At 72.6% G+C, this 57,213-nt stretch carries 51 protein-coding genes (1 of these 51 only partly in view); 30 read left to right on the plus strand and 21 right to left on the minus strand.

Translation table 11 applies throughout. From position 1 onward, the window contains the following. Positions 1-828, minus strand: an 828-nt coding sequence (locus OJ997_RS19445; protein WP_270026868.1) for a glycosyltransferase, incomplete at its 3' end; no start/stop codon positions are given. A 46-nt stretch (positions 829-874) separates the two neighbouring features. On the opposite strand from OJ997_RS19445, the gene OJ997_RS19450 reads away from it, so the two are divergent. The 5 genes from OJ997_RS19450 to OJ997_RS19470 all read left to right on the plus strand — a co-directional run bounded on the left by OJ997_RS19450 (position 875) and on the right by OJ997_RS19470 (position 7,389). Next, positions 875-2,494: a glycosyltransferase gene (locus tag OJ997_RS19450; protein WP_270026869.1), complete on the plus strand. Its 1,620-nt coding sequence runs from the start codon at positions 875-877 to the stop codon at positions 2,492-2,494. A 64-nt stretch (positions 2,495-2,558) separates the two neighbouring features. Then, positions 2,559-3,662 (plus strand): glycosyltransferase, encoded by a 1,104-nt coding sequence (locus OJ997_RS19455; protein WP_270026870.1) that lies wholly within the window; start codon positions 2,559-2,561, stop codon positions 3,660-3,662. Further along, complete coding sequence (locus OJ997_RS19460; RefSeq protein WP_270026871.1) at positions 3,659-4,630, plus strand: glycosyltransferase family 4 protein; 972 nt, start codon at positions 3,659-3,661, stop codon at positions 4,628-4,630. Before OJ997_RS19455 ends, OJ997_RS19460 begins: the two co-directional genes overlap by 4 nt. Before the next feature lie 13 nt (positions 4,631-4,643). Further along, a complete protein-coding gene (locus OJ997_RS19465) occupies positions 4,644-5,261 on the plus strand; it encodes a hypothetical protein (RefSeq protein ID WP_270026872.1) in 618 nt (205 codons plus the stop codon). Between the two features lie 97 nt (positions 5,262-5,358). Further along, a complete protein-coding gene (locus OJ997_RS19470; protein ID WP_270026873.1) occupies positions 5,359-7,389 on the plus strand; it encodes an O-antigen ligase family protein in 2,031 nt (676 codons plus the stop codon). On the opposite strand, the gene OJ997_RS19475 is transcribed toward OJ997_RS19470, so the two are convergent. The 4 genes from OJ997_RS19475 to OJ997_RS19490 form a co-directional block, all read right to left on the minus strand. Beyond that, positions 7,386-7,958, minus strand: a complete 573-nt coding sequence (locus tag OJ997_RS19475; RefSeq protein ID WP_270026874.1) for a class I SAM-dependent methyltransferase — start codon at positions 7,956-7,958, stop codon at positions 7,386-7,388. The genes OJ997_RS19470 and OJ997_RS19475 overlap by 4 nt on opposite strands. Continuing rightward, a complete protein-coding gene (locus OJ997_RS19480) occupies positions 7,958-9,325 on the minus strand; it encodes a DUF4153 domain-containing protein (RefSeq protein ID WP_270026875.1) in 1,368 nt (455 codons plus the stop codon). Before OJ997_RS19480 ends, OJ997_RS19475 begins: the two co-directional genes overlap by 1 nt. A gap of 140 nt (positions 9,326-9,465) precedes the next feature. Next, complete coding sequence (locus OJ997_RS19485) at positions 9,466-10,473, minus strand: sensor histidine kinase (protein ID WP_270026876.1); 1,008 nt, start codon at positions 10,471-10,473, stop codon at positions 9,466-9,468. Further along, positions 10,470-11,147 (minus strand): response regulator transcription factor, encoded by a 678-nt coding sequence (locus OJ997_RS19490; RefSeq protein ID WP_270026877.1) that lies wholly within the window; start codon positions 11,145-11,147, stop codon positions 10,470-10,472. Before OJ997_RS19490 ends, OJ997_RS19485 begins: the two co-directional genes overlap by 4 nt. Before the next feature lie 72 nt (positions 11,148-11,219). Between OJ997_RS19490 and OJ997_RS19495 the strand changes: the two genes are divergently transcribed. Continuing rightward, a complete protein-coding gene (locus tag OJ997_RS19495; protein ID WP_270026878.1) occupies positions 11,220-11,978 on the plus strand; it encodes an MBL fold metallo-hydrolase in 759 nt (252 codons plus the stop codon). On the opposite strand, the gene OJ997_RS19500 is transcribed toward OJ997_RS19495, so the two are convergent. The 3 genes from OJ997_RS19500 to OJ997_RS19510 are packed head-to-tail and all read right to left on the minus strand — an operon-like array spanning position 11,972 to position 14,731. Continuing rightward, on the minus strand, positions 11,972-13,501 hold the full coding sequence (locus tag OJ997_RS19500) for a sugar transferase (protein WP_270026879.1): 1,530 nt from the start codon (positions 13,499-13,501) through the stop codon (positions 11,972-11,974). The genes OJ997_RS19495 and OJ997_RS19500 overlap by 7 nt on opposite strands. Positions 13,502-13,558: 57 nt before the next feature. After that, a complete protein-coding gene (locus tag OJ997_RS19505; RefSeq protein WP_270026880.1) occupies positions 13,559-14,509 on the minus strand; it encodes a UDP-glucuronic acid decarboxylase family protein in 951 nt (316 codons plus the stop codon). Between the two features lie 24 nt (positions 14,510-14,533). Then, on the minus strand, positions 14,534-14,731 hold the full coding sequence (locus tag OJ997_RS19510) for a hypothetical protein (protein ID WP_270026881.1): 198 nt from the start codon (positions 14,729-14,731) through the stop codon (positions 14,534-14,536). A gap of 27 nt (positions 14,732-14,758) precedes the next feature. On the opposite strand from OJ997_RS19510, the gene OJ997_RS19515 reads away from it, so the two are divergent. From OJ997_RS19515 to OJ997_RS19550, 8 genes are all read left to right on the plus strand, one after another. Then, on the plus strand, positions 14,759-15,292 hold the full coding sequence (locus OJ997_RS19515; RefSeq protein ID WP_270026882.1) for a ferritin: 534 nt from the start codon (positions 14,759-14,761) through the stop codon (positions 15,290-15,292). After that, on the plus strand, positions 15,289-15,930 hold the full coding sequence (tenA, locus tag OJ997_RS19520; RefSeq protein ID WP_270026883.1) for a thiaminase II: 642 nt from the start codon (positions 15,289-15,291) through the stop codon (positions 15,928-15,930). Before OJ997_RS19515 ends, tenA begins: the two co-directional genes overlap by 4 nt. Continuing rightward, positions 15,923-16,672: a class I SAM-dependent methyltransferase gene (locus OJ997_RS19525; protein ID WP_270026884.1), complete on the plus strand. Its 750-nt coding sequence runs from the start codon at positions 15,923-15,925 to the stop codon at positions 16,670-16,672. The genes tenA and OJ997_RS19525 overlap by 8 nt, the downstream gene beginning before the upstream one ends. A gap of 173 nt (positions 16,673-16,845) precedes the next feature. After that, positions 16,846-18,516, plus strand: a complete 1,671-nt coding sequence (gene ilvB / locus OJ997_RS19530) for a biosynthetic-type acetolactate synthase large subunit (protein ID WP_270026885.1) — start codon at positions 16,846-16,848, stop codon at positions 18,514-18,516. A 182-nt stretch (positions 18,517-18,698) separates the two neighbouring features. Then, the gene (locus OJ997_RS19535) at positions 18,699-20,375 is read left to right on the plus strand and encodes an acyl-CoA mutase large subunit family protein (RefSeq protein ID WP_270026886.1); all 1,677 of its coding nucleotides are present in this window, start codon (positions 18,699-18,701) and stop codon (positions 20,373-20,375) included. Between the two features lie 43 nt (positions 20,376-20,418). After that, on the plus strand, positions 20,419-22,914 hold the full coding sequence (locus OJ997_RS19540) for a hypothetical protein (protein WP_270026887.1): 2,496 nt from the start codon (positions 20,419-20,421) through the stop codon (positions 22,912-22,914). Next, positions 22,914-24,482, plus strand: coding sequence for an acyl-CoA carboxylase subunit beta (locus OJ997_RS19545; protein ID WP_270026888.1), 1,569 nt, complete (start codon positions 22,914-22,916; stop codon positions 24,480-24,482). Before OJ997_RS19540 ends, OJ997_RS19545 begins: the two co-directional genes overlap by 1 nt. Next, the gene (locus tag OJ997_RS19550) at positions 24,483-25,169 is read left to right on the plus strand and encodes a DUF4184 family protein (RefSeq protein ID WP_270026889.1); all 687 of its coding nucleotides are present in this window, start codon (positions 24,483-24,485) and stop codon (positions 25,167-25,169) included. It abuts the gene before it with no gap. Here the strand turns inward: OJ997_RS19550 and OJ997_RS19555 are convergent. Both OJ997_RS19555 and OJ997_RS19560 read right to left on the minus strand, forming a co-directional pair. After that, the gene (locus OJ997_RS19555; protein WP_270026890.1) at positions 25,166-26,407 is read right to left on the minus strand and encodes a hypothetical protein; all 1,242 of its coding nucleotides are present in this window, start codon (positions 26,405-26,407) and stop codon (positions 25,166-25,168) included. The two genes, OJ997_RS19550 and OJ997_RS19555, sit on opposite strands and share 4 nt — an antisense overlap. Before the next feature lie 64 nt (positions 26,408-26,471). Beyond that, a complete protein-coding gene (locus OJ997_RS19560; protein WP_270026891.1) occupies positions 26,472-27,095 on the minus strand; it encodes a TetR family transcriptional regulator in 624 nt (207 codons plus the stop codon). Positions 27,096-27,176: 81 nt separating this feature from the next. Between OJ997_RS19560 and OJ997_RS19565 the strand changes: the two genes are divergently transcribed. Next, a complete protein-coding gene (locus OJ997_RS19565) occupies positions 27,177-27,971 on the plus strand; it encodes an SDR family NAD(P)-dependent oxidoreductase (protein ID WP_270026892.1) in 795 nt (264 codons plus the stop codon). Between the two features lie 10 nt (positions 27,972-27,981). After that, positions 27,982-28,635 carry a response regulator transcription factor gene (locus tag OJ997_RS19570; protein WP_270026893.1) on the plus strand — a complete coding sequence of 218 codons (654 nt, stop codon included), beginning with the start codon at positions 27,982-27,984 and terminating at the stop codon, positions 28,633-28,635. Here the strand turns inward: OJ997_RS19570 and OJ997_RS19575 are convergent. Next, a complete protein-coding gene (locus OJ997_RS19575) occupies positions 28,632-29,678 on the minus strand; it encodes a sensor histidine kinase (protein WP_270026894.1) in 1,047 nt (348 codons plus the stop codon). The two genes, OJ997_RS19570 and OJ997_RS19575, sit on opposite strands and share 4 nt — an antisense overlap. A gap of 164 nt (positions 29,679-29,842) precedes the next feature. Here OJ997_RS19575 and OJ997_RS19580 point away from each other — a divergent pair, with 164 nt between their 5' ends. The 5 genes from OJ997_RS19580 to OJ997_RS19600 are packed head-to-tail and all read left to right on the plus strand — an operon-like array spanning position 29,843 to position 35,176. Continuing rightward, complete coding sequence (locus OJ997_RS19580; protein WP_270026895.1) at positions 29,843-30,364, plus strand: MSMEG_0572/Sll0783 family nitrogen starvation response protein; 522 nt, start codon at positions 29,843-29,845, stop codon at positions 30,362-30,364. A 4-nt stretch (positions 30,365-30,368) separates the two neighbouring features. Continuing rightward, positions 30,369-31,436: an MSMEG_0568 family radical SAM protein gene (locus tag OJ997_RS19585; protein WP_270026896.1), complete on the plus strand. Its 1,068-nt coding sequence runs from the start codon at positions 30,369-30,371 to the stop codon at positions 31,434-31,436. Next, positions 31,433-32,848: an MSMEG_0567/sll0787 family protein gene (locus OJ997_RS19590; RefSeq protein ID WP_270026897.1), complete on the plus strand. Its 1,416-nt coding sequence runs from the start codon at positions 31,433-31,435 to the stop codon at positions 32,846-32,848. Before OJ997_RS19585 ends, OJ997_RS19590 begins: the two co-directional genes overlap by 4 nt. Beyond that, positions 32,842-33,678 carry a carbon-nitrogen hydrolase family protein gene (locus tag OJ997_RS19595; RefSeq protein ID WP_270026898.1) on the plus strand — a complete coding sequence of 279 codons (837 nt, stop codon included), beginning with the start codon at positions 32,842-32,844 and terminating at the stop codon, positions 33,676-33,678. The genes OJ997_RS19590 and OJ997_RS19595 overlap by 7 nt, the downstream gene beginning before the upstream one ends. Beyond that, complete coding sequence (locus OJ997_RS19600) at positions 33,665-35,176, plus strand: MSMEG_0569 family flavin-dependent oxidoreductase (protein WP_270026899.1); 1,512 nt, start codon at positions 33,665-33,667, stop codon at positions 35,174-35,176. Before OJ997_RS19595 ends, OJ997_RS19600 begins: the two co-directional genes overlap by 14 nt. 3 nt (positions 35,177-35,179) lie before the next feature. Here the strand turns inward: OJ997_RS19600 and OJ997_RS19605 are convergent, their stop codons facing one another. Continuing rightward, on the minus strand, positions 35,180-36,760 hold the full coding sequence (locus OJ997_RS19605) for a hypothetical protein (RefSeq protein ID WP_270026900.1): 1,581 nt from the start codon (positions 36,758-36,760) through the stop codon (positions 35,180-35,182). Positions 36,761-36,769: 9 nt separating this feature from the next. Next, entirely contained in the window at positions 36,770-36,994 is a 225-nt protein-coding gene (locus tag OJ997_RS19610; RefSeq protein ID WP_270026901.1) for a hypothetical protein, read from the minus strand. A gap of 84 nt (positions 36,995-37,078) precedes the next feature. Here OJ997_RS19610 and OJ997_RS19615 point away from each other — a divergent pair, with 84 nt between their 5' ends. Continuing rightward, positions 37,079-38,647 carry an alkaline phosphatase D family protein gene (locus OJ997_RS19615; protein WP_270026902.1) on the plus strand — a complete coding sequence of 523 codons (1,569 nt, stop codon included), beginning with the start codon at positions 37,079-37,081 and terminating at the stop codon, positions 38,645-38,647. 363 nt (positions 38,648-39,010) lie between these two features. On the opposite strand, the gene OJ997_RS19620 is transcribed toward OJ997_RS19615, so the two are convergent. After that, positions 39,011-39,571 carry a histidine phosphatase family protein gene (locus OJ997_RS19620; RefSeq protein WP_270026903.1) on the minus strand — a complete coding sequence of 187 codons (561 nt, stop codon included), beginning with the start codon at positions 39,569-39,571 and terminating at the stop codon, positions 39,011-39,013. A gap of 8 nt (positions 39,572-39,579) precedes the next feature. Between OJ997_RS19620 and OJ997_RS19625 the strand changes: the two genes are divergently transcribed. After that, positions 39,580-41,340, plus strand: a complete 1,761-nt coding sequence (locus tag OJ997_RS19625) for an acetyl/propionyl/methylcrotonyl-CoA carboxylase subunit alpha (protein ID WP_270026904.1) — start codon at positions 39,580-39,582, stop codon at positions 41,338-41,340. Next, entirely contained in the window at positions 41,333-42,643 is a 1,311-nt protein-coding gene (locus tag OJ997_RS19630; RefSeq protein ID WP_270026905.1) for a M20/M25/M40 family metallo-hydrolase, read from the plus strand. Before OJ997_RS19625 ends, OJ997_RS19630 begins: the two co-directional genes overlap by 8 nt. Position 42,644: 1 nt before the next feature. Here OJ997_RS19630 and OJ997_RS19635 read toward each other — a convergent pair whose 3' ends face one another. The 3 genes from OJ997_RS19635 to pdxR are packed head-to-tail and all read right to left on the minus strand — an operon-like array spanning position 42,645 to position 47,098. Beyond that, positions 42,645-42,857 carry a hypothetical protein gene (locus tag OJ997_RS19635; RefSeq protein WP_270026906.1) on the minus strand — a complete coding sequence of 71 codons (213 nt, stop codon included), beginning with the start codon at positions 42,855-42,857 and terminating at the stop codon, positions 42,645-42,647. 41 nt (positions 42,858-42,898) lie between these two features. Next, positions 42,899-45,703 carry an ATP-binding protein gene (locus OJ997_RS19640; protein WP_270026907.1) on the minus strand — a complete coding sequence of 935 codons (2,805 nt, stop codon included), beginning with the start codon at positions 45,701-45,703 and terminating at the stop codon, positions 42,899-42,901. A 12-nt stretch (positions 45,704-45,715) separates the two neighbouring features. Then, on the minus strand, positions 45,716-47,098 hold the full coding sequence (gene pdxR / locus OJ997_RS19645) for a MocR-like pyridoxine biosynthesis transcription factor PdxR (protein WP_270026908.1): 1,383 nt from the start codon (positions 47,096-47,098) through the stop codon (positions 45,716-45,718). A gap of 47 nt (positions 47,099-47,145) precedes the next feature. Between pdxR and OJ997_RS19650 the strand changes: the two genes are divergently transcribed. Continuing rightward, positions 47,146-48,135 (plus strand): SIS domain-containing protein, encoded by a 990-nt coding sequence (locus tag OJ997_RS19650; RefSeq protein WP_270026909.1) that lies wholly within the window; start codon positions 47,146-47,148, stop codon positions 48,133-48,135. Further along, complete coding sequence (locus tag OJ997_RS37680; RefSeq protein WP_270026910.1) at positions 48,132-48,953, plus strand: DMT family transporter; 822 nt, start codon at positions 48,132-48,134, stop codon at positions 48,951-48,953. Before OJ997_RS19650 ends, OJ997_RS37680 begins: the two co-directional genes overlap by 4 nt. A gap of 3 nt (positions 48,954-48,956) precedes the next feature. Here the strand turns inward: OJ997_RS37680 and OJ997_RS19660 are convergent, their stop codons facing one another. From OJ997_RS19660 to OJ997_RS19670, 3 genes are all read right to left on the minus strand, one after another. After that, positions 48,957-50,522, minus strand: coding sequence for a M1 family metallopeptidase (locus OJ997_RS19660; protein WP_270026911.1), 1,566 nt, complete (start codon positions 50,520-50,522; stop codon positions 48,957-48,959). A 68-nt stretch (positions 50,523-50,590) separates the two neighbouring features. Next, a complete protein-coding gene (locus OJ997_RS19665) occupies positions 50,591-51,352 on the minus strand; it encodes an MBL fold metallo-hydrolase (RefSeq protein WP_270026913.1) in 762 nt (253 codons plus the stop codon). A gap of 1 nt (position 51,353) precedes the next feature. Then, entirely contained in the window at positions 51,354-52,034 is a 681-nt protein-coding gene (locus OJ997_RS19670; RefSeq protein ID WP_270026914.1) for an HAD-IA family hydrolase, read from the minus strand. 103 nt (positions 52,035-52,137) lie between these two features. Here OJ997_RS19670 and sucC point away from each other — a divergent pair, with 103 nt between their 5' ends. From sucC to OJ997_RS19685, 3 genes are all read left to right on the plus strand, one after another. Beyond that, positions 52,138-53,277 carry an ADP-forming succinate--CoA ligase subunit beta gene (gene sucC / locus OJ997_RS19675; RefSeq protein ID WP_270026915.1) on the plus strand — a complete coding sequence of 380 codons (1,140 nt, stop codon included), beginning with the start codon at positions 52,138-52,140 and terminating at the stop codon, positions 53,275-53,277. Then, the gene (gene sucD, locus OJ997_RS19680; protein ID WP_270026916.1) at positions 53,277-54,164 is read left to right on the plus strand and encodes a succinate--CoA ligase subunit alpha; all 888 of its coding nucleotides are present in this window, start codon (positions 53,277-53,279) and stop codon (positions 54,162-54,164) included. Before sucC ends, sucD begins: the two co-directional genes overlap by 1 nt. 81 nt (positions 54,165-54,245) lie before the next feature. Further along, positions 54,246-55,514 (plus strand): hypothetical protein, encoded by a 1,269-nt coding sequence (locus tag OJ997_RS19685; RefSeq protein ID WP_270026917.1) that lies wholly within the window; start codon positions 54,246-54,248, stop codon positions 55,512-55,514. Here the strand turns inward: OJ997_RS19685 and OJ997_RS19690 are convergent. After that, positions 55,492-56,808: a pyridoxal phosphate-dependent decarboxylase family protein gene (locus OJ997_RS19690; RefSeq protein WP_270026918.1), complete on the minus strand. Its 1,317-nt coding sequence runs from the start codon at positions 56,806-56,808 to the stop codon at positions 55,492-55,494. The genes OJ997_RS19685 and OJ997_RS19690 overlap by 23 nt on opposite strands. 20 nt (positions 56,809-56,828) lie before the next feature. On the opposite strand from OJ997_RS19690, the gene OJ997_RS19695 reads away from it, so the two are divergent. Beyond that, on the plus strand, positions 56,829-57,213 hold the beginning of the coding sequence (locus OJ997_RS19695) for an aminotransferase-like domain-containing protein (protein ID WP_270026919.1). It continues 704 nt past the right edge of the window; the window shows 385 of its 1,089 coding nt (coding positions 1-385); the start codon lies at positions 56,829-56,831; the stop codon falls past the right edge of the window.

Genomic DNA, 57,213 nt, shown 5'->3' on the forward strand with positions numbered 1-57,213 from the left:
GCTACGATCCGACTTCTCGCCGCCGCCCCCCATCGGGTCGCCGGCCGCCGCCAGGCGGCCCTCCGCGGCGGCGCGCGCCTCGAGCTCGGCGCGCTGCGGGCCGTCCCCCGCGATCACGAGCGGCAGCCCCGCCTGCCCACAGGCCTCGAGCACGTCCGCGAAGCCCTTCTCGGGCGTGAGGCGCCCCGCGGCGAGCACGAACTCCCCGTTCGCCGCGTTCGACGCGTCCGCGAAGTCGCGTTGCACCGAGCCGAGCACGCGCGCCTTGCCGCCCAGCGGCGCGCCCAGCTCACGCAGGCGGGCGAGGGCGAACGCGCTCGGCACGACGATCTCGTCCGCCGCGCCGGTGATCCGCTTCTGCCACAGCGCCAGGCTCGCGGCGTAGGCCGCGGACTCCACGCGCGACCCGCCGCGGCAGTTGAGCCGCAGCCCCGGCAGCGTGTTGCGCCCGTGGCAGCGCGTGCAGTCCTCGCCGCGCGTGAAGCACGTCGCGACCGCGCACACGAGCCGGTAGTTGTGCAGGTGCAGCACGACCCGCGCGCCGGCCTGGCGCGCGGCGGCCAGCCCGCGCCAGCCGAACGTCGGGTTGACGTTGTGCGCGTGCACGACGCGCGCACCGGTCCGCTGCACGGCCTTCGTGATCTCGTCGGGACGGAGCCCACCGCGGATGAGGCCGAGCGCGGCGTCTCTCTGCCCGACGGCGGCCGAGTCGCGTTCCAGGACCTCGACGTCCTCGTGCAGGTGCTCGCGGATCAACCACTCCAGGTCCCGGACCGCACGCTCCTCGCCGCCGACGTGGCGGTAGCGGTGGTGGAGGAGCAGGATCACGCACAACCCGTAGCACAACGCAGGTTGTGTTACTTCTGGTCGCGCAATGGCTCCGCCCGCCTCGATCGTCTTCCCGACGCGCAACCGCCGCGACTACCTGGCCGTGGCGCTCGCCTCCGTGGCGCCCCAGGCCAGCGTTCACGGCGCCGAGATCGTCGTGGTCGAGGACGACGCCGAGGACGCGCCCACCCGCGCGCTCGTCGAAGGCCACGGCGGCCGCTACATCGCGCTCGGCGCGCCCAAGGGGATCAACGCCGCCCGCAACGCGTGCGTCGCGCACTCGAGCGGAGACCTCGTGTGCTTCCTGGACGACGACGTCGAGGTCTGGCCCGGCTGGCTCGACGCGCTGCTCGCCGCGGACCCCCGGCACGAGGCGCTCGGCGGCCCGATCCGGCCAAGGATCGAAGGGAACCTGCACGCGTGCGGGCGCGAGCCGCTGCCGGTCACGGCGCTCGACCTCGGGCCCGAGGACCGCGAGGCCGAGTTCGCGTGGGGCGCGAACCTGGCGCTGCGACGGAGCGCGCTCGAGCGGATCGGCCCGTTCGACGAGCGCCTGGGCGGCGCGGGCGACGAGGAGGACTGGCAGCGCCGGCTGCGCGCCGCCGGTGGCAGCGTGGGCTACGTCGCCAAGGCCGGCGTCGACCATCGGCGTGTCGGGCGTGACGCCACGCTCCGTGCGCTTTCGCGGGCGAACTTCTACCGCGGCCGCGCCGCGCGTCGGTACGACGTCTTCAAGCGCGCCGACCCCTCGCTGCTCGCGGAGCTGCGGACGCTGGCGGGCTGCCTCGTGCACATCGTGCGCTACCGCTGCGGGGTCGGCGTGACGCTGACGGCGCTCACGCTCGGGCGGCTGGTCGAGGCGCTCGATCCCGCGCCCGCCCCGCCGAGCGCCACCGACCCGGACTATCTGAGCGGCCGCTCCGGCACGCTCGGCCGCCGCGGGCTGCTGGTCGGCGCCCTCAAGGACATCCTCAGCACGCGGCCGCGGCGAACCAAGCGCGGGCCGCGCCGGCGCGTGCACGTCGTCGGCGTCGCGCGCCCCGACAACCTGCGCACCGTCGCGCGCCTGCGGCGGGAGCTCGCGCGCTCGCGCCACGACGTCGCGCTGCACCTCGCTCCCCCCGCTCCGGGCGCGGGCAAGTGGGCGAACATCAACGCCGCGCTCGCCGCGACACCGCTCGGCGACGCCGACTGGCTGCTGCTCGTGGACGACGACGTGATCCTGCCGCGCGGCTTCCTCGACCGCTTCCTGACGCTCGCCGAGGGCTACGGCTTCGAGCTCGCGCAGCCCGCGCACGCGTTCGCCTCCCACGCGGCCTGGGACGTGACCCGCCGCCGCCCGGGCGTGCTCGCGCGCCGCACGCGGTTCGTCGAGATCGGCCCGGTCACCGCGATCAGCGCGCGCGCCGCCCGCGAGCTCCTGCCCTTCCCGGACCTGCGCATGGGCTGGGGCCTCGACGGCCGCTGGAGCGCGATCGCCGCCGAGCACGGCTGGCCGATCGGCGTGATCGACGCCACCCCCGTCCGCCACCTGAAGCCCGTCGCCACCGCCTACCCGCGCGACGAGGCGATCGCGGAGGCCGAGGCCTTCCTGGACGGCCGCGCCTACGTCACGCGCACGGAGGCGGCCGAGACGCTGGCCGAATACCGCCGGTGGCCGGCGTGACCGCCCCATGCGCCGCGCGCGCGATGTCGCGGGGCGTGGCCGCGGGCGACGGCGGGGCCGCCTGATGCGCGTCGTCGTCGTCGCGGAGTACTATCCGCGCGCCGCCGACCCCGCGCTCGGCGTGTGGGCGCACCGGCAGGCGCTCGCGGCGCGGGACGCGGGCGCCGACGTCGAGGTCGTCGTCCTGCACCGGCCCGTGCCGTCGAAGGCGGCGCTGAAGCGCCGCGACCTGCGTGCGCTCGTCGCGCCGCTGCGGCAGCCGCTGCGCACCACGCTCGACGGGATCCGCGTGACGTACGTGCCGTTCGTCGCGCCGCCCCGGCCGCGCTCGTACCCGCAGTGGGGCGCGTACGCCGCGCCCTCGCTCGCCTTGGCGCTCAAGCGCCTGCGGCCGTTCGACCTCGTGCACGCGCACTACGCGGCGCCCGCCGGCGACGCCGTGCGCCGGTTGAACCTCGGCGTGCCGACGGTGATCAGCGTCCATGGCGGGGACGTGCTCGGCGTCGCCACGCGCTGGAGCAAGGGCCAGGCCGTGATCGAGCGCGCCCTGCGCGCCGCCAAGCTCGTGCTCGCGAACTCCGAGGGGATCGCGGAGCGCTGCCGCGCGTTCGGCGCGCAGGACGTCCGCGTCGTGCACCTCGGCACGGACATCCCGCGGGCCACGACGACCGGCACGGACGTCGTCACCGTCGGCAACCTGATCGCCCGCAAGCGCCACGCGGACGTGATCCGCGCGCTGCCGCCCGGCACGCGCTACGTGATCATCGGCGACGGCCCCGAGCGCGCGACCCTCGAGCGGCTCGCCGCGGGCAAGGACGTCGTGTTCCGGGGCGCGCTCCCGCCCGGCGAAGCCCTCGCCGAGGCCCGCGAGGCCGGCGTCTTCGTCCTGCCGTCGACCGAGGAGGCGTTCGGCGTCGCCTACATCGAGGCGATGGCCGCGGGGCTGCCCGCGATCGGTCTCCAGGGCGAGTACGGCCCGGAGGAGATCGCGCGCTGTGGCGGCGGGATGACCCTGACGACGCCCGAGGCGCTCGCACAGACCATGCACGACGTCCTCGCGAACCGCACCGCGCTCGGCGCCGCCGCCCGCGCGAACGTCGAGGCCAACTTCACCTGGGCGCGCACCGGCGCCAACACCGTCGCGGCGTACGAGGACGCGCTCCGATGAAGCCCGTCCTGTTCGTCACCAACCACGCGCCGCCGTTCCGGATCGGCGCGTTCAAGGCGCTGCACGAGCGCGAGAACGTGCACTTCGCGCTGATCGGCGGCGACGTCCGCCACGGCGGCGGAGGCACGGGCGACGAGGAGCTGCCGTTCCCCGTGATCCACCCGCCGCAGCGCACGGTGGCGCGGATCGCCGCGTCCGGCCGCTACCGCGCGGTGATCGCGGGCCTCTCCGGCAAGGTCGCGCTTCCCGCCGCCTACGCCGGCGCGCGCGCCGGCCGGATCCCGTTCGTGCTGTGGGCGACGATCTGGGCGCACCCGCGCACCCCCGCGCACGCGCTCTCCTACCTCCCGCTGCGGCACATCTACCGCCACGCCGATGCGATCGCCACGTACGGCCCGCACGTCAGCGCGTACGTGCGCACCAAGCACCCCAAGGGTCCCGTGTTCGAGGCGCCGCAGGCCGTCGACGCCACGTTCTGGGGCGCCAAGGCCACCCCCGACCGTCGCGGCGAGTTCCAGATCCTGTTCGCCGGCCGGCCGACGCGGGAGAAGGGCTTCGACGTCCTCAAGGACGCCTTCGACCTCGGCACGGTGGTGGTCGCGAACGACCGGACTCCGGAGCAACTCCGCAACCTCTATGCGGGCAGCGACGTCTTAGTAGTGCCGTCGCTCCCCACTCGGGACTTTCTCGAGCCGTGGGGGCTCGTCGTCAACGAAGCCTTCCACCAAGGAGTCCCCGTGATCGCGACCGACGCCGTAGGAGCCGCCGCCGGCGGGCTCGTCCAAGACGGGCGCACCGGCCTCATCATCCCCCATGGAGACGTCGTCGCCCTCCGGGACGCGATCGAGCGCCTGCGGGACGACCCGACCCTGCGTCACACGCTGGGCGAGAACGCCCGCGAGGCGGTCGCCGCGTACACCTACGACGCCTGGGCGGACGGCATGTCCCGCGCCCTGGCCGCCTGCTAGCGTGAATTCGCCAATGCGACGGACCGTGTTAATGGCCCTGTTCGCGGCGCTGCTGCTCGTCCCGACGACGACGGCCCACGCGCAGGGCAGAGAAGACATCCTCCGGGACTGCGCCGACGACGGCATCCTCGAGGAGAGCTACTCGGCCTCGAAGCTGCGCGACGCCCGGAACAACATCCCCGCCGAGCTCGACGAGTACTCGGACTGCCGTGACGTGCTCTCGCGTGAGATCTCCGCGAAGACGAAGACGTCCACGTCCAACAGCGGCGGCACCGACAACTCCGGCGGCGGCGGGACCGGCGGCGGCGGAGGAGGAACCGGCGGCTCGACCGACACCCCGGCGCCGACCACGACCGACGAGCCCGCGCCGACCGCGACGCCGTCCGGGCGTGACCCGGGCATCCAGATCGGCCCGTCCACACCCGAGGACTTCAAAGCCCTCGAGGGCGCCAACCGGTACGCGAACGAGCCGATCGAGGTCAACGGCCGGCCGATCACGCCCGCCGCGTCCGTCGGTCGCAACGGCCTTCCCGGCACGCTGATCGCCGTGCTCGCCCTGATCGCGGTCGCCGCCCTCTCGATGGTCGTGCCCTTCGCCCGACGCCGTGTCGTCACCCGTCCGACGCCGTAGAAGCTACGTCGCAGGCAGGCACCCGCTGCAGCTCCGGCTGCAGCAGCTCGACCTGCCGCAGCCGCCGGATTCCGGTCACCCGCTGACCATCGCGATCGTGATCGCCGTCGTCGCGACGGCGTTCGCGTCGCGCGGCGGCACGCAGCTGGAGCGCACCACCTGGACGCAGATCGCGATCATGGTCGTGGGCGCACTGCTGTGCGCGGCCGCGCTGCTGTTGCCCCGCAGCCCCCGTGCTCCGGCCCGCTTCCGCGGCGGCGCCACGCTCGTCTTCTTCACGCTGCTGGCGATCTACACCGCGTTCTCGGTCACCTGGTCGCTGATGGCCAACGACTCGTGGACCGAGACGATGCGCACGCTTGCGTACCTGTCGGCGTTCGCGGGCGCGCTCGCGCTCGGCCGGCTCGCCCCGGCGCGCTGGAGCGCGCTGCTGTACGGCATCGCGCTCGGGGCGGTCGCGCTGTCGTTCTGGTCGCTGCTGACCAAGGTCTTCCCCGGCTGGCTCGCGCCCAACGACTCGTTCGGACGCCTGCGACCGCCGTCGGACTACTGGAACAGCGTCGGGCTCACGGCCGCGCTCGGCGTCCCGCCGCTGCTGTGGCTCGCCACGCGCCGCTCCGGGCACGCCGCGTTCAACGCGCTCGCGTGGCCGGGCCTGAGCATCGCCGTGATGGCGCTGATGCTCGCCTACAGCCGCGGATCGCTGCTCGCGCTCGTAATCGGCCTCGCGGTCTGGTTCGCGCTCGTCCCGCTGCGCCTGCGCGGCGCGGTGACGCTCGGCGGTGTCGTGCTGGCGACGCTCCCGCTCGTGATCTGGGCCTCCGCGCAGGACGGGCTGACGCGCGACGGCGCCGAGCTGGCGGTGCGGATCGACGCCGGCCAGGCGCTCGGCGCGCTGCTCCTGCTGCTGATCGTCGCGATGTCGATCGCCGGGCTCGCGGTCGGGTTCCTCTCCTCCGTGCACGCGCCCGGGGAGCGCACCCGCGTGCGCGCCGGCAGGACGCTGATCGCCGCGATCCTCGCCGTGCCGGTCGTCGCCCTGATCCTGCTCGCGACCGCCCCGGGCGGCATCAGCGGCCAGGTCTCCAAGGGCTGGAAGCAGGCGACCGATCCCGCCGTCGCCGCGCCGCAGAACACCCCGGACCGCCTCACCCAGGCGTCGTCGGGCCGTGCCCGCTACTGGCGGGAGGCGCTGAAGGTCCACGCCGAGTCGCCGTGGATCGGCACCGGCGCCGGCGCCTACGGCACGATGCGGCTGCGCTACCGGATCGACGAGCGCCGGGTCGGGCACGCGCACGGCTACGTCGTCCAGACGCTCTCCGACCTCGGCTGGGTCGGCCTGCTGATCTCGCTGCTCGCCGCCGGTGCCTGGCTCGTCACCGCGGCGCGCGCCGTCGGCGCCCGGCGCAAGGACAAGGGCCTGCCGTGGGACGCCGAGCGCGTGGGCATCGCGACGCTCGCGATCGTGGTGATCGTCTTCGGCGTGCATTCGACCTTCGACTGGACGTGGTTCGTGCCCGCGAACGCGCTACCGGCGTTGATCTGCGCCGGCTGGGTGGCGTCCCGGCCGACGCTGCGCGAGCGCTTCGACGCGCCGCTGCCCGAGGCCGAGCGGCGCGGGCCGTTCGTGACGCTGCGCACGCGGCTGGCCGTTCCCGCGACGCCGGACGCGCCCCGGCTCGGGACCAGGCCGCGCGCGGGGCTCGCCGTGATCGTCGTCGCGATCGCGCTGGTGGCCGCCTGGAGCGCGCTGCAGCCGATCCGCGCGCTGCACGCCCAGAACGCCGCCCTCGCCCGGCTCGACATCGGGCAGTACCCGCAGGCCGCGTCGATCGCCAAGATCGCGCACGAGCGCAACCCGCTCAGCGTCGAGCCGCTGTTCGAGCTCGCCGCGATCGAGCAGGCACGCGGGAACCGCGAGGCGGCGCTGCGGGCGCTGGGTGACGCGGTCGAGCGCGAGCCCGCGAACCCGGAGACGTGGCGCCGGCTCGGCCAGACCAAGCTGGACTTCGGTGACGCGAAGGGCGCGCTGAGCGCCTTCCAGGCCGCCTACTACCGCGATCCGGCCTCGCGCCGCAGCCACTCCGACGTCGTCGTGGCGTCGCGTGCCTTGGCGGGCATCGGCTAACCGCGTTCGGCGCGGGCGACCAGCAGCTCGCCCGCCCGGTGCACCGCCGGGGTGAAGCCGGACGTGATCAGCGCCTCGGTGAGCGAGCGGCGCGTGAAGAAGCGCACGTGCTGGCCCAGCGGGTCGAAGTGCGCCTCGAAGCGCGTCAGGGCGATCCAGGCGGCCTGTAGGCGCCCGTGGAAGGGCACGGTGAGGAGCAGGCGCCCGCCGGGCTTCAGGACCCGGCGCAGCTCGCTCAGCGCGAAGGCCACGTCGGGGATGTGCTCGAGCACCTCCGAGCACCAGACGAGGTCGAACTCGCCGTGGCCGAACGGGATCGTGCCGTCGGTCTCGAGCAGGCGGACGTCGGCGCCGGTCGCGCGGGCGCGCTCCACGGCGTGCTCGGCGATCTCGACGCCCGCGCCGTCGTCGAGGAGCGCGAGGAAGCGGCCGGTGCCGCAGCCGTAGTCGAGGACGCGGTCGTCGGGACGGAGCTCGGCGGTGAGCAGCCCGCGTCGTTGCTCCCACGCGTACGGCTCACCGTCCTCGTCGGGGGCGTCCGCCCAGAAGTCCTCGTAGAACTGCCGCATCAGCCCCAATCATGGTCGACACGACACGTTGCGCCCGTGACGCCGGAGGCCCGCGCCTGGGAGCGAGCGAGGTTGAGGCCACCGAAGCCGTCGGCGGCGGGCCTCGGCGGGACGCACTCCATGCCCTTCAGCGCGGGGATCGCGTCGGCGGACAGCGTCCCGAGGTAGGTCCCGTCGACCTTGCCCGAGCGCTCGTACCGATCCACGTTCCACTCGGCGATCCGGCGGTCGGGATCGGCGAGCGCGAACGCGAGGAAGGACGCGACCGTGATCGTCAGCATCGCGCGCGGCAGCCAGCCGGCGCCGCGGGCGACCAGCACGAGCGTGAACAGCGCGCCGAGCCACAGCAGGATCGCGTGCGCGGCGAACCGCAGGCGCGTGAAGCCGTACGCGTCCTCGAGCAGCTGCAGGCGATGCAGGGCCGACACGAGCATGATCAGCGTGAGGACGCACAGGGCGGCGAGCAGCCCGCGCAGGAGCGTCCCGCCGTCGCGCGCCCAGCGGGCCGCGGCGCCGACGACCGCGAGCGTGAGCGCCGCCACGACGACCAGCTGGCCGAACCCGCTGCGCGCGTACTCGGCGTAGGTGAGGCCGGCGGTGCGCTGCACGTAGCCGTCGCCGCCGAACAGGATCGTCAGCTGCAGCGCCACGAAGCCGCCCAGCAGCAGCACGAGCGCGCCGAGCGGGAGCGTCCACTCCGCCCGCGCGAGCGTCCGCCGCACCGGGACCGGCGCGGGCCGGAACGGCGCGACCGCCACGAACAGCAGGCCACCGCCGAGCGCGAAGAAGAGCGCCGTCACGAGCGCGCGCGGGAGCGGCAGGTCGAGCGTCGGCGCCCACGTCTCGAGCAACTCCGCGAACGCGGCGTCAGCGGAGATGAGCAGCGGCACGAACACCGCGAGCAACGCGGCCGCGAGCACGGCGCCGCGCGCGGCCGGCCCGAACGTGGCGCCGCGCGCCGTGACCAGCGCGGCGAGGTACGTGCCCTGCGGGACACGCACCCACACCGCGGCGAGCCCGGCGCCGAGCTCACCCCAGCGCCGCCCGTGCGACGCCGCGAGCGAAGCCACGGCGACGCACACGAGGAGGCACGGGACCACGACCCACAGCGCCGCACGCAGGCTCGGCACGACCGCGAGCCCCGCGGCAAGCACCCACCACAGCGTCGTCCAGCGGTCGCGTCGCTCCGGCTCGGGCCGCGTCCGCAGGTCGGCGACCGGCACCGCGGCCGCCCGCCGCACCCGCGCGGCGATCACGCACAACGCGAGCAGCACGAGCGTGAGGCCGAGCCCCAGCGACGAGCCCACCACGAGCGCACCGGCGGCGACGGCCACGACGACGACCCCGCGCGCCGCCCACGCGGGCACGGCGTCGAGCGCGACGGCGAGCCGCCCCGAACCTAAAGCGGGACTGTCCCTCTTTAGATTCGCCGGGCGCTCAGGGCGTGCGTCATCGCGACCGGTCTCTGCCGGCCGGAGCCCGCCGTCCGGCGGGCCTATGTGATCGGTCATCGCGGAAGCTCCACGACCACACGGCAGCCGTGTGGGTCCCGCTCGCGCACGGCGATCGTGCCGCCGTGCGCGTCGACGATCCAGCGGGCGATCGCCAGGCCGAGGCCCGTGCCGCCGTCGCGCGCCGCGCGCGCAGAGTCCGTTCGATGGAACCGCTCGAACACGCGCTCCGCCTCCTCAGGGGGGATTCCGGGGCCTTCGTCGGTGACTTCGATCGTGGTCACGCCGTCGGTCGCGGCGTGGGCGCTGAGCCAGATGCGGCCGTCCTCGGGCGAGTGGCGCACCGCGTTCTCCAGCAGGTTCGAGATCACCTGGTGCAGGCGCTCGGAGTCGCCGGTCGCGCGCAGGTCGCCGGGCTGCACGTCCACGCGCAGCCAGACGGGCTGCGCCATGTAGCGCTCGCCCAGCTCGCACTCGCGGGTCGCCTGCTCGAGCATCGGCCGGACCGGGAACGGCGCCGGCCGCAGCGCCAGCGCGCCGCTCTCCAGCCGCGAGAGGTCGAGCAGCTGCGCCACCAGCCGACCGAGCCGCTCGGTCTGCACCAACGCCGTGCGCAGCGCCGCCGGATCGACCGGCTCCACGCCGTCCACGAGGTTCTCCAGCAGCGCCTGCAGCGCGCCGATCGGCGTCCGCAGCTCGTGGGAGACGTTCGCCACCAGGTCTCGCCGCATGCGGTCCACGTCGGCCAGCTCGGCGGCCATGGCGTTGAACGCGCGCGCCAGCTCGCCGACCTCGTCGCGAGAGGAGGCGGTGACGCGGCGCCCGTAGTCGCCGCGCGCCATCGCGCTCGCCGCCGCCGCCATCTCCCGCAGCGGCGAGGTCATCCCGCGCGCGAGCACCTGCACGATCGCCAGCGCGATCACCGCCGCCACGAACGTCCGCAGCTCGAGCGACCAGCCGAGCCGGAACCCGGCCGCGAGCACGCACACCGTGCCCGCGACCGTGGACACGATCACGACGCCGAACTTGACCTTGATCGAGCTCAGGCGGTCCAGCGGCCTCATGCCGGCGACTCCAGCGCGTAGCCGACGCCGTGCACGGTGCGCACCAGGTCCGACCCCAGCTTCCGCCGCAGGCCGCGCACGTGCGAGTCCACAGTGCGCTGGCCGGAGCCGTCGCGCCAGCCCCACACGTCGGCGAGCAGCTGCTCGCGCGAGAAGACCGCGCCCGGACGCGCCGCCAGCAGCGCCAGCAGGTCGAACTCGGTCGGCGTGAGGTGCACGATCTCGCCCTCGGACCGCACCTGCCGCGCCGCGGGGTCGATCTCGAGCGTCCCGAGCCGCAGCGCGTCGCCGGGCGGCGCGGGCCGGCGTTCCACGCGCCGCAGCAGCGCCCGCACGCGCGCCACCAGCTCCCGCGGCGAGAACGGCTTGGTCATGTAGTCGTCCGCGCCGACGGCCAGCCCGACCAGCAGGTCGGACTCGTCGCCGCGCGCGGTCAGCATCAACACGGGCACGGGGCGGGCGTGCTGGACGCGCCGGCACACCTCCAGCCCGTCGAGGCCCGGCAGCATCAGGTCCAGCACCACGAGGTCCGGCCGCACGCGCTCGCACAGCGCGACGCCGTCGTGCCCGTCGTGGGCGACCTCGACGGTGAACCCCTCAGCGCGCAGGCGCGCGGCGACGGCGGAGGCGATGACCTCCTCGTCCTCGATCACGCAGATCAACGGCCCGTTCACGACGGCCAGTGTGTCAAGCGCTCGTGCGGGCGTTCAGGGGATGTTGTGTCGATTCTGTGCAAACCTCGCGGGGTGAAGCTGACCCTGATCCGCTCCGCCACGTTGCGTGTGGAGGTCGCCGGCCACACGCTGCTGGTCGACCCACAGCTCGACCCCGCCGGTGCACGAGCGGCCGTGCCCGACACGCCGAACCCGCGCCCCAACCCGGTCGTCGGCCTCCCCGCGCCCGCCGAGGAAGTCGTCGCCGGCGTGGACGCCGTGCTGCTGACGCACCTGCACCAGGACCACTGGGACGCGACCGCGCGCGAGCTGATCGCGCACGACACGCCGCTCTTCTGCCAACCGCACGACGCCGAGCGCCTGCACGCGGACGGCTTCATCGACGCGCGGCCGGTCCACAGCGACGCCAAGCTCGGCGAGCTGCTGATCGCTCGCACGGACGGTCGCCACGGCACGGGCGTGATCGGGGAGGCGATGGGGATCGTCTCCGGGTTCGTGCTGCACGCGCCCGGCGAGCCGAGCGTCTACATCGCCGGGGACACGATCCTCTGTAAGGAGGTCATGGACGCGGTCGACGAGCACCGGCCGGCGCTGATCGTCGTCAACGCGAGCGCCGCACGCTTCAACACCGGCGACCCGATCGTGATGACCAACGACGACGTGGTCGAGCTCGCCCGCGCGGTGCCGACCGCGACGATCGTGGCGGTCCACTTCGAGACCGTCTCGCACTCGACGGAGACGCGCGCCGAGCTGCGGACACGGCTCAGCGCCGAGGGCCTCACCGACCGCGTGCTCGTCCCGGAGGACGGAGCGGAGATCCCGACTCAGTAAGCGCCGCGGCGGAAGACGACCGCCGGGACCGTCTTCAGCAGGATCGCGAGGTCGAGGCCGACCGACCAGCGCTCGAGGTAGAGGAAGTCCAGGCGGACGAGGTCGTCGAAGTCCAGCTCCGAGCGGCCCGAGATCTGCCACAGGCCGGTCATGCCCGGCGTGACGAGGTAGCGCTTCTTGTGCCAGTCCTCGAGCTGGTCGAAGTCGCGCTGCGGGAGCGGACGCGGGCCGACGAGCGACATGTCGCCGCGCAGCACGTTCACGAGCTGCGGCAGCTCGTCGATCGAGTAGCGGCGCAGGAAGCGCCCGACCGGCGTCATCCGCGGGTCGCGCTTGATCTTGAACAGCGGGCCCGAGGCCTCGTTCAGCGACTCGAGGTCGGCCTGACGCTGGTCGGCGTCCGAGTACATCGTGCGGAACTTCAGGCACGCGAACGCGGTGCCGCCGATTCCGGGCCGGTAGGAGCGGTAGATCACCGGCCCGCGCGAGGACAGGCGCACCATCAGCGCGCACGCGAGCAGCACGGGCGAGATCGCCAGCAGCAGCAGCATCGAGACGACGACGTCGAACGTGCGCTTGATGAAGTAGTCGATCCCGTCGAAGACCGGCGGGCGCAGCTCGAACAGCGGCACCGACGTGCCCGGGACGAGCTCCGCGCGCTGGACGAGGATCTCCATCGTCGACGGCGCCACGCGCACGGTCACGCCGCGCTGGTGGCAGGTGTCCACGAGCTCGACGGCGCGCTCCTGCGGGAAGTCCGGGTCGGCGATGATTACTTCCTGGACGCGGTAGGCGTCCAGCACCTCGGCGACGTCCTCGATCCGGCCCAGCGAGCGCAGCCCGTTGTCCGGCCGTGGCGTGAGCGAGATGAAGCCGACCATCTCGACCGCCGCGTGGACCTCGTCACGCAGGGCGTGGGCGACGTCCTCGATGTGCCGGCCGGAGCCGACGAGCACCGCGCGGCGGCGGTAGCCGGCGGCCCGTAGGATGACGCCCGTGCCCAGCTCGTAGAGCCAGCGGGCCGAGCCGAGGATCACCACGGCGACGACGAACGTGCCGTAGAAGATGTAGTAGCTGTTGTAGTCCTCGCCGCCGCTCACCAGGCCGTAGACCAGCGACAGCACCATCACCTGGAACAGCGACGAGACGATGCGGGCGATGCCGGGCCGCTGCGCCCGCTCGGCGTACAGGCCGGAGCGCGCGAACAGCAGCACCGTGACCAGGTAGGCGAACGCGACGGTCTCGCGCGCCTCGTGCAGCGACGCGTCCCACGCCCACACGCCCTCGCGCACGACGGCCTTGATCATCAGCGCGGTGACGAGCGCGGCCAGCAGGCACGCGAAGTCCAGCGCCAGCAGCGAGATCACGCGGGACGCCTTGCGCAGCGTCTCCATCCGCAGCAGGAACGAGAGCAGCGGGGGCCGCTTGCGGCGCACATCGACCGGTGGCAGCACGAGCGTCTCCCCCGCGCGGGTGTACCGCGGCGCTTGCCGTTCCGGGGTCTTGGTCTGGGTATCTGCCACTGGCGTTATCCAACTGCAACGCGCCGCACCGCGGCACGTTGCGCACTTTCTCCCGGCTTACGCCGGCAGCGTACCGGTCAACGCGGCCGTCCCGGCCGCGTCGAGCGTACGCTGGAGACCCTCGCGCAGGTCGACCGTGGGCTCCCAGCCGAGCAGCTCACGGGCGAGGGTGATGTCCGGCTGGCGGACCTGGGGATCGTCGGTCGGCAGCGCCTCGTACACGATCTCCGAGCGCGAGCCGGTGATCTCGATCACGGCCTGCGCGAGCTCCAGCAGCGTGAACTCGTGCGGGTTGCCGATGTTCACGGGCTGGTGCACGCCCGACTCCGAGAGCCGGATGATGCCGTCGACCAGGTCGCTGACGAAGCAGAACGAGCGGGTCTGCTGGCCCGTGCCGAACACCGTGATCGGGCGGTCCTGCAGCGCCTGGCGCAGGAACGTCGGGATCGCGCGGCCGTCGTGCGGGCGCATGCGCGGGCCGTAGGTGTTGAAGATGCGCACGATCGCCGTGTCCACGCCCTGCTGACGGTGATACGCCATCGTCAGCGCCTCGGCGTAGCGCTTGGCCTCGTCGTAGACGCCGCGCGGACCGATCGGGTTCACGTGACCCCAATAGGACTCCGGCTGCGGGTGCACCTGCGGGTCGCCGTAGACCTCCGACGTGGAGGCGGTCAGGAAGCGGGCGCGGTGCAGCTTGGCCAGGCCGAGCGCGTGGTGCGTGCCGTAAGAGCCCACCTTCAACGTGTGCAGCGGCAGCCGCAGGTAGTCGATCGGGCTCGCCGGGCTGGCGAAGTGGAAGACGAAGTCGACCGGCTCGTCCACGAAGAACGGCTGGGTGACGTCCTTGTGCATGAACACGAAGTCCGGTCCACGCAGGTGCTTGATGTTGGCGAGCGACCCGGTGTCGAAGTTGTCGACGCAGATCACACGGTGATCCTTTGCCAACAGCGCATCGCACAGATGCGATCCGAGAAAGCCGCTGCCACCGGTTACAAGGCAGGTGGCCATGAGGTCAGCATGGTAGCCCGGCGGCTATCCGCGCGCGGCTTTGAGCACTTTCTTGCTCACGTCGATGCTGAGCACGTAATTCCCGTTTGGGAGCTTGTCCGCGAGCCCCTGGTTGGAGAGGCGCTTGCACACGACCGGGCACTTCTTGCACCGCGGCCGGCTCTTGCAGCACTTGTTCTTCGTCTTGACGACCCGCGGAAGGTTCTTGTTCTTCTTCGCCAAGGAACGGCGGGTATAGCATGCGCCCGCATGGCTGCTGACGCCTTTGTAACGCTTCTGAACGAGCAGATCGGGCACGAGTACGCTGCCCACCAGCAGTACGTGGCGTGCGCCGTGTACTACGACGCCGAGACCCTTCCGCAGCTGGCGAAGTTCTTCTACGCGCAAGCGCTGGAAGAGCGCGAGCACGCGATGATGATGGTCCAGTACCTCCTGGATGCCGATGCCGACGTGATCGTCCCGGGCGTGACCGCGCCCCAGGTGCGGTTCGAGGACATCGTCGAGCCTGTCGCGTTGGCGCTCGCGCAGGAGAAGCGCGTGACCGAGCAGATCAACGCGCTCGCGGGCCGCGCCCGCGCGGAGGGCGACTACACGTCCGAGCAGTTCATGCAGTGGTTCATCAAGGAGCAGGTCGAGGAGGTCGCGACCATGTCCGACCTGCTGCGTGTCGTCGAGCGCTCCAAGGACGACCCGATGGACATCGAGAACTTCATGGCGCGTGAGATGTCGTCCGGTGAGGGCGCCGACCCCACCGCTCCGGCCGCCGCCGGCGACGCCGGTTGATCCGCTCACTCGCGCTGCGCGACGCCGCCGCTCCGCTGTGGGAGGCGTCGCTCACGCACCCGTTCGTGCGCGGGATCGGCGACGGGACGCTCGATGAGCGCGTGTTCCAGTGGTACATCCGCCAGGACTACCTGTTCCTGATCGACTACGGGCGGCTGCTGTCGTTGGGTGCCGCCCGCGCGCCGCGCCTGTCCTGGATGCGGCGCTTCGCCGGTCTGTCCCTGGCGGTGCTGGAGACCGAGATGGACCTGCACCGCTCGTTCGCGGCCAAGTGGGGCGTCACCGACCTCGAGGCGACGGCGCTCGAGCCGGCCACCGCCGCGTACACCGACTTCCTGCTGCGCACCGCCTCGCTCGGCGACTTCTCCGAGCTGGCCGCCGCGGTCGCGCCCTGCATGTGGGGCTACGCGGAGATCGGCACGTCGCTCGCCGCCTCCGCCACGTCCGACCGCTACCGCGAGTGGATCGACATGTACGCGGGCGAGGAGTTCGGCGAGCTGGCCGACTGGTCCCGCGAGCTGCTCGACGAGGTCGACGGCGACCCATCGCAGATGGAAGCGGCGTTCGTGGCCTCCTCCCGCCACGAGCTGGCGTTCTGGGAAGCCGCGTGGGTCGGTGGGAGGTCGGACGGTGCGTGACTTCGACGAGGTGGCGCGCGCGATCGCGGGCATTCCGTTCATGTCGCCCGCCCAAGGGCGGCTCGTGTACGACCACGTCCAGCAGAGCGGCGCGCGCGACGTGCTCGAGCTCGGCACCGCGCACGGCGTCGGCGCGGCGTACATGGCCGCCGCCGGGGCGAACGTCACCACGGTCGACTTCGCCGGGGCGAGCTACGACCCCAGCCCCGAGGAGACTGCGCGCCGCGCCGGCGTGGAGCTGAACATCGTGCGCGAGTACTCCTCGTACACGTGGTGGCTGAAGACGCAGATCGAGGTCAACGCGGACGCGCACGGCAACGTCACGCCGCAGTACGACTTCGTGTACCTGGACGGCGCGAAGAACTGGACGATCGACGGCCTCGCGGTGGTCCTCGTCGAGAAGCTGTTGCGGCCCGGCGGCTGGCTGCTGATGGACGACCTGGAGTGGACGTACGCGCAGGATCCGGGGCGGGAAGCGACCGACGGGATCGTCCATCGGGACCTGAGCGAGCCCGAACGGACGCAGCCGCACCTGCGGGCGGTGTTCGACCTGATCGTCGCCCAGCACCCGTCGTTCACGGAGCTGCGCCGGCAGGACGAGTGGTGGGGCTGGGCGCGCAAGAACCCGGACGCGCCGCGCACCTACACGGTCACGACCTCGCAGCCGCTGTCGGCGCTCGTGACCAACGCGGCGCGCAAGGCGGCTCGAAAAGCCCGCCGTCGTGTGGCATCCTTGAAGTAGATGGCCACGCGCGCTTTACGAGTACGAGTACTCGGGCTTACCGCCGCGCGCGTCGCTGTCCGCTGACGCGCGCTCCCACGCCGCGTCCCTTTTCCTCTCTCCGCCAAGGAGCTCCACATGCTGCTCGTCGTACTCAGCCTCGACCTGACCGCCCTCGTTTCATCCGCACGTAGATGCGCGGCGCCGACGCCCTGACGCGCGCGCTCGAGCGCGCGGGGGTCGACACCATCTTCGGCGTGCCCGGTGGCGCCGCGCTGCCGGTGTACGACGCCCTCTACGACAGCCCGATCCGCCACGTCCTGATGCGCCACGAGCAGGCCGCGGGGCATGCGGCCGAGGGGTACGCCCGCGCGAGCGGGAGGCCCGGCGTCGCCATCGGCACGAGCGGGCCGGGCGCGACGAACCTCGTCACCGCGATCGCCGACGCCCAGATGGACAGCACGCCGACGCTGTTCATCACGGGCCAGGTGAAGACCGCGCTGCGGGGCACGAACGCCTTCCAGGAGGCGGACGTGATCGGCATCACGCAGCCGATCGTCAAGCACTCGATCGCGATCGAGCGCGCCGACGACATCGCCCAGGCGGTCCAGGACGCGCTCCACATCGCCACGAGCGGCCGGCCCGGGCCGGTGCTGATCGACCTCCCGACCGACCTCGCGAGCGCGCCCGCGCGGGATGAGACGCACGACGTCTACCTGCCCGGCTACCGCCCGCGCCACCGGCCGAACGGGCGCCAGGTGCGGATCGCGGCCGAGGCGATCGCGATGGCGCGGCGCCCCGTGCTCTACGCGGGCGGCGGCGTCGTCAACGCGAACGCGGCGGAGGAGCTGCGCACGTTCGCGAAGCTCACCGCCGCGCCCGTCACCACGACGCTGATGGCGCTCGGCGCGTTCCCCGCCGACGATCCCGCGTGGCTCGGGATGCTCGGCATGCACGGCACCCGCGTCGCGAACTGGGCGATGGACGAAGCCGACCTGATCGTGGCCATCGGCGCCCGCTTCGACGACCGCGTGACCGGCGCGATCGACGAGTTCGCGCCGCACGCGAAGATCGTCCACATCGACATCGACCCGACGGAGATCGGCAAGATCGTCGACGTCCACGTGCCGCTCGTCGGCGACGCCAAGCTCGTGCTGGAGGCGCTCACCGGCGCGTACGAGAAGCTCGCGCCGGACCCTGGCCGGCTCGCCGCCTGGTGGTCGCGGATCCGTGGCTGGCAGGCCGACCAGCCCGCCCGCGCGGCCGAGCCGGAGCCCGGTTGCGTCGATCCGGAGGCGGCGCTGGACGAGCTGTCCGCCGCGCTCGGCGACGCGATCGTCACCACGGACGTCGGCCAGCACCAGATGTGGGCGGCGAACCGCCTGAAGTTCAACCAGCCGCGCCAGTGGCTCACCAGCGGCGGCCTCGGCACGATGGGCTTCGGCCTCCCGGCGGCGCTCGGCGCGCAGGCCGCCTTCCCGGGACGCGACGTCGTCTGCGTGTCCGGCGAAGGCTCGTTCCTGATGAACGTGCAGGAGCTCGCGACCGCCGTCGAGGAGCAGCTGCCCGTGAACGTCGTGCTGCTCGACAACGCCTGCCTGGGCATGGTCCGCCAGCAGCAGGACCTGTTCTGGAACGAGCGGCGCAGCGCCGTCAGCCTGGGCGCGAGCCCCGACTGGGAGCTGCTGGCCCGCGCGTTCGGCGTGGCCGTGCGCTCGATCGGCGACGGCGACGAGGTCCAGGACGCGCTGGCCGAGACGCTCGCCGAGGACGGCCCGGCGATGCTGCACGTCCGGATCGCCCCGGAGGCGAACTGCCTGCCGATGTTCAAGCCCGGCGGCGCGGCTCGGGAGATGATCGGCTAGGAGTCCGTTGAAGAATGGGCGATGCACCTGAGGTGGTGCAGCCGCCAGTGCCTCGGGCCGCCCGCTCGAGCGTGGCGTGCCTCTGGCACGTGAGCCGAGTGGGTGGACCGAGGTGCCGCGGATGTGCCGCATCAGGTGTGTCGGAATTCTTCAACGGGCTCCTCCTGACGTAACCTGCCCTCATGGCCATCGAGGACAAGGACGCGAATCCGAAATGGGCACGCGCCGGCGAAGCCGGCCGCGCACATGCAGCGTCGGTCTCCGACCAGTCGGTCGCGCCGGTCGTCGGCCCCGATGATCCGCGCCGGTTCACGGATTCGGGCATCGAGGTCAAGACGCTGTACACGAGCGCGGACCTGCCGGAGTCGCTGGATCTCGGCGCGCCGGGCGAGTTTCCGTACACGCGCGGCGTGCACGCCGAGATGTACCGCAAGCGGACGTGGACGATGCGCCAGTACGCGGGCTACGCGTCCGCGAAGGAGTCCAACGAGCGGTACAAGTACCTGCTCGCGCACGGCGGGTCGGGGCTGAGCATGGCCTTCGACCTGCCGACGCAGCTCGGCCTGGACTCCGACGATCCACGGTCACTCGGCGAGGTCGGCCGCACCGGCGTCGCGATCGACACGCTCGACGACATGCGCACCGCGTTCGACGGGATCCCGCTCGACGAGGTCAGCACGAGCATGACCATCAACGCGCCCGCCGCGGTCTTGCTGCTGCTCTACCAGCTGGTCGCCGAGGAGCAGGGCGTGGACTCGACCAAGCTCCGGGGCACCGTCCAGAACGACATCCTCAAGGAGTACATCGCCCGCGGGAACTTCATCTACCCGCCCGAGCCCTCCATGCGGCTCACGACGGACCTCTTCGCGTACTGCAAGGAGCACATCCCGAAGTGGAACACGGTGTCCATCTCGGGCTACCACTTCCGGGAGAAGGGCGCCTCGGCGGTCCAGGAGGTCGCGTTCACGCTCGCGAGCGGGATGGCGTACGTGCAGGCCGCGATCGACGCCGGGCTGAAGGTCGACGACTTCGCGCCGCGGCTCGCGTTCTTCTTCAACGGCCACAACAACGTGTTCCAGGAGGTCGCGAAGTTCCGCGCGGCCCGGAACATGTGGGCGCACGCGATGCAGGAGCGCTTCGGCGCGCAGGACCCGAAGTCGCTGATGCTGCGCTTCCACACGCAGACCGGCGGCGTCACGCTCACCGCCCAGCAGCCGATGAACAACATCGTGCGCGTCGCGTTGCAGGGCTTCGCGGCGGTTTGCGGCGGCACGCAGTCCCTGCACACGAACGGCTTCGACGAGGCGCTCGCGCTCCCGTCAGAGCGCGCCGCCAAGCTCGCGCTGCGCACCCAGCAGGTGATCGCCTACGAGTCCGGCGCGACCGACACCGTCGACCCGTTCGCGGGCTCCTACTACGTCGAGGCGCTCACCGCCGAGATCGAGCAGCGCGCGTGGGCGCTGATCGGCAAGGTCGACGAGCAGGGCGGCTCCGTGCAGGCGATCACGTACATCAAGAACGAGATCGAGGAGTCCGCGTTCGGCTACCACGAGCGCTACCGGACCAAGCAGGACGTCGTCGTCGGCGTCAACGAGTTCGTCGAGGACAGCGCCGAGGTCGAGGAGATCCTGTCGGTCGATCCCGCGTCCGAGCAGGCGCAGCTCAAGCGGCTGAAGGCGTTCAAGGCGGCGCGTGACCAGGCGCTGACCGACCAACGGCTCGAGGAGCTGAAGGCCGCCGCGCAGGGCACCGACAACCTCCTCCCGCCGATCCGCGCCGCCCTGAAGGACCACGCCTCCGTCGGCGAGGTCTGCGGCGCGCTGCGCAGCGTCTTCGGGGACTACCAGCCAGAAATCTAGGGAACCAGCGCGTCCTGACGCGCTGTCACTTAGCGTTTCACGCGTGAAACGCCTGTCCGCCGTTCTCCTGTTCTTCGCCCTCTCTTCGCCCGCTCACGCGGCGCTCACCGTGTCCACGTCCACGACCCAGGCGGGGAGACCCGCGGACGTCACGCTCGAAGCGACGTTCGCGGCCGTCCCGGCGAACGTGAAGCTCAGCCTGCCGCCCGGGCTCGTCGGCAACCCGAACGCCGACGGCGTCACCAAGTGCCCGGTGGCGACGTTCCGCTCCGGCATCTGCCCGGCCAGCTCCCGGGTGGGCTCGGCGAGCGCCGACACCAGCCTGCCGGTGCCGGTCCCCGGGTCGGTCTACAACCTCGTGCCCGAGCCGGGCGAGCCCGCGCGGCTGGGCATCGCGATCGAGTTCGTCGGCATCCCGATCGTGCGCAACGAGGCGTCCATCGCGCTGCGCCCCGACGGCGGCCTGGACTCGACCATCGCCACGCTCGACCCCGGCCCGTTCGGCCTCGACGGCCTCGATCTGACGCTCGACGACACGTTCATGACGCTGCCGACCTCCTGCGCGCCCGCGACCGTGACGCTGAACGGCGACAGCGCGTCCTTCACGCCCACCGGCTGTGAGAACGTGCCGTTCACGCCGTCCGTGGCGGCCGCGCTCGAGACCCCGCAGCGCGGCGTGCCGAGCGGCGCGACCGTGACGCTGAAGCTGCCCGAGGGCGACTCGCACGTCAAGCGCGCGGAGATCGTGCTGCCCGTCGGCACGACGCTGTCGCCGGGCGTCGCGAACGGGCTCGTGGGCTGTAACGACGCGCAGTTCACCGGCGCGGGCTGCCCCGCCGGCGCGCAGGTCGGCACGGTGAGCTTCGACACGCCCCTGCTCGGCGTGCTCGGTGGGAAGGTCTACTTCGGCGACGGCTTCCGGCTCTACGTCGTGGTCGACGGGCCCGGCGTGCAGGTCAAACTGGCGGGCGACGTCAAGCTCAACCCGGACAACGGCCAGATCACGACGGTCTTCGACAACCTGCCCCAGGTGCCGTTCACGGAGTTCGCGCTCTCCTTCCAGGGCGGCGCGAAGGCGGTCCTGAACAACCCGTCGACCTGCGGGACCAAGGACCTGTCCGCGGTGCTGACGCCGTGGAGCGGGACCGCGCCCAAGGCCGCGTCCGCCAGCTTCACGATCGACGGCGGCTGCGCGCTGCCGGCGTTCGCGCCCGGCCTGAAGGTCTCGACGGCCTCCACGGCCGCGGGCCGCCCGGCCGGCTCGATGGTGATGGAGATCACGCGGCCCGACGGCGCCGAGGACCTTTCGCGCGTGACCGCCGAGCTGCCGCCCGGCCTCGCCGGCTCGCTCAAGGGCCTCGCTCCCGGCACGCCGGTCGGGACCGTCGCCGCGACGGCGGGCGCCGGCGACGCGCCGGTCGCGCTCAACGGCACCGTCTACCTCACGGGCCCGCAGGACGGCGGCCTCGCCGGGTTCCAGATGGTGATCCCGGGCAAGGTCGGCCCGGTCGACCTCGGCACGGTGATCGTCAACGCCTCGATCAAGCTGCGCCCCGACGGCGGGCTCACCGTCCAGACCACGCCGCTGCCGCGCCTGATCGGCGGCGTGCCGGTGTCGATCCGCTCGTTCGCCCTGACGCTCGACCGCCCCGGCTTCATCCTCAACGCGTCCTCGTGCGCGCAGCAGGCCGTGAAGGCGACGCTCGAGGGCGTCGGCGGCACGGTCGCGGCCGTGTCCGCGCCGTACGCGGCCACGGACTGCGCCGGGCTGAAGTTCTCGCCCAAGCTCGAGGCGACGGTCGGCGCGCGCGGGAAGACCGGCGCCGGCTCGTTCCCGCCGCTGAAGGCGATCATCAGCGTGCCGCCCGGGCAGTCCTCGACGGCGATCGCGGAGGTCTCGCTCCCGCCGACGCTCGGGCTGGACCTCAAGAAGCTGAGCAAGGCGTGCGCCCCGGCCCAGTTCCAGAGCGGGACGTGCGCGAAGACGTCCCAGATCGGCACCGCCGTGGCCACCACGCCGCTGCTCGACAGCGCGCTGCGCAGCCCCGTGACGCTCGCCTCGCCGAACCTCGGCGACATCCCCGGCCTCGCGCTGCAGCTGACCGGTGCCGTGACGCTGCCGTTGTTCGGCAAGGTCACGCCGCCGAACGGGGCGAAGGGCCGGATCACGAACGCGTTCACCGGCATCCCGGACGTGCCGCTCGAGAAGTTCGAGCTCACGTTCACGGGTGGGACGACCTCGCCGCTCAAGCTCAAGCAGGACGCCTGCCACGGCGCCCGGCAGGTCGTGATCGGCAAGCTCACCGGCCACAACGGCACCGTCACGAACCTCACCGCCAAGCCGAAGGTGATCGGCTGCCCGCCGACCGTCGTCGTCAAGCGCAAGAGCGGCAAGCTGAAGGCCACGGCCAAGCCCGGACGCGACGGCGCGAAGATCAAGAGCGTCAAGCTGGGCTCCAAGACGAAGAAGGGCTACCGGGTGACCGTGAAGGACGCAGCCAAGGAGACGTGGAAGCTGGTCGTTAGAGTCCGCCGGTAATGCGCCAGAAGGCCCCCGAGACGTTCGCGGAGCGCCTTGAGCAGCTCGAAGAGCTGCGCAAGGCCGTCGTGGACCATGCCTCCGAGAAGGCGGTCGAGAAGCAGCACGCCAAGGGCAAGTACACGGCCCGTGAGCGGATCGAGAAGCTCCTCGACCCCGGCTCCTTCCAGGAGCTGGACACGTACGTCCGTCATCGCACGATCGACTTCGACATGCAGAAGAACCGGCCGTGGGGGGATGCCGTCGTCACGGGCCATGGGCTCATCGATGGCCGGCGCGTGTGCGTCTTCTCGCAGGACTTCACCGTCTTCGGGGGCTCACTCGGCGAGGTGATGGCCGAGAAGATCGGCAAGGTCATGGACCTCGCCGAGAAGATCGGCTGCCCCGTGATCGGCATCAACGACTCGGGCGGCGCGCGCATCCAGGAGGGCGTCGTGTCGCTGGCCGGCTACGCGGACGTCTTCTACCGCAACGTCCGCGCCTCGGGCGTGATCCCGCAGATCTCGCTCGTGATGGGGCCGTGCGCCGGCGGGGCGGTGTACTCGCCCGCGATCACCGACTTCATCTTCATGGTCAACGAGACCTCGCACATGTTCATCACGGGCCCCGACGTGATCAAGACGGTCACGGGCGAGGAAGTGGAGTTCGAGGAGCTCGGCGGGGCGATGTCGCACGCGTCCAAGTCCGGCGTCGCGCAGTTCGTGGCCGAGGACGAGGACGCCTGCCTGGAGGACGCGCGCTACCTGCTCTCGTTCCTGCCCCAGAACAACCTGGACACGGCCCCGCGGGTCGCGCCGACCGACGATCCCGACCGGATGGACGCGGAGCTGGACTCGATCGTCCCGGACTCCCCGAACAAGCCCTACGACATCCGCGACGTGGTGCGCTACGTCGTCGACGACGGCGAGTTCCTCGAGGTGCACGAGCACTACGCGCAGAACATCGTCGTCGGCTTCTCGCGGCTCAACGGCCACGCGATCGGCGTCGTCGGCAACCAGCCGAAGACGATGGCGGGCGTGCTGGACATCGACGCGTCCGCCAAGGCCGCCCGCTTCGTGCGCTTCTGCGACGCGTTCAACCTGCCGCTGCTGACCTTCGTCGACGTGCCGGGCTTCCTCCCCGGCACCGCGCAGGAGTGGGGCGGGATCATCCGCCACGGCGCGAAGCTCCTGTACGCCTACGCCGAGGCGACCGTCCCGAAGCTGACCGTGATCACGCGCAAGGCCTACGGCGGCGCCTACGACGTCATGGCCTCCAAGCACCTGCGCTCGGACTTCAACTTCGCCTGGCCGACCGCCGAGATCGCGGTGATGGGCCCCGAGGGCGCGGTGAACATCATCCACCGCCGCGACATCGCCGCCTCACCCACGCCCGAGGAGCGCCGCGCGAAGCTGATCGACGACTACAAGGCGCGCTTCGCCAACCCCTACACCGCGGCCGAGCGCGGCTACGTCGACGACGTGATCATCCCGCACGAGACGCGCCCGAAGCTGATCGCGTCGCTCGAGGCGCTGCTCACCAAGCGCGAGCCCGGCCCGAAGCGCAAGCACGGGAACATCCCGCTCTAGGTGCCCTTCACACTGGCCCACCCAGCAGCGGTTCTGCCGCTGCTGCGGGGGCCGCTGATCGGGCCGGCGCTCGTCGCCGGCGCGATCGCGCCCGACCTGCCGTACTTCCTCACGAGCCTGGACATCCCCGTCAGCGCGCAGTCTTGGTACGAGCCATTCCTGAACGGCACGACCTCGCACTCGCTCGACGGCGTCCTCGCGGTCGACCTGCCCGCGGCGCTCGCGCTGCTCGTGGTGTGGCTCGTCGTCCGCCCGGCGCTCGCCGCGATGCTGCCCGCCGTGTTCGGGTCGGCCGCGCCGGTGCGACCCCGTGCGGTCGGCTGGGTCGTGGTGTCGTTGGCGCTGGGGATCGCCACGCATCTCGCCTGGGACGAGCTGACATGGCTGCGGGTCGTGCAGCACGCGAGCACCGTCCTCGGCCTCGCGGTCGTAGCTGTCCACCTCTGGCGGCGCCGGACGGGAGCGATCGACCGGCGGCTGCTCGTGTGCGCGGGCGTCGTGCTGGGCATCGCTGTGGTCGGCGCGCTGGTGTGGACGCGCTCGTGGTGGGACGCGGCTGAGGGGCTCTCCGTCGAAGGCGTGCTGTCCGACGCCGCGAAGGGCGCCGTCGTGGCCGTCGCCGCGGCCGTCGGCGCCCTCGCGGTCGGCTGGTGGGTCGAGCGCGGCCTTACGGCGGTGCGGGCCTAGCTCGTCGCCGCGGTCGGCTGACCGGAGCCGCCGCCGCTGTCGTTCGTGACCCAAGCGGCCGTCGCCTGGCCCGTCGGGGAGAGCGCGATGCTCGGCCAGAGCGCGTGGTGCGCGGGGTCGGAGAGCGTGGTGTCCGCCCCGAACGCGCCGCCGTCGGCGCGCAGCGCGGCGTGGACGGACCACTTCGCGCCGTGGGTCGCCCAGGCGAGCGCGGCGGTGTGGCCCGGACCGCCCGCGAGCGAGAGGCTCTCGGCGCGCTCGGCGAGGACCTGCGGCGCGGCGAACGGCGCCGCGAACACCTCGAGCGTCCCTCCGTCCTCGTACTTGGCGCCCGGCTTGGCCCAGGCGACGGTCGCGGTGCCGTCGGCCGAGAACGCGGTGGCCACCTGGGAGCCGCTCGACGTGCCCTTCCCGCCCGTGGAGAGGACGGTCGGCGCGCTCAGCGGCGCGCCCGCGGTCCCCGACGCCACGCGCAGGCTGGTCGTGGCGGCGGGCTGGGCGAGGTAGGCGACCTGGACGGCACCGGTAGCGCTCACGGCCAGCGCGACGTCGGACCAGCTGCCGCCGTCCGGGAGCACCTGGTCCGCGCCGAACGTGCCGTCGGTCGCGGTGAGCACATGCAAGGCCGCGTCCGTGCCCGACTGCACCTGCCACGTGAGGGCTGCGCGGCCGCCTTCGCCGGCCGCGACGTTGATCGTCGGGCGCAGCTTGCTCGTGGCGGGCGGCGAGACGGTCTGCGGCTTGTCGAAGCGCAGTTCACCCGGCCGCCGGATCGCGACCTGCGCGCGCCACCCGGCCTGGTCGTGCCATTGCCACGCGGCAATGGCCGTGCCGTCGCGCGCGACCGCGAGCCGCGGCTGGGTGGCCGAGTGCGTGTTGTCGGAGATCGTGTACGCCTTCACCCGCGTGCCGTCGCCAAGGACGAGCGTCGCGCGGATGCGCTGGACCGGCTTGTGCTTGCGGACCGTGAGCACGACCGTGCCGCCGTGGTCGTCGGCCCCGTAGTCCCAGACCTTCTCGAACGGATCGGCGCTGGTGATCGGCTGCGGGGCGCCGAGCCCCTTGGAGGCCGACGCGACCGGCTTCAGCCAGCCCGTGAGGACGGACCCGCCGCTCTGCGCGAGCACGTTGGCCTCGTCGGCGGTGGAGAGCGTGGTGGGCGGCGTCCACGCCGAGGCGGGCGCCGCGGCCACGGCGGCGACAGCAGTCACGGCCACGGCGGTAAGCAACTTGGACATCGTCATCCAGGCTGGTCGCTCCCGCGCCGCCTTCCGGTCCACCAAGGGGTGAGCGCGCCTGCACCTAGGTCGTCGTGAGGCGGACCAGCCGGTCGAGCACGCGCGCTTCGAGCTCGCGCTCGGGGTCTGAGCGGGCGACCCAGGGCTCGAACGCCCCGGAAGCGAAGCCCGCCAGGGCGCTCGACAGTAGCGCGACGCGCAGCGTCAGCTCCGCGCGGCCGACGTCCGGCAGGGCGCGCTCCAACCCCGCGATCAGCCGTTCCGTCGGTGCGGTCGCCAGCTCGCGCAGGCGCACGTCCAGATGCTCGAGCGGGGCGGCGAGCGTCTGGCCGACGATCCGGCCCAGCCGTCGCTCCTCCGCGGTCGTCCCGACGGCGACGCGGATCAGCGGGTGCGCCCACGCCTCGATGAGCTGAGCGGCGGTCGGTGCGGTGGGCAGCGCGTCGAGGGCGGCGAGCTGCGCCTCGACCACGGGCCGTGAGGCCTCGGCCACGACCGTGGCGACGAGCGCTTCGCGGGACCCGAAGTGGTACTGCACGGCGGCCACGTTGGCCTCCGCCGCGGCGCTCACGGCGCGCAGCGTGAGGCCGGACTCGCCGCGCTCGGCGAGCAGCTCGGTCGCGGCCGCGAGCAGGCGGCGGCGCGTCTCTGCGCCCGCGGCCCGGCGGCCATCCGTCTTGGCGCTCACAAGACGTATTCAAGCACGCGTTTGAAAACACGCTACCTTTTCAAACAAGCGTTTGACTTACTTCTCGAGAGGAAGCACGAAATGGATCTCCAGCTGCACGACACGACCGCCCTCGTCACCGGCTCCTCCGCCGGCATCGGGTTCGCGACCGCGGTCGGACTGGCGCGGGAAGGCGCGCACGTCGTCCTGAACGGGCGTGACGCGGGACGGCTGGACGCGGCGCGGCAGCGGCTGCTCGACGCGGTTCCCGGCGCGAGCATCGACGCTGTGGCCGCGAACGTCGGCACCGCGGACGGCGCCGAGGCGCTGATCGCCGCCGTCCCGGCGACCGACATCCTCGTCAACAACGCCGCGACCTTCGGGCCGCAGGCCTTCGCCGACATCCCGGACGCCGAGTGGCAGCGGCACTTCGACAGCAACGTCATGAGCGGCGTGCGGTTGTCGCGTCACTACCTGGCCGGCATGCTCGAGCGCGACCGCGGGCGGATCCTGTTCATCGGCAGCGACGCCGCCGTCCAGCCGCAGGTCGACCAGCTCCACTACTCCGTCACCAAGGCCGCGGGGCTGGCGCTGGCGCGCGGGCTGGCCGAGCTGACCCGGGGCACGCGCGTGACGGTCAACACGGTCCTGCCCGGCCCGACCGCGACCGAGGGCGTGACCGGCGTGCTCGACGGCCTCTCCGAGCAGACCGGCCTCAGCCACGACCAGCTCGTCACGCAGCTGTTCGAGACCAACGTGACGTCGTCGCTGCTCCGGCGGCTGGCGACGCCGGACGAGGTCGCCAACCTGCTCGTCTACCTCGCGAGCCCGCTGGCCGGGCTCACCAACGGCGCCGCCGTCCGTGCGGAGGGTGGGATCCTGCGCTCGATGATCTAGCGTTGCGGCGATGCCGCTGCGCGTGTTGCTCGCCGACGACGAAGTGCTGCTCAGCGCCGGGCTCGCGCGGTTGCTCGAGGACGCGGGGATCGAGGTCGTCGCGATCGTGGCGCGGGCCGACGAGGTGCTGCCGGCCGTCGCCGCGCATCGGCCCGACGTCGCCATCACCGACGTGCAGATGCCGCCCGACGGCACGGATGACGGGCTCAGAGCCGCGATCGAGGTGCGCCGCAGCTACCCGGAGACCGCCGTGCTGGTGCTCTCGAACTTCCTCGAGGAGCGCTACCCGCTGGACCTGATCGGCGAGGACGCGAAGGGCGTCGGGTACCTGCTCAAGTCGCGGATCGGGGACGTGGACTCGTTCCTGGAGTCGGTGCGGCGCGTGGCGGAGGGCGGGTCGGCGCTGGACCCCGAGGTCGTGCAGCGGATGGTGTCGCGGCGCCGTCGGGACTCGCCGATCGACGACCTGACCGCCCGCGAGCGGACGGTGCTCGCGCAGATGGCGGAGGGCAAGTCCAACCACGGGATCGCCGCGGACCTCGGCGTCACCCCCGCCGCCGTCGAGAAGCACGTGACGGGCGTGTTCAACAAGCTCGGACTGGGCGACGAGCCGCTCCAGCACCGCCGCGTGATGGCGGTGCTGACGATGCTGCGCGCGTCCTAGAGCGGCAGGACCGCGCGGACGCGCGTGCCGACCGCGCCGTCGGCGACCTCGAACGTGCCGTCCAACGCCGCGACGCGGTCCTCCAGCCCGCGCAGCCCCGAGCCGCCGGCGATGTCCACGCCGCCGCGACCGTCGTCGGCGACCTCCACCACGAGCCGGCCGTCCGCCTCGACCACGCGCACCAAGGCCGCCGTCGCCCGCGCGTGCTTGAGCACGTTCGTCAGCGCTTCGGCGATCACGAAGTAGGCGGCCGCCTCCACGCCCGGAGCGAACCGCGTCTCAGGGATGGACGACTCGACGAGCAGCGGGAGCGGCCCCGTCAGCGACTCCACGGCGGCCGCGATCCCCCGGTTGGTGAGGATCTGCGGGTGGATGCCGGCGCCGAGCTCGCGCAGCTCGGCGATCGCCGCGTCGACGTCGCCGGCGGCGGCGTCGAGCAGCTCTCGCGTGCCGGGATCCGTCCCGCGCGAGGCCAGCCGCAGCGACAGCAGCACGCGCACGAGCCGCTGCTGCGCGCCGTCGTGCAGGTCACGGCCGAGCCGTCGCCGCTCGGCGTCGGCGGCCTCGACGATCCGTGCCCGCGAGGCGTGGATCTCCGCCGCCCGTGCCCGCTCGACCGCCTCGCGCCGCGCCGCCACCTCGTCCTCCATCCGGGACGTCACGTCGCGGAACACGACCACCGCGCCGCGCCCCTCCTCCATGGCCAACGGCGCGCTGGAGTAGGCGACGCGGAACTTGGAGCCATCGGCGCGCCAGAAGCAGTCGCCGTACACGCGCACGGTCTCGCCGGTCAGCCGCGGGCGCAGCATCGGGCACTGCTCCTGCGGGAAGTGGCTGCCGTCCCAGTGGGAGTGGTGGATCGTCGGGTGGCTCACGCGCCCCAGCAGCGCCTCCTCCTCGTAGCCGAGCAGGCGCAGCGCCGCCGGGTTCGCGAACACCACGCGGCCGTCCGGATCGACGAGGTAGACGGCGTCCGCGACGGCCTCGAGCAGCGCCTGCAGGACGTCACGCGGAGCACTGCCCAGGCGTTCGACGTCGGCCACCCTCGGGTTCTACCGAGGGTGCGCGTGGGGTTCTCCCGACCGTCGGTCTCGGATCCGGACTCGCGGTCCCAACCGGGAGTCGAAAACCCCGGACCGGCGGTCGGTGGGGCCGCACCGGAATGCGCGAGATCTTGTGCCTCCAAGCTTCCAAGGAGGAACCGACGATGGCGGTAGAGCCCAAGCTCAGCGAGTCCGAGATCGCGAGCCTGATGGAGATCCCCCACCCGACGAAGGAGACGGGGGCGTCGATCTACGGGGCGACGAAGGTGTTCCCCGACTACCAGGCCGAGGCCGGCGAGACGTACCTCGGGATGGTGCACGGCATCGTCCACGAGTCGTCGGTGAGCTTCGTGGCCGTGCTGCTCGCGATCCGCGCGCAGCGCAAGGGCTTCGACAGCGCCCTGTACTTCTTCGGCATCGGGTCGCTGAACTGCCTGGCCACGCGCGGCTTCCCGACGGTCGGCAGCGAGCTGTTCCCGGGCATGCGCAACGAGAACAACCAGCTCGCGAAGTTCATCGAGGAGGGCGGCAAGGTGTTCGCGTGCCGGCTCGGCCTCGCGCTCCACGGCGCGCGCGAGGAGGACCTGATGGAGGGCGTGATCCCCTGCCATCCGCTGGACATGCAGGACGCGATGATCGAGTACTCGCGCAAGGGCGCGATCATCAACACGACCTGGATGTTCTAGGGCCGTGGACCTCGTACTCCGCACCGAGCTCGCGGTCCGCGGGCTGCGGGCCGCGCCGCCGCCGGTGCGCCGGCGGGCGGGCGCCGGGCCGTCCGACGACGGGCACTTCGCGTTCCGTGGCGGGTGCGGAGCGACGTTGCCGCTGGCGGCCGAGTCGCCGTTCTCGCTCGACGACGGCGGCCGCCTCACCCGCGACGGCGTCGTCGTGGAAGACGCGATGGTCGAGCCGATCCAGCGCCCGCGCTTCTACGACCTGGAGACCGCGGACGGCGTCAAGTACGAGGCGCTCGCGCGGCTGCACGGCACGAACGTGCTCGCCACGACGGTCGTGCAGACGTGCATCCGCTACACGCACGAGTCCACGCGCTGCCGGTTCTGCACGATCGAGGAGTCGCTGCGCGCCGGCGCGACGACGCAGGTCAAGTTCCCCGCGCAGCTCGCCGAGGTCGCCGAGGCGGCGGTGCGGCTGGACGGCGTGGCACAGATGGTGATGACCACCGGCACGTCGAACGGCGCCGACCGTGGCGCGAAGCACCTCGCGCGCTGCGTGCGCGCGGTCAAGGCGGTCGTGCCGGACCTGCCGATCCAGGTGCAGATCGAGCCGCCGCTGGATCTGGAGTGGATCGACGCGCTGCACCAGGCGGGCGCGGAGGCGATCGGCATCCACATCGAGTCGATGGACCCCGAAGTGCGCGCGCGGTGGACGCCCGGCAAGGCGACCGTGCCGTTGTCGCGGTACTGGGAGGCGTGGGAGCGCGCGGTCGCGGTGTTCGGCCGCAACCGCGTCTCGACCTACCTGCTCGTCGGCCTCGGCGAGGACCCGGACGAGCTGGTCGCCGACGCCGAGGCGCTGATCGACCGCGGCGTCTACCCGTTCGTCGTGCCGTATCGCCCGCTCGTGGGTTCCCTCGCCCACGCGGACGGCGTGCCCGCCCCGGACCCGGCGACGCTCCTGAACGTGACGACGCGTGTCGCCAGCGCGCTGGAGCTCGCGGGCATGCGCGGCGCCGACCAGGGCGCGGGCTGTGCGGCTTGCGGCGCCTGTTCCGCACTGCAGGCGGCGGGCGGATGAACGACCTGTTGGAGCTGTTGTCGGGGCCCGCGCCGCGTGTCGGCGCGGCGGGGTCATCGCCGGGGCGCTCCCGCGGAGCCGTGCCGTCGCCACGCCGGTCGGCCGCGGCGCAGCCCGTCGTGGTCGAGGCGTCGGCCGCCCAGCGCGCCGCGTATCGGGCGCTCCGCCGCCGTGCGTTCGTCGAGGACCAGGGGCTGTTCGCCGGCCACGACGAGGACGCCGCCGACCTCGATCCGCTGACGATCGTGCTCGTCGCCGTCGACCTGTCCGGTGACGTGCTCGGCGGCGTGCGCGTGCATCCCGAGGACGCGCGGCTCGGCTGGTGGCGCGGGTCGCGGCTCGTCGCGGCCGACGGGCGGATCGGCGCGCAGCTCGTGCAGGCCGCGTGCGCCCGTGCCGCGACGGCCGGCGCGCTGCGGTTCGACGCGCACGTGCAGCCGCGGCTCGTCAAGTTCTTCGCCCGGCTCGGCTGGGAGCGGATTCGCCCGATCGAGGCTGCGGGCGCGCCGCACGTGCTGATGCGCTTCCCGATGACGCGCCTCGCCGACACCGCCGCGGTCAAGGCACCACTCGGCTCGCTCCTGCACGGCCTCCTGCCACAGGACCGCTGGCTCGGCGACGACGGCGTCCCCGTGCCCGGCACGGACGTGATCGCCTGCGTCGACGCGATCGTGCCCGCGATGGTCGAGCGCGACCCGGAGTGGGCGGGCTGGTGCGGGATGCTCGTCACCGCGCACGACCTCTCCGCCATGGGCGCGGAGGCGACCGGCGCGCTGGACACCGTCGGCGGCCGCGACGCCGCTCACGTCGAGGCGATCCTCGACGGCGTGAGGGCCGGGGCGGAGGCGTTCGGGCTGCCGATCCTCGGCGGGCACACCCACCTCGGGGTGCCCGCGGCGCTCAGCGTCACCGGCCTCGGCCGCGCGCCGGACCCGATCCCCGCCTCGGGCGGCACGCCGGGCGACGCGATCAGCGTCTGCGCCGATCTCACCGGCGGCTGGCGCCCGGGCTACACGGGCCGCCAGTGGGACTCCACCTCCTCCCGCACGCGCGAGCAGCTGGCCGCGATGCTCGGCGCGGTTCGCGCTGCCCGGCCGCACGCCGCCAAGGACGTGTCGATGGCGGGCCTGGTCGGCACCATCGGGATGCTGGCCGAGGCGAGCGGGACCGGAGCGACGATCGACGTCGCCGCCATCCCGAAGCCATCGAGCGCGACCTTCGCCGACTGGCTCACGTGCTTCCCGGGCTTCGCGGTGGTGAGCGCGGGCGGCCCCGCGCCGACCTCGCCCGAGACCGTCACCGCCCGCTGCGGGACCCTGACCGCCGAGCCGGGCATGCGCCTGCGCTGGCCCGACGGCGAGCTGACCACGGCGCTCACGAGCGCCCCGACCGGATTGGGACGCGCATGCTGACCATCGCCGCCGCCGCGGCACCCTTCGACCGCGACCTGCACGCGAGCTACGCGACGATCGCCGCCCTCATCGACGAGGCGCGCGCAGCGGGCGCGCAGTTGCTCGTGCTGCCCGAGGCCGCGCTCGGCGGCTACGTGGAGTCGCTGCACGGCGACACCGAGCCGCCGCCCGCGCTCGACCCCGAAGGGCCGGAGCTCAAGACCGTGATGGCGCTCGCGAAGGACATGGTCGTGTGCGTCGGCTTCTGCGAGGACGGCGGCGACGGCACCCGCCACAACGTCGCGGCGTGCGTGAGCGGCGACGGCCTGCACGGCTTCCACCGCAAGATCCACATGCCGCTCGACGAGGGCCGCTTCACCACGCCCGGCGATTCGCTCGCCGCGTTCGACACGCCGGTCGGCCGGCTCGGGATGCTCATCTGTTACGACAAGGCCTTCCCGGAGGCCGCGCGCACGCTGACGCTCGACGGCGCCGAGATCCTCTGCACGCTCTCGGCCTGGCCGCGCAGCGCGACCAACGCGGCGCCGGACCTCACCGACGACCGCCAGTGGCGCCGCGCCGAGCTCTGGGACCGTGCGCGAGCCGCCGAGAACTCGCTCTTCGTCGCCTCAGCGAACCAGACCGGCAGCTTCGGCCGGCTGGACTTCCTCGGCGGCGCGCGGATCGTCAACCCGGGCGGCGACATCGTCGCGCAGACCGGCCCGGAACCCGGCCTCGCGATCACCACCGTCGACCTGCACGAGGCGCTCGAGAAGGCCCGCCGCGCCCTCTCACCCATCCGCGACCTGCGTCCGGACGTGTACCGCACGGCCACCCATGCCCACCGTTGACTTCACCCTCCGCTGGGCGGACGACACCGAGCAGCGCTGCCAGTCGCCGTCCACCGCGATCGAGCCGTACCTCGCCGAGGGCGCGAGCTACCCGCACGAGGAGCTGCTCCGCCGCACCCGCGACGGCCTCACCGCGGCGAGCGACCGCGTCGTCGAGGTCTACGGCATGGCCTGCACGGCCGCGGCGGCCCAGCTCGAGGCGATCGAGCGCGCCGCCCGCCCCGGCCTCGTGACCGTCACGCGCCTGCGCCGCGCGCCCACCCGCATCCGCTTCCCCGCGCCCGAGCGGCTCTCCGGCCACTACGAGGTCGTGATCGTCGGCGGCGGCCAGGCCGGCCTCGCCGTCAGCCATTGCCTGCTGGAGCGCGGCGTCCGCCACGTCGTGCTCGAGCGCGACCGCGTGCTCCACAACTGGCGCGACGCCCGCTGGGACGCGTTCAGCCTCGTCACCCCCAACTGGCAGTGCGCGCTCCCCGGCCACCCGTACGCGGGCGACGACCCCGACGGCTTCATGGTCAAGGACGAGATCCTCGCCTACGTCGAGCCGTACGCGCAGGGCAAGCCGGTCTACGAGGGCGTGACCGTGCACGCGGTCCGGCCCGGCTTCGAGGTCGAGACGAGCCACGGCACGCTCACCGCCGACCAGGTCGTGCTCGCGGTCGGCGGCTACCACGTCCCGCGCGCCCCCGACCTCGGACTGCCCGGCATCCACAGCGCCGCATACCGCAACCCGCACGCGCTCCCCGACGGCCCCGTGCTCGTCGTCGGCACGGGCCAGTCCGGCGCGCAGATCGCCGAGGACCTGCACCTCGCCGGCCGGGAGGTCCACCTCGCCGTCGGCACCGCGCCGCGCGTCGCCCGCTTCTACCGTGGCCGCGACTGCGTCGCCTGGCTGCAGGACATGGGGCACTACGACATGCCCGTGACGGAGCATCCGCAGGGCAAGGGCGCGCGGCACGAGGCCAACCACTACGTCACCGGCCGCGGCGGCGGGCACGACCTGGACCTCAGAGCCTTCGCGCGCGAGCGAATGCACCTGCACGGCCGCCTCACCCACGTCGAGGACGGAACCCTGCACTTCGCCGGCGACCTGCAGCAGAACCTCGACGCCGCCGACGCCACGATGGAGCGCATCAAGGACGCGATCGACCGCCACATCGCGGCCAACGCCATCGACGCACCGACCGAGCCCCGCTACACGCCCGTCTGGCGGCCACTCACCGACGGCTCCGGCACGCTCGAGGCGACCGAGATCAGCACGATCGTCTGGGCCACCGGCTTCACCCCGAGCTGGTCTTTCGTCCACCTCCCCGAGGCCTTCGACGCGGACGGCCACCCGGAGCACCTCAGGGGCGTGACCGCCGTCGACGGCCTGTACTTCATCGGCCTCCCGTGGCTGCACACCTGGGGCTCGGGCCGCTTCGCGGGCATCGCGCGCGACGCCGAGCACCTCGCCGAGGCGATCGGCGCACGCGCCGCGCGCCCGCAGGCGGCCTGACCGCTACGCCGTCCCGGTCGCGAGCTTCGGCTTCTGCTTGCGCCCGCGGACGGTGAGCGTCGTCTTGGTCCCGGTGCTGCCCGCCTTGGTCACGGTCACCGTGACCTTCGCTCCCTTGGCGAGCTTGACCTTGCGCGGGAACAGGGTGGTGAGCTTGCGCGTCCCCTGCTTGACGTTCTTGTAGGTCTTGGCCTTCTTGAACGGGCAGCCCTTGCCGGAGCAGCTGACCTTGACCGTCTCGCCGCCGACCAGCTTGGTCACCTCGACCTTGGTGAGCCGCGTGCGTGTGCCGGTGAACGCCCACTTGAACGTGATCTTCGCGCCCAGCTTGGGGACCGTCGGGGGCGCGGGCGGCGGCTGCCGGGACACGGACGCGTTGCCGGTCGTGGCCGTGCCCTCGGCGTTGGTCGCGCGGACCCGCGCGAAGCCGGCGCCGACGAAGTCCGCCGGCAGCGTGAAGGTGAGCGGCACGCCGCCGACGCCCGCGGGCACCGTGACCGGCGCCGTCGACTTGCCGAGCGCCGCGGTCGTCCCGTAGTCGACGACCACCGTGGTCTCGTTCCCGCGCGGGTCGACGGTGGTGTTGAGGAGGCCGCCGTCCGACGCGCCCACCGTCCCGGTCACGCGCGGCGCGGTGCTGACGACCCGCACCACCCGGGCGTTCCCGCGGTCGGTGACGTAGAGGTCCTCGTCCGGCCCGTTCGTGGCCGTGGCCGGCTCGCCGCCCAGCGCGGAGAAGCCGAACGTCCCGTCCGCGGCGACGCGCGCGACGTTGCCGCTCCCGCGGCCGGTGACGTAGACCTGGCCGGTGGAGGTGATGGCGGCGCCGATCGGGGTCGTCAGCGTGTTGGGCGGCGGGGTGAGCACGGGCGCGGAGCCGAGGTTCTGATCGACCGGGAAGCGGGCGACGCGTCCGAGGTTGCCGAGCGCCACGAACACGTTCTGGCCGTCGGACGTGACCGCGCCCGCGCCCGCGCCGGACGGCAAGGTGATCTGCGCCTCGACGGTCAGGGCAGAGCCCGGCCCCAGGCGGCGGACCACGTCCCCATCGGCGTCGGGCGCGTAGAGCTTCCCGCCCACCGCCACGAGGTCGTAGACCGTGCCGCGCTGCGTGCGGGTGTCGATCCCCGTGCCGTCGGCGCTCATCGACCCGACCCGCGAGTCGCCGCAGATCGCGGCGTCGACCGGCAGCGAGAAGTACATGCGTCCGTCGCCGCCGTCCGTGATCGCCACCGGTCCGCACGGGAACCCCGTCGGGACGTTGTGCGCGGTCGGCTCGGGCGCGGTCGCGTCGAACCAGACGAACTTGTCGCCCGCCGTGTCCGCGAGCCACACCCGCCCGCCCGGCCCCGCGCTGAGCTGACCGGTGCCGGTACCGGTGTAGCGGTTGAGCACCTGCCCCGCCGGCGAGAGCCGCACGACGTTCCCCGCCGTCTCGCTCACCCACAGGTTGCCGTCGGGCCCCAACGCGATGCCGTCGGTGGCCGACTGGAAGCCGCCGATCGGCAGGATGGTCGCCGCGCCGGCCGGCGCAGCGAAGAGACACGTGGCCACGGCGAGCGCCAGCAGGGTGCGTGCGAGCATCGGGCGACCCTACCGGTCGCGACGCTGCCGATCCTTCAGTACCCCGCCGATCACGACCGCGACGAGCAGCCCGAGCAGCAGCACGTTCTTGATCTTGTTGGCCCACTGCAGCCAGTCGGGCACGTCGATGTCCGGCAGCGAGACGTTCACCGACGGTCCGTCGATGAGCCGCAGCCCGACGTTCACGGCGACGATCAGCACCACGACGACCAGGACGGAGGCGATGCGTGACATGTCCCGATCATCGGGAGCTCACGCGCTGTGAACATCCGGCGGTAGTCGACTTCAGGCCCTACCAAAGTCTGTACGCTCGCGCGCATGCTGACCCGTCGCCAGCTCGTCCGCCGTGGGGCCGCGGGCGCTGCCGTCCTGCTCCTCCCGCCCGCCACCGCGCGCGCCGCCGTGCTCCGCAGCGGCCGCTTCCGCCAGGGCGTCCTGTCCGGCGATCCCACGCCGACCGGGATCACGCTGGCGACCATCCTCGACGAGGCCGAAGGGCGCGGCAGCGTCCGTCTCGAAGTCGCGCGCGACGCGGCCTTCCGGCGGGTCGTCGCGTCACGCAACATCACCACGAGCGGCGCCGACGGTCACTCCGTGAAGGCCCGGATCAAGGGCCTGGACCCGCACGAGCGCTACTTCTACCGCTTCGAGACGCGCACCACGCAGTCCCCGGTCGGCCGTTTCCAGACGGCGCTCCCGGAGGACTCGAACGAGACGGTGAAGTTCGCGTTCTTCTCGTGCGCGGACTACACGCACGGCTACTACAACGCCTACGAGCTGATGGCGCGTGAGGACATCGACTTCGTCGTCAACCTCGGCGACTACATCTACGCCGAGGCCTACCACTCGCGCAAGAGCGGCACGGGCGTCCGCGACGACAAGATCGGCGAGGCCAAGACGCTCGCCGACTACCGCGACAAGTACGCGCTCTACCGCTCCGACAAGGCGCTGCGCGACGTCCACGCGAAGTTCCCGATGATCGCCACCTGGGACGACCACGAGGTGGTCGACAACTACGCCGGCAACGCGCCGGGCGGCGGGCTCGACGCGTCCAAGGGCTACTCGAACGCCCGCAAGAACGCCGGCTACAAGGCGTACTTCGAGGCGATGCCGTTCTTCCCGAGCGGCCGCAGCCGGATCTACCGCGGCCTGCGCTTCGGCAAGACGGTCGACATGGTCATGCTCGACCAGCGCCAGTACCGCGACGACCAGCCGTGCGGCGACGCCGTCGCCGCGCCCTGCGCCGACTACGACGCGCCGCGCGCGTACCTCGGTCGCACGCAGCTGGACTGGGTGAAGCAGCGCCTCGCCACCTCACCCGCCGCTTGGAAGGTGATCGGCAACGAGGCGATGATGATGAACGCCGAGCTGCCGGGCGGGAACTACTACGGCTTCGACTCCTGGCAGGGCTACAGCAACGAGCGCGAGGAGCTGCTCGAGCACCTGCGTGCCCGCGCGATCAAGGACGTCGTCTTCGTCACCGGCGACATCCACACGTTCATCGCCGGCGACGTGCGCACGCAGCGCAACCGCGGTGAGTCGGTCGCGCTCGAGTTCGTCGGCGGCTCGATCACGTCGCAGTCGTTCGGGGAGACGAACCTGCCGATCGGCGGCGGCCAGACCCTTCCCGGCAACGACGCGAACCCGAACACGGCGCCCGCGATCATCGACACGCTGCGCGGGCTGAACCCGTGGGTCGACCAAGCCGACTTCGACCACCACGGGTACGGCCTGGTGGAGGCGAACGCGTCCAAGTTCGACGTGACGCTCAAGCGCGTGCAGACGATCAAGAAGCGCTCGCGCGCGACGCTGCCGACCGCGGGCTTCACCTACTCGGTGGCGCGCGGGCAGACGTCGATCAAGGGCGTCAACGGGCCGAAGGGATGAACCGCCGTCCCCGACTCGAGCTGCGTGGCAGCAGCGCCACACCGGAGGAGGCCGCGGCCGTGATCGCCGCGATCGAACAGTTCATGCGCGACACCACCCCGCCGCCCGTGGAGGAGGGTCCCCAGGTGGTCAGCCCGTGGGTCCAGGCGGCGAGGCTTGATGGTGTCGACCGCGATCCAGGGAGGGGGTCCTGGACTTCAGGTTCGTGAGTGGGGGTCACCGGCCGGCACGGCGGCCCCATTGTGCCGGCCGGCCGGTTCCCACTTGAGTCGCTCATCAAAGGCCCCAGATCAGAGCGACTGTGACCTCTGGAACGCACCCTCGCGCAGGAACTTGCGGTCACCAGAGCGCAGGTCACATCGCTTACAACCTGGGCGTCCAGGCATAGCGTTCGACGAACGGCGGACGGAGCACGGTGACGCTCGTGTTGCCCGGCCCGATCACGGTTTGCGGGTCCGCGCCGGTCACGTGCGTGAGGGCCGCGCGGATCGCGCCGCCGTGGCAGACGACCAGCCACTCACCGCCGGCCGCGGCGAGCTCGTCGAGCGCGCCGCCGACCCGTGTGACGAATCCCACCCAGGACTCGCCGTCGTCCGCGTGCAGCGGACCGCCGCGCCACGCGCCCTGCTGCTCGTCGGGGAACTCGGCGACCATCCGCCCGGCCCACGAGCCGAGGTCGATCTCCCGCCAGCGCGCGTCACGCCGCGCGTCGGGATACCCCAGCAACGCCGCGGTTTCGCTCGCCCGCTGCAGGTCGCTCGTGACCACCTGCTCGAAGCGCGGCAGAAACGGGCGCAACGCCTCCGCCTCACCGCGGCCGACGTCGGAGAGCGGCGTGTCGGTCTGCCCTTGCAGGCGACCGTGGGCGTTGTAGGTCGACTGGCCGTGGCGGACCAGGACGATGCGGGCTGGGGATAGGATCACGCGCCCCCATGTTTACTAGGGTCCTGGTCGCGAACCGCGGCGAGATCGCGGTCAGAGTGATCCGAGCGTTGGACGAGCTCGGAATCGAGTCGGTGGCGGTCTACTCCGAAGCCGACCGCGACGCGCAGCACGTCAAGCGCGCCACCCACGCCTACCTGCTCGGGCCGGGCCCCGCGGCGGAGTCCTACCTGAAGGTGGACAAGCTGCTCGAGGTCATCGCGGAGTCGGGCGCCGAGGCCGTGCATCCGGGCTACGGCTTCCTGGCGGAGAACGCCGCGTTCGCGCGGGCGCTCGAGGACGCGGGCGTGACGTTCATCGGTCCGCCGGCGAGCGCGATCGACGCGATGGGCTCCAAGACCAAGGCGCGCGAGCTGATGCAGAACGCCGGCGTGCCGATCGTGCCGGGCACGACGGACCCGGTGGAGACCCTCGAAGACGCCGAGCGCATCGCCGAGGAGATCGGCTACCCGGTCGCGGTCAAGGCGGCCGGCGGCGGCGGAGGCAAGGGCTTCAGAGTGGCGCTCGAGCCCGACAAGCTGCAGGACGCCTTCGAGGGCGCCGCGCGCGAGGGCGAGAAGTTCTTCTCCGACGCGACCGTCTACCTCGAGCGCTACCTGCCGGACCCGCGTCACGTCGAGGTGCAGGTGCTCGCCGACGGCGAGGGCAACGTCGTCCACCTCGGCGAGCGCGACTGCTCGATCCAGCGCCGCCACCAGAAGCTGATCGAGGAGTCCCCGGCGCCGCTCGTGGACGCCGAGCTGCGTGAGCGGATCGGCAAGATCGCCGTCGACGCCGCGCGCGCCGTCGACTACCGCGGCGCGGGCACGATCGAGGGCCTGCTGTCGGAGGACGGCGAGTACTTCTTCCTGGAGATGAACACGCGCGTCCAGGTCGAGCACTGCGTGACCGAGGCGGTCACCGGCGTGGACATCGTGCGCGAGCAGATCCTGATCGCCGCGGGTGAGCCGCTCGGCTTCGGCCAGGACGACATCCACTGGCACGGCCACGCGATCGAGTGCCGCATCAACGCCGAGGACGCGTCGAAGAACTTCGCCCCCGCGCCCGGCACGGTCGCGCACTACCGCGAGCCGAGCGGCCCCGGCGTGCGGGTCGACTCCGGCGTGCTCTCCGGCAGCGAGATCACCCCGCTGTATGACCCGATGGTCGCGAAGCTGATCGTCTGGGACGCCGACCGCGAGAAGGCCACGCGCCGCATGGCCCGCGCGCTGAAGGAGTTCGAGATCGAGGGCGTCAAGACCCTGATCCCGTTCCACAAGGCGATCATGGCCTCCGAGCAGTGGGCCAAGGGCGAGACCTGCCGCGACCTCATTGAGGACAAGCAGTGGCTGAAGACGCTCGCGTTCGACGCCGCGCCCAAGCCCGATGACGGCGAGGACGAGACGGTCACCAAGGACTACGTCGTCGAAGTCGGCGGCAAGCGCTTCGAGGTCCGCGTGCACGGCGAGGCAGGTGGCGCCGCACCGGTCGCCGGCGCCGCCAAGGCCGCGCCGAAGAAGCGTGAGCGCAAGGCGTCGGGTGGCGCCGGTGGCGGCGACACGCTCGCCTCACCGCTGCAGGGCAATGTGTTCAAGGTGCTCGTCGAGGAAGGCGCCGAGGTTCAAGAAGGCGCCCTCGTGTGCATCATCGAGGCGATGAAGATGGAGAACGAGATCACCGCGCATAAGGCAGGCACGATTGCCGAGCTGCCCATCAAGGAAGGCGCCGCGGTCAAGTCCGGCGACACGCTGGCGGTGATCAAGGGTGGCTGATCTCCAGGGAGAGGTGCTGGACTGGCTCTCGATCCCCTCGATCTCCGCGGGCGCCCGCGACGAGGAGGCGCTCCGGCACGCCGCCGCGTGGGCGATCCAACGCGTCCGTCGCGCGGGCGGCACCGCCGAGATGGTCGACACGCCGGGCGGCGCGCCGCTCGTCGTCGGCGAGCTGCGCTCGGCGAAGAAGAACGCGCCGACCGTGATGATCTACGGCCACTACGACGTGCAGGACCCGGGCGACCCCGAGCTGTGGGACTCACCCCCGTTCGAGCCGACGATCCGTGACGGCCGCATCTACGCGCGCGGCGCCACGGACGACAAAGGCAACTTCCTCCCGTTGCTGCACGTCGCGTGCGAGCTCGGGAAGGCCGGCAAGCTGCCGGTGCACATCCGCGTGCTGATCGAGGGTGCGGAGGAGACCGGCTCCGACGACGTCGGCGAGTGGGTCCGCCAGGACGCGCGCGGCGCGGACGCGGTGATCGTGTTCGACTCCGGCATGGTCGACGCCGACCGGCCGGCGCTCACGCTCGCCACGCGCGGCATGGTGTTCGCGCACGTCGAGGTCCGCACGGGCACGCAGACGGCGCACTCGGGCATGTACGGCGGCGCGGCGCTCAACGCCTTCCACGCGCTGCACCGCGCGCTCGCCGCCGTGCTCCCGGGCGCGGACGGCAAGCTGCCGGAGCCGCTGCGCGCGGGCGTCCAGCCGCCGTCCCCGGCCGAGATCGAGTCGTGGAAGACGCTCCCGACCGGTGAGGAGGAGCTCGCGGGCGTCGGCGCCCGGCCATCCGATCCCACCGCCACAGCCGAGTTCTACGTCCGCACGACCGCCGAGCCGTCGGTCGACGTCCACCGGGTCAGCGGCGGGCAGGCGCGCACGATCGTCGTGCCCGTGGCCGAGGCCGACCTGTCCGTGCGGATCGTCGGCGGCCAGCGCTCGGAGGAGATCGCGCGCAACCTCGAGCAGCTGCTGCGCGACGCGCTGCCCGACGGCGCCGAGCTGGTGTTCTCCGCCGAGCGCGCCGAGCCGAGCGCGTTCGATCCCGAGCACCCGGTGCTCCAGGCCGCCCAGCGCGCGCTGGAGAAGGCGACCGGCGTCGCTCCGGCGCTCGTGCGCACCGGCGGCACGCTGCCCGTGCTGGCGGCGTTCGCGGAGCGGGGCATCCCGGCGATCGTGTCCGGCTTCAGCCTCCCGGACGACGCGCTGCACGCGCCGAACGAGTCCTACCGGCTCGTCGCGCTCGAGCAGGGTGCGGCGGCGGCGAAGGCGCTCTACGAGGAGCTCGGCGCGCTGAAGTAGCTCACCGGCGCTCGAAGCGCCTGCGGCACAGGTCCAGCGCGTACTCTGGCGCGTTGACGGTCGGCCCGTCATCGAACCGGACGCGCCAGCGGCGCTGGATCCAGCCTGCCTGGCCGACGACGAGACCCTTCGTGCCGCGCGCCACGCCTTCGGGGAGGGCCTGGTTGGCCATCACCCGGGCGCCGACGTCGATCGTCTCGGTGTGCGTGTCCACTGGAAGTTCAAACGCGCGCGAGGCGCAGGGATTGCGGTCATTCAGGCAACGTCCGCAAGCGCCTCTGCAAGCTGCTTGCGCGAGCGTACGCCGAGCTTGACGAACGCGCGACCCAGGTGCGTCTCGACCGTCTTCTCCGTGACGAAGAGGGATTGCGCGATCTCGCGGTTGGTCAACCCCTCCGCCGCCATCTGGGTCACGCGGCGCTCGCTCGGGGTGAGCTCGTCGCGGCTCGCGGCCGCGCTGCGCCGTGGGCGGGCGCCCGTGGCCAGCAGCTCCCGGTGCGCGCGCTCGACGAGCAGGCCCGCGCCGCAGCGGAACGCGCCCTCCTGGCCTGCCCGGAGCAGGTCCCGGGCGGTGTCGCGACGGCCCGCGCGTACGAGCGCGCGGCCGAGGTCGATCCGGGCGCGGGCGAGCTCGAGCGCGCCTTCGCTGCCCGTCAAGGCTTCGACCGCCTCGGTCAGCAGCTCGATCCGCCGCTCGCCCGACTCCCCGAGCGCGGCGGCGCGCAGCGCCACGCCGATCGCGCGCGGCGCTCCGATCTGGCGCGCGAGCCGCAGCTCCTCGGCCGCCAGCGCGCGCCCTTCCTCCAGTCGGCCGAGGGTGAGGCAGACCTCGGCGGCGCTGGAGCGCCACGCGATGATCTGCGGCGTCCCGACGCCCCAGCGCTGCTCGCGCTCGCCGCACGCCAGCAGCGCTTCGAGGCCGCCCTCGGCGTCCCCGAGCCGGGCTTTGAGCCACCCGCGCGCGTGGATTGCCTGGCTGTACGGCAGGTCCTCCGTGGGCTGGGTGGCGAAGAAGTCGTCGGCCAGCGCGAGCAGCTCGGCGTCGCCCTCACCGCGTTCGAGGCGGGTGAAGACGAGCGCGTTGAGTGCGCACGCGAGGTAGCCCTGGGAGCCCTGGACGTCGTTGCGCAGGTCCAGCGCCGCGGTCGCGTCGGCCTCCGCCTCGGACAGGTTCCCGCGCCGGTAGTGCAGGAGCGAGCGGAGGCTGGAGGCGGCCGCGAAGCCGACGCTCGAGCCGCGCCGGCGCGCGTCCGAGACGGCGCGGTCGTACGCGCGCTCGGCCTCCTCGTAGCGCTCGGAGAACATGAGCGCCGTGGTCGAGGTGACGTAGACGTGGCCGCCCGCGCTGACGTCCGTCGGCTGCTCGGGGCCGAGCGCGAGCCGGGCGAGCTCGGCCGACCGCTCGCACGGCCCGGCGGCGATCACGGTCTCGAACGCGCTCGCCATCAGGTGCATCCGGTCCAGCCGCGTGCGGGCCGCGTCGGGAGCCTCCAGGCGCGCGATCTCCGCCGCGAGCAACGGACGCGCCGCGAGCGAGATGTACGCGGCGGAGACCAGCTCGAGCTCCAGCTCCTCCGCGAGCGGGCCGGCGCCGACCTCCGCGAGCGCGTGTCGCAGCACCTCGATCGCGGCGGGCGAGTCGCCGCGCAGCTTGAGGCAGCGCGCGAGGTCGACGGCGATCTGGCCGCGCTCGTCCGCGTCGGCGGCCAGCGCGGTCGCCTCGCGGAAGTGCACGACGGCGGCGGGGCGGCCGGACCGCGCCTCGGCGCGCGCGAGCTCGGTCAGCACGGCCGCGCGCACCTCCGGCGACGGGGGCTCTTCCAGCGCGCGTTGCAGCGAGGCGACGGCCGTGCCCGGGTCGCCGAGCACGAGCGCCCGCTGGGCGGCCGCGCGGAGCGCCTCGACCGCCCACGCGTCCTCCCGCGGCGCGGTCAGCGCGAGGTGCGACGCGACCTCCTCGGGCGCGGCGCCGCGGTCGGCGAGCAGGCGGGCGGCGCGGTGATGCCCGTTGGCGCGCACGTGCACGGGGAGGTCGTGGTAGATCGCGCTGAGGACGATCGGGTGCACGAAGCCGAGCCGGTCGGCCTCGTCGCGGGTGAGGACGTCGGCGCGGCACAGCGCGTCGAGCGCCTGCTCGGCGGTCGTCGGGTCCTGCTCGGCGAGCTGCGCGGCGATCGCGGGCTTGGCGCCCTCGCCGAGGATGGCGATCGCCTGGGCCATCGCGGGCGCGTTCGCCGGGAGCCGCTTGAGGCGCTGCAGCACGACCGTCGAGATCGCCTCCGGGCCGAGCGCGCGGACGGTCGCCGCCTCTTCGTCGGTGGCCTTGAGCCGCTTGTGGACGACCTCGAGCAGCAGCTCGCGAACGAGGAACGGGTTGCCGCCGGTGGTCTCGTGGCAGGCGCGGCAGAAGCCGTCGCCGGCGTGCCCGTCGACGGCCCCGCGGACCCACTCGCGGACGGCTTCACCGCTCAGCGCGGTGGGCCTCAGGACGTGGGTGACCGGGTCCGTGACCAGCGCGCGCAGGACGTCGGACTCCTGCTCGGCGCGCGGGCGGGTGCCGACGAGGAGCGCGACCGGCAGGTCCTCCAGGCGCCTGAGGAGGAAGCCGAGGAAGCTCAGGCTCGGCTCGTCGGCCCACTGCGCGTCGTCGACGCAGACGACGAGCGGCTGCTCGGCCGCGAGGTTCGCGCACAGCCAGTAGAGGCCGTGCAGGCGCGCGTACGAGGACTCCTCGGCGCCGTCGCTGAGGTCGAAGATCGGCTTGGCGAGCTCCGCCGCGCCCGCGAACGGCAGCTCCCCGGTGCGCGCGAGCGCGGGCTCGAACAGCTGGCGCACGACGCCGAACGGGAACGCGCGCTCGAGCTCGGAGCCGCGCGCGTGCAGGACGAGCATGCCCGCTTCGCGGCCCTGCCCGCGGGCGGCGGCGAGGAGGCTCGTCTTGCCGATCCCGCCCGGCCCCTCGACCGCGAGCGCCTGCCCCGTGCCGGCGCGGGCACGGGCGAGCGTCCGATCCAGCTCGGCAAGGTCCTCCTCCCGTTCGAGCAGCTCTGGCGCGTGCACGCTCCGCGCATCCTAAGCGGGGCACACGGCCTGCGCGAGCGCGGCGACCGTGCCGGGGATCGCGGCGCGCTGCAGCCGGCCGTAGCCGATGACCAGCGCGGGCTCGTCCTTCGGGGTGAGCCGGTAGGCGTTGAGGCCGTTGACGCGGATGCGGTTCATGGCCAGGCGCGCGACCACCACGTCCTCGTCGGTGCCGGGCGGCAGGCGCAGCAGCAGGTGCAGGCCCGCCGCGACGCCCTCGACGGTGCAGCCGTCGAGGGTCTGGAGCGCCGCGACCAGCTCGTCGCGGCGCTCGCGGTACTCGCGGCGGGTCCGGCGCAGGTGGCGGTCGACCTCGCCGCCCGCGAGCAGCCGCGCGTAGGCGCGGGCCGTGATGGCCGGGCCGCCCGAGTCCATCGCCCAGCGCTCGGCGGCGATCGCGGCGGTGAGGTCCGGCGGCGCGAGCACCCAGCCGAGGCGTAGCGCGGGCGCGAGCGTCTTCGACGCCGTCCCGAGGTAGACCACGCGATCGGGCGCGAGGCGCTGCAGCGTGCCGACCGGCGCGCGGTCGTAGCGGTACTCGGAGTCGTAGTCGTCCTCGATCACGACGCCACCCCACGCGAGCAGCGCCCGCCGACGCTCCGGCGACAGGACCGCGCCCGTCGGGAACTGGTGCGCGGGCGTGACGAGCACGGCGTCGGCCTTCAGCCGTGACGGGTCGATCCCGTGCTCGTCGACCGGGACGCCGACCACGCCGAGCCCAGCGGAGCGGATCGTCGCCCACGCGTCGTCGAGCGACGGGTCCTCGACCGCGACCCGCGTCGCCCCGCGCTGCTTGAGCGCCCGGCACGTGAGCCACAGCCCCTGCGTGTAGCCCGACGTGATCACGAGGTCGTGGGGCCGCGCGACCGTCCCGCGCACCCGCACGAGGTAGGCCGCGAGCTCCCCGCGCAGCTCGTCGTCACCGCGCGGGTCGCCGTAGTCGAGCGCCGCGTCGGGCATCTCGGTGAGCGCGCGCCGCAGCGCCGCCGCCCACGCCCGCCGCGGGAACGCGGACAGGTCGGGCGCCGTCGCGGTCAGATCCAACCGAGCCGCCCCCACCTCCGGTCCTTGCGAATCTAAAGCGGGACTGTCCCGCTTTAGATTCGCCGGGACGGCTCGGACGACCGGTGCGGCGCCGTGGCGCACCTCGATCCAGCCCTCCGCCGCGATCTGCGCGTAGGCCTCGCTCACGACGCCGCGCGAGACGTGCAGCGACTCGGCCAGCACGCGTGAGGCCGGCAGGCGCGTGCCCGGCGGCATCCCGCCGCCGGTGATCGCCGCGCAGATCGCGTCCTCGAGCTGGGCCCGCAGCGGCTCCGGGCGCGTGCGGTCCAGCGAGGCGAAGAGCTCCAAAGTGGCACGGTTCAGCGGCATCGAAGTGGACCTTCCGGGTGGGCCACTGAGAAGGTACCGTCTGGCCGATGTCCGATATGCCGGAGCTGCGCGCAGGCCCGCCGTGGGCCATGGAGGAGATGATCTACGCCGAGCCGGGGCTGGTCGAGCCGATCCTGGCGTTGTCCGGCGCGGTGGAGGCCGCGGAGTCGCTCCGCGAGGGCGGCCCGATCGTCATCGTCGGCTGCGGCACGTCCGAGCACGCGGCGCTGGCGGGCGCCGCGCTGATCGACGGGGCCGTCGCCCGCGACGCGTTCGAGGCGTCGCTGGCCCCGCAGGAAGGCGGCGTCTGCATCGCGGTCTCGCACGAGGCCGGCACCGCGGCGACGTTGAAGGCGCTCCAGGCCGCGGCCTACAACGGCGCCCGCACGATCCTGATCACGGCCAAGCCGGAGGAAGTGGCCGGGGGCGAGCTCGCGCCGGACATCGTCGTCGCCACGCCGCTCGTGGACACGTCGTGGTGCCACACGGTCGGGTACGTCTCGCCGCTGCTCGCGTTCACCGCGATCGCCGACGCAGCCGACGCCGCGACCTGCACCCGCGTCATCAACGACACCCTCGAGCACCGCGCGCGCTTCACGGACGCCGCCCGCGACCTCGCCTCGGTGGAGCGGCTGATCGTCACCGGCAGCGGCCTCGACGAGATCACCGCGCGCGAGCTCGCGCTCAAGGTCGAGGAGGGCCTGCACCTGCCGACCACGCCGCTCGGGCTCGAGAAGGTCCTCCACGGCCACCTACCGGCCGCCGACGCCACGACGGGCATCGTCGTCCTGCGCATCGACCCGTCGTCCGCCGCGCAGCGCGACGCCCGCGCCGACGACGTGCTCGCCGCCGTCGCCGAGCTGGGCATGCCTGCCGTCACGATCAACGCGCTGCCCGAGGGCCACCCGCTGCTCGCGGGCGCGATCGCGCTCCAGCTGCTCACGCTCGAGCTGGTCCACCAGGCCGGCACCAACCCCGACCTGATCCGCCGCGAGCAGCCCGCCTACAAGGCCGCCGCGGACGCTGCGTCCACGTGAGCGGCGCCCCCGCGGCGCTGCTGGCGTCACTCCTCTGGGGCACCGCGGACTTCCTCGCCGGACGCGCGAGCCGCGTGCATCCCGCGGTGCTCGTCGCGCTCGTCGGCCAGGCCGCCGGGCTCATCGCGCTCGGGCTGATCCTCTCGATCCGCGGCCTGGACGCGGAGTCGCTCGTCCCCGGAGCGCTCTCCGGTGCCGTCGGCTCGGTCGCGATCCTCGCCTTCTACCGCGCGCTCGCGCTCGGGACGATGAGCGTCGTCGCGCCGATCGTCGCCACGTCCGCGATCGTGCCCGTCTTCGCGGGCGTCCTGCTCGACGGCGAGCGCCCTGGTGGCCTGCAGTGGCTGGGCATGGCCATGGCGCTCGCGGGCGTGATGCTCGCCAGCCGCGAGCCCGTGCACACCACCGCCGTCGACCCGCGCAAGGCGATTCAGCTCGCCCTGGTCGCGGCCTTCTTCATCGGCCTCGCGCTCGTCTTCCTCGACGGCGCGGCCGAGCACGACTCGCTCGGCGGCGTCTTCGCGGCCCGAATCGTCGGCGTGGCCGTCCTCGGGGTCCTGGCCTGGCGCGTCGCCGCCCGCGCGCCCCTCAAAGAGCTCCCCAAGCTCGGCGCGATCGGCCTGCTCGACACCGGCGCGAACACCGCGTTCGCGATCGCCACCACGGGCGGCCTGCTCAGCCTCGTCGCCGTCCTTGGCGGCCTGTTCCCGGTCGTGACCGTCGCGCTGGCCTACGTGATCCTGCACGAGCGGCTGGTCCCGATCCAGCGCGTCGGCGTGCTCCTCGCGCTGGCCGGGATCCCGCTCATCAGCGTCTGAGCGCTACCCGGCCGGCAGCGGGTAGGTGTCGAAGTTGTCGACGTGCATCTGCGGCTTCGGTACCCCGTCCGCGGTCGGATAGCTCGTGTACAGCCACTGGCGGAAGAACTCCGTCCACCGCGCCGATCGGGCCGGGTCCGTCCGCTTGACCAGGGCGATGAACTGCTCGGTGGTGGCGCTGCCGTAGGCGTGGTCGGTCAACCAGCGGCGCATCATCGCCTTGAACGTCCCGTCGTTGCCGAGGATCTCGCGGATGGCCTCGATCGTCGCCGGCGCACGGCGGTAGATGCCGTCACCGTCGAACAGGTCCCGCGGCGTCGCCGGGTCGGCCGGGGCCACGCGCCAGGAGATCGGATACTCGGGGTTGGCGTAGACGTCGAGGTACCGGTCGCGCGGCGGGACCGGGAAGAACGTCCCCGTCGACGACCACACCCAGGCGGAGAAGACGGCCATGCCCTCGCTCAGCCAGACGTCCCGCCACCGGGCGGGCGTCACGAGGTTGCCGAAGAACTGGTGCGCGAGCTCGTGGGCGACGAGGTCGACGCCCGGCCCGTAGGTGCTGTCGATCTCGGTGATGGCGTACGTGGGCTTGCCCTGGGTCTCGAGCCCGAGCCCGAACGACTGGAGGGTCACGATCCCGCCCACCGACGTGAACGGGTAGCGCTTCCCGTAGTACGTGGAGTAGAAGTCGACGATCTCGGAGGAGCGGCCGAGGTCGGTGGCCGACTGCGCTTTGCCCTGGGCGGGCAGCGAAGACGTGATCGCGGTGTAGAACGGCAGCGGCTTGTTGAGGCTGCCCGCGGCGGGCGTGGTCCGCTTCGGCTTGGTGGGGCTGAGCGAGTTGACGTCGAACTTGCCGACCGCAACCGACACAAGGAAGCTCGATGTCGGGGCGGTCTCGTTCCAGACGAACGTGCTCGTGGCCCGCTTGCCCCGTCCGGCGGTGCGCCGGGCGGTCAGGACACCGGTGGCCAGGGCGCTCCAGCCGCGCGGAACGGTGACGCGGGTCGTGTAGGTCGCCTTGTCGGCCGGGACGTTGTTGTTGGGGTACCACCCCATGGCGCCGGTCGGCTGGGCGACGACGACCGCTCCGGTCTTCGCGTTCGGGACCCACCCCTCCGTCAGAGCGGTCCTGCCCTTCAGCGCCCGCTGGATCCCGCCGTAGCGCACGACGACACGGAACCGCCGACCGTCGCGCAGCCCGCGCGCCGGGGTGATCACGAGCTTGGAGCGCTTGGCGTCGACGGTGAACCGGGCCGGCCGGCCGTCGACCGTCACCCCGCGCACCTTGTTCCAGGTCGACAGGTCGAAGCTCAGGCGGGACAGCCCCTGGGTGGCGGTGGCGTCGATCGTCGCGATCCCCTCGAGCCGCTTGCGGGCGACCGCATAGTCGAGGTCGAGGTCGTAGTGACGGACGTCATAGCCGCCGTTGCCGATCGTCGGGAACAGCGAGTCACCGAGCGATCGCGCGCCCGGGGTGAACGCGGACGGGGCGGCCGCGTGGCTTGGCGCGGCGGCGGCGAGGGCGCCCCCGGCCGCGGCGATGACCGCGGCGCTCCGGAGGCTCATGAGCTCATGGACAGACGGCAAATGCGGGTCGTAACGGCCCGCTCACCGATTGGATGCGCCCTAACCGGCTACAGCCGGGTGAGGTTCTTCGCGTGGATCTCGCGCTGCGCCTTGGTGCGCCGCGCGAGCGGCAACGCCGAGCCCGGCAGGCCTTCCAGGTACGCGCGGTCCTCACGCAGGATCGCCAGCGCGCGCTGCGCGTCGATCGGGCCGCCGTGCCCAGGGACGACGTGCTCCGCCGCCTCGACCAAGGGCTCCAGCCGGTTCAGCGTCGCGATGTAGGCGGACACCGAGCCGCCCTCGGAGATCATCGGGATCTCGACGGGTGAGAGGTAGTCGCCCGGGATCAGCACCGCGGCCCAGGGGACCCAGATCGCCATGCCGTCGGCGGTGTGGCCGTCGGCCGGCTGCAGCTCGATCGTCTTCTCACCGATGTCGATGAACCCCGGCGTGTCCAGCTTCTGCGCGCCCGGGAGGGACAGCGGCGAGGGCCGCGTGACGTACATCTCCTCGTCGAAGTCGCGCAGCTTGCGCTGGGCCGCGCCCGGCTCGTTGATGAGCCGCGCGGCGGTCGTCTCCGCCGCGCCGAGCGGCGCTTCCGGGAACGAGTAACGACCGAGCAGGTGATCCCAGTCGGCGTGCGTCGCGAGCACCCCGACGACGTTGAACTCGGCCTGCGCGGCGATCGCCGGCAGGATCTCGAGCTCGTCCGGGAAGACCGGCGAGTCGATCAAGAAGGCCTCGCCGCCACTGCGCACCAGCACGCTCGCCGTGGCGAACGCGCGGGAAGTGACGGCGATGACGTCCTCGTGGAGACCTACGGCGCGCAAATCAAGCGACGCCGAGCAGCTTCGCCGCTTCGAGCAGCGTCTTCACCTCGGCCGTCGGCTTCTTCTGCGACGCGTCGAGGGTCTCCTTGTTGCGATTGACCCAGATGACCGGGATCTTGGCCTTCAGGCACGGCTCGACGTCGTAGTAGTACGACGAGGTGACGTGCACCCAGCCCTTCTTGGTGCCGATGCGACGCTCGGCCTCCTTGAAGTGGGCGGGGTCCGGCTTGTAGGACCGGACCTGCTGGGCCGTGACCACCAGGTCGAAGTCGTTCTTGAAGTAGCGACGGGTCTCGCCGAGCAGCTTGTCGTCGACGTTCGAGATCAAACCGAGCTCGTACTTCTTGTCGAAGCGATCGAGCTGCGTCTTGGTCTCCTTGAACGGCGGCCAGCGAGAGACCGAGTTCGGGAGGAAGCCGGAACGAGACGGCTCCAGCGGCCAGCCGAGCTGGCGCGAGATCTGGACCGCGGTGCGCCGGAGCACTTCCGCGTACAGCTCGTACGAGCCGTTCTTGATCTCCTGCTGGGTCTCGAGGAAGAGCGGCACGAGCTCCTCCTTCGACAGCGTGTAGCCGTCCTTCTCCGCTTCCTTGGCGAAAGCGTCGTACACCCCGGTCTCCCAATCGATCAGGGTGCCGTAGACATCGAAGGTGACGAACGTGACTTCTTTAGGCAGGGGCATCGCGGCCGTGCATGATGACATTTCCGCGCGCGAGGTCTGCCGGACGCGCTGCTATGGGTTTGCGCGGCCACGCGGAACCGAGCGGTAAGCTCGGCCGTCCGCCATGGATCTACTCGAATATCAGGGCAAGCAGCTGTTCGCCCGCCATGGGGTGCCGGTGCCCAGCGGCTCCCCTGCCACCACCGTCGAGGAGGCCGTCAAGGCGGCCGACGAGATCGGTTATCCCTGTGTCGTCAAGGCACAGGTGCAGATCGGCGGCCGAGGGAAGGCCGGCGGCATCAAGGTGGCGAAGGATCGCCAGGAGGCGGAGACGCACTCCAAGGCGATTCTCGGGATGGACATCAAGGGGCACACGGTCCACGAGGTGTGGATCGAGGCCGCGTCCGACATCGCCGCGGAGTACTACGCGAGCATCGTCTTCGACCGCAGCGCCAAGCGTCCCCTCGTGATGCTGAGCACGCAGGGCGGCATGGACATCGAGGAGGTCGCGGAGAACGATCCCGACGCCCTCGTCCGCCTGCACGTGGACCCGCTGCTCGGGTTCCAGGACTTCCACGCCCGTCGTCTGGCCTTCGAGGCCGGCGTCGACGCGGACGTCGTGCGCCCGCTCGGCGCGCTCCTGACGAAGCTCTACGACGCCTTCATCAAGGAAGAGGCGATGCTCGTCGAGGTCAACCCGCTGATCGTGACCGCCGACCGCCAGGTCGCCGCGCTCGACGCGAAGGTCACGCTCGACGACAACAGCCTCTTCCGCCACCCGGACAACGCCTCGCTGCGCAACGTCGCCGCGGAGGACGAGCAGGAGCAGATGGCGCGCGAGCGCGGCCTGACGTTCGTCAAGCTCGACGGCAACGTCGGCATCCTCGGCAACGGCGCGGGCCTCGTCATGTCCACGCTGGACGTGGTCGCGCAGGCCGGCGGCTCGGCCGCGAACTTCCTGGACGCCGGTGGCGGATCCAAGGCCGAGGCGATCACGTCGGCGGTCGAGGTGATCCTCTCGAACCCGAACGTCACCGCGGTGCTGTTCAACATCTTCGGCGGCATCACGCGCTGCGACGAGGTCGCGCGCGGCCTGATCGAGGCCTTCGACCAGATCAAGCCGACCGTGCCGTTCGTGGTCCGCCTCGACGGCACCAACGACGTCGAGGGCCGCAAGCTGCTCGCCGACGCGAATCTGCCCAACGTCCACACCGAGTCCACCATGCTCGGCGCGGCGAAGAAGGTTGTGGAGCTGGCTGGCTGATGGCGATCCTCGTCAACAACGACACGAAGCTCTGCGTCTCCGGCATCACCGGTCGCGAGGGCACGTTCCACACGCTCAACAACAAGAACTACGGGACGAACGTCGTCTCCGGCGTCACGCCCGGCAAGGGCGGCCAGGACGTCGAGGGCATCCCGGTGTTCAACACGTTCCACGACGCCGTCGAGAAGACCGGCGCGAACACGGCGATGATCTTCGTGCCGCCGCGCTTCGCCGCCGACTCGATCCTCGAGGCCGAGGACGCGGGCATCAGCCTGATCATCGCGATCACCGAGGGCATCCCCGCCCACGACGAGCTGCGCGTCTACAACCACCTGGCGACGAACCCCAACGTGCGCCTGGTCGGCCCGAACTGCCCGGGCATCTTGTCGCCGGGCAAGGCCAACGTCGGGATCATCCCCGCGTCGTTCTTCTCCGAGGGCAACGTCGGCGTCGTCAGCCGCTCGGGCACGCTGACCTACCAGATCGGCAACGAGCTGGCCCAGGCCGGCTTCGGCAACTCGAGCATCGTCGGCATCGGCGGCGACCCGGTCCCGGGCTCCTCCTTCATCGACATCATCGCCGAGTTCGAGGCCGACCCCGAGACCGAGCTGATCGTCATGGCCGGCGAGATCGGCGGCTCGGCCGAGGAAGAGGCGGCCGAGTTCATCAATGCCAACGTGACCAAGCCGGTCGTCGCCTACATCGCGGGCTTCACCGCACCGCCCGGTAAGACGATGGGCCACGCCGGCGCGATCGTCTCCGGCAGCGCCGGCACCGCCAAGGCCAAGCAGGAAGCGCTGGAGGCCAACGGCGTCCGCGTGGGTCGCACGCCGACCGAGGTCGCGCAGATCGCGGCCGAGATCGCCGGGTCGCTGAAGACCGCGTGAGTCCAGGCACGCATGGCAGGCGCCGCCGCGCCTGCCATGCTCCGCCGAATCGTTAACGCCGCACGCGCGTTGAGTGCCCCGATGATCCGCGTCTTCCTCGTCCTCGCCTTCCTGCTCGCCCTGCCGACCGCCGCGTACGCGGCCGCCGGCGACCCGGACCGTGACTTCGGCCGGCGCGGCACCGTCACGCTGAAGGCCACGGACGCCGACGCGGTCGGCCACGCCGTGAAGGTCCTGAGCGGCAATCGCGTGCTCGCGGGCGGCTCCGCGGCGGGCCAGCTCGTGCTCGTCAAGCTGCGCGCCTCCGGCTCGCTGGACAGCACGTTCGGCACGCGCGGCCAGGTCGTCCCGGCCCTCCCGGGCACGTCGCTGGACGGCGTGAAGGGCATCCAGATCGTGCGGGACGGGCGCGTGGTCGCGTCCGGGACGCTGCGGTTGGCGGACGGCTCCACGCGCTTCGTCACGTTGCGGCTGCTGCCCAGCGGCGAGGTCGACCCGAGTTTCGGCGCCGGCCTCGGCTACGTGCTGAGCGGGCCGAGCGACGTCGAGCTCAGCGCGATGGCGATGGACCGCAACGGGGTCGTCTACCTCGGCGGCACGTCCGGCGGCGCGCCGTTCCTGATGCGCCTGCTCGGCGACGGCACGCCCGACACGACGTTCGCGAACCCGGCGCTGGGCATCACGGGCAAGGTCACGAGCATCCTGCTGCGCGCCGACGGCACGGTCACCTACTCCGTCGCGACCGGCGCGGCCTCGTTCACCGTCGCCCGGCTCCTGCCGACCGGCGCGCTGGACCCGGCGTGGGGCGGCATCGGCGTCGTCACGCACGCGATGGGCCCGGGCGCCGCGCCCGGGATCGGCGCGGTCGCCGTCCGCCAGGGCCCGTCGAACACGACCCTGGTCGCCGGCACCGACCTCACCGCCACCGGCAGCCCGCGCGGCAGCGTCATCCGCCTGAACCCGACCGGTGCGATCGACACCCGCTTCGGCAGCAACGGCGTCTCCCGCGTCTCGCGCTCGGACCGCGAGCTCCGCATCACGGGCATGGTCCGCGACCGCTCGGGCCGCATCCTGCTGGCGGGCACGGGCCGCTCGCCGGACTCGCTGCTCGTCCGCCTGCGCGCCAACGGCGCCCGCGACAAGCGGTTCGGCAGCGGCGGCCTCACCTACCCCGTGCTCGGCCAGCCGCCCGGCGGCACGCCGATCTACACCCGCTTCGAGGCGATCGACGTCGCGGGCAGCAAGGCCGTGGTCGTGGGCTCCGCGGCCGGCCCGGGCACGCTCGTGCGGTCGTTCGGCGGCACGTCGTACACGGGCCGCTTCGCGCTCACGATCTCGCGATTCGACTGACCCGCTCGTGAAGCCACGGCACGTGTGGCTCGTGCTCGGGCTTCATCAGCACTGAGCGGAGCACGCGCACGCCGTCGGCGTCCAGCTCGATCTCCGGGTGAGCGGCGGCGAAGGCGTCCGCGCCGATCCGGAGCGTGCTCAGGAACACGGGGTCCTCGCCGGACATGCCCGCCTGCAGCACGCGCTCGGACGCTGCGTCGATCTCCGAGGCGCGGGTCCCGCTCGGGAAGTACGTGAGGATGTCCAGCTCCGGCTCGCGGTGGAGCGTGAGCACGTCGGACGCGCGGATGAGCGCCGCCCAGGCCTGCGCGGCGCGCACGCCGGCCGACAGGATCGGCGCCAGGTCCAGCGCCCGCAAGGTCAGCCACAGCGCCGCCGCCGCGGCGCCGGCACGCGAGCACTCGAGCGAGATCTCGCCCAGGTGCAGCTCGGCGGAGGTGAAGTACGTGTAGGGCGAGTCGTGCTTGTACAGGCGTCCGACGCCCGGGTCGCGGAACAGCACCGCGCCGCAGCCGTAGGGCTGGAGCCCGTGCTTGTGCGGGTCCACGACCACGCTGTCGGCCTCGGCGATGGCGCGGAACGGCGCGCCGTCGATCAACCCGCTGTCCGCCAGCAGCGCGAAGAACCCGCCGTACGCAGCGTCGACGTGCACGCGCACGCCGTACTGCTCGCGGAACGAGACCGCCCGCGCGACGTCGTCCAGCGTCCCCGTGCCGGTCGTGCCCGCGGTCACGACGATCGTGCCGACGCCGCCGGAGCGGCACAGCCCTTCAACGTGATCGAGGTCGATCCGCCCGGCCGTGTCCGCCGGTGCCTCGATCCCCTGCACGCCGAGCACGGCGCACATGCGGGAGTGCGTGTAGTGCGCGTTCGCCCCGTGGACGACGGCCTTGTCCGGGTGCAGCTCGCGCGCCACCCACAGCGCCTCGAGGTTCGCGATCGTGCCCGAGGAGGTCAGGTGCCCGAGCGCATCCTCCGGAAAGCCGAACATGCGCGCGAGCCACTCGACGACCTCGATCTCCATCGCGCTCGTCGCGGGCCCGCCGTCCAGCGCGTGGTTGTTGGTGTTCACGTGCAGCGCCGCCGTGTACGCCGCGATCGCGACCGGATGCGGCGGCTTGAGCATCTGCCCCGCGTAGCGCGGGTGGTGGAACGGGTAGTTCGAGCCCATCCGCTCCACGAACTCGCCCCACGCGGCCTCGAACCGCGCCGGGTCCGGAGTCAGCGACGGATGCGGCGGAGCCGGCTCACGCCAGCCCGCGACGGCGTCGAGCGCACGCGAGACGTAGTCCATACACCGCTAGTCTGCCGGGCATGGCCACGATCTCCTTCGCCCGTGGGGCGCCGTCGCTCGACATCGTTGATGTGGAAGGCCTCAAGGAGGCCGCGAAGCTCGCGTTCGAGCAGGATCCGGCCGGGACGACGGCCTACGGGACGAGCGTCGGCTACGTGCCGCTGCGCGAGTGGATCGCGGAGCAGCACGGCGTCGCCGTCGAGCAGGTCCTCGTCACCAACGGCTCCATGCAGGCCGACGCGTTCCTGTTCGAGCTGCTCGTGCAGCCGGGCGACGCGGTGATCGTCGAGAACCCGACCTACGACCGCACGCTGCTGAACCTGCGGGCTCGCGGCGCGGACGTGCACATGGTCGAGCTCGAGGCCGACGGCATCAGCATCGAGGCGCTGGAGAACGTGCTCGCCA

It is taken from the genome of Solirubrobacter phytolaccae, from assembly GCF_027587195.1.
Classification (GTDB): Bacteria; Actinomycetota; Thermoleophilia; order Solirubrobacterales; family Solirubrobacteraceae; genus Solirubrobacter; species Solirubrobacter phytolaccae.

Bases quoted from the DNA above. Each gene is read 5' to 3' on its own strand.
- OJ997_RS19450 (WP_270026869.1), top strand. From the start codon at position 875: ATGGCTCCGCCCGCCTCGATCGTCTTCCCGACGCGCAACCGCCGCGAC.
- OJ997_RS19455 (WP_270026870.1), top strand. From the start codon at position 2,559: ATGCGCGTCGTCGTCGTCGCGGAGTACTATCCGCGCGCCGCCGACCCC.
- OJ997_RS19460 (WP_270026871.1), top strand. From the start codon at position 3,659: ATGAAGCCCGTCCTGTTCGTCACCAACCACGCGCCGCCGTTCCGGATC.
- OJ997_RS19465 (WP_270026872.1), top strand. From the start codon at position 4,644: ATGCGACGGACCGTGTTAATGGCCCTGTTCGCGGCGCTGCTGCTCGTC.
- OJ997_RS19475 (WP_270026874.1), bottom strand. From the start codon at position 7,958: ATGCGGCAGTTCTACGAGGACTTCTGGGCGGACGCCCCCGACGAGGAC.
- OJ997_RS19485 (WP_270026876.1), bottom strand. From the start codon at position 10,473: ATGAGGCCGCTGGACCGCCTGAGCTCGATCAAGGTCAAGTTCGGCGTC.
- OJ997_RS19505 (WP_270026880.1), bottom strand. From the start codon at position 14,509: ATGGCCACCTGCCTTGTAACCGGTGGCAGCGGCTTTCTCGGATCGCAT.
- OJ997_RS19515 (WP_270026882.1), top strand. From the start codon at position 14,759: ATGGCTGCTGACGCCTTTGTAACGCTTCTGAACGAGCAGATCGGGCAC.
- ilvB (WP_270026885.1), top strand. From the start codon at position 16,846: ATGCGCGGCGCCGACGCCCTGACGCGCGCGCTCGAGCGCGCGGGGGTC.
- OJ997_RS19535 (WP_270026886.1), top strand. From the start codon at position 18,699: ATGGCCATCGAGGACAAGGACGCGAATCCGAAATGGGCACGCGCCGGC.
- OJ997_RS19545 (WP_270026888.1), top strand. From the start codon at position 22,914: ATGCGCCAGAAGGCCCCCGAGACGTTCGCGGAGCGCCTTGAGCAGCTC.
- OJ997_RS19555 (WP_270026890.1), bottom strand. From the start codon at position 26,407: ATGTCCAAGTTGCTTACCGCCGTGGCCGTGACTGCTGTCGCCGCCGTG.
- OJ997_RS19565 (WP_270026892.1), top strand. From the start codon at position 27,177: ATGGATCTCCAGCTGCACGACACGACCGCCCTCGTCACCGGCTCCTCC.
- OJ997_RS19570 (WP_270026893.1), top strand. From the start codon at position 27,982: ATGCCGCTGCGCGTGTTGCTCGCCGACGACGAAGTGCTGCTCAGCGCC.
- OJ997_RS19580 (WP_270026895.1), top strand. From the start codon at position 29,843: ATGGCGGTAGAGCCCAAGCTCAGCGAGTCCGAGATCGCGAGCCTGATG.
- OJ997_RS19590 (WP_270026897.1), top strand. From the start codon at position 31,433: ATGAACGACCTGTTGGAGCTGTTGTCGGGGCCCGCGCCGCGTGTCGGC.
- OJ997_RS19595 (WP_270026898.1), top strand. From the start codon at position 32,842: ATGCTGACCATCGCCGCCGCCGCGGCACCCTTCGACCGCGACCTGCAC.
- OJ997_RS19600 (WP_270026899.1), top strand. From the start codon at position 33,665: ATGCCCACCGTTGACTTCACCCTCCGCTGGGCGGACGACACCGAGCAG.
- OJ997_RS19605 (WP_270026900.1), bottom strand. From the start codon at position 36,760: ATGCTCGCACGCACCCTGCTGGCGCTCGCCGTGGCCACGTGTCTCTTC.
- OJ997_RS19610 (WP_270026901.1), bottom strand. From the start codon at position 36,994: ATGTCACGCATCGCCTCCGTCCTGGTCGTCGTGGTGCTGATCGTCGCC.
- OJ997_RS19615 (WP_270026902.1), top strand. From the start codon at position 37,079: ATGCTGACCCGTCGCCAGCTCGTCCGCCGTGGGGCCGCGGGCGCTGCC.
- OJ997_RS19625 (WP_270026904.1), top strand. From the start codon at position 39,580: ATGTTTACTAGGGTCCTGGTCGCGAACCGCGGCGAGATCGCGGTCAGA.
- pdxR (WP_270026908.1), bottom strand. From the start codon at position 47,098: ATGCCGCTGAACCGTGCCACTTTGGAGCTCTTCGCCTCGCTGGACCGC.
- OJ997_RS19650 (WP_270026909.1), top strand. From the start codon at position 47,146: ATGTCCGATATGCCGGAGCTGCGCGCAGGCCCGCCGTGGGCCATGGAG.
- OJ997_RS19660 (WP_270026911.1), bottom strand. From the start codon at position 50,522: ATGAGCCTCCGGAGCGCCGCGGTCATCGCCGCGGCCGGGGGCGCCCTC.
- OJ997_RS19670 (WP_270026914.1), bottom strand. From the start codon at position 52,034: ATGCCCCTGCCTAAAGAAGTCACGTTCGTCACCTTCGATGTCTACGGC.
- sucC (WP_270026915.1), top strand. From the start codon at position 52,138: ATGGATCTACTCGAATATCAGGGCAAGCAGCTGTTCGCCCGCCATGGG.
- sucD (WP_270026916.1), top strand. From the start codon at position 53,277: ATGGCGATCCTCGTCAACAACGACACGAAGCTCTGCGTCTCCGGCATC.
- OJ997_RS19685 (WP_270026917.1), top strand. From the start codon at position 54,246: ATGATCCGCGTCTTCCTCGTCCTCGCCTTCCTGCTCGCCCTGCCGACC.
- OJ997_RS19690 (WP_270026918.1), bottom strand. From the start codon at position 56,808: ATGGACTACGTCTCGCGTGCGCTCGACGCCGTCGCGGGCTGGCGTGAG.